Below are 57,671 nucleotides of genomic sequence, written 5' to 3'. Positions count from 1 at the left end.
CTCAAATTGTCGAAACTGAACGCGGCGTTTCTAGCACATACTTGGGTAACTATTCTGCTTACCTGCAACAAAAAGCCGAAAATCAAGTAGCACAACTAAATGCTTACGAACGCCAACAAAAGGAAATTGAGAAACAACAAGCTTTTGTTGACAGATTCCGCGCTAGTGCTACCCGCAGTACCCAAGCAAAAAGCCGGGAAAAGCAACTGGACAAAATTGAACGCATTGAAGCACCCACATCTGGAGTCAGAACCTTACATTTTCGCTTTCCCCCTGCACCCCGCAGTGGTCGGGAAGTTGTGAAGATTAAGGATTTAACTCATATTTATGATGATAAAATCTTATTTCTGGGTGCAAATTTGCTGATTGAAAGGGGCGATCGCATCGCTTTTCTAGGCCCCAATGGTGCAGGGAAATCCACCTTATTGCGAATAATTATGGGTACGGAAACACCCAGCGAAGGCATCGTGAACTTAGGCGATCATAACGTTATTCCGGGTTACTTTGAGCAAAATCAAGCCGAAGCTTTGGACTTGAAAAAGACTGTGATGGAAACAATTCACGATGAAGTTCCTGACTGGAAAAACGAAGAAGTTCGCACGCTGCTCGGCAAGTTTTTATTCACAGGTGACACTGTATTTAAATCAGTTGAAGCCTTAAGTGGGGGAGAAAAAGCACGTTTAGCATTGGCAAAAATGCTATTACGTCCAGCTAATTTACTGATTTTAGATGAGCCTACCAACCATCTTGATATTCCAGCTAAAGAGATGTTGGAAGAAGCACTGCAAAACTATGATGGGACAGCGATTGTAGTTTCCCACGACCGTTATTTTATTTCTCAGGTGGCTAACAAAATTGTCGAAATTCGGGACGGGGAATTCCGCGTTTATTTAGGAGATTACCACTACTACCTAGGAAAAATCGCCGAAGAAAAAGAACAAGCCAAATTAGAAGCGATCGCTGCGGAAAAAGCAGCAAAAAAAGCAGCCAAAGCCGCCAAAACTTCTGGCAAGAAAAAGTAAAATATCAAGTTAGTAGTAGTACCTTTACTTAACTACTAACTCATTCATTCATTGGCGATATCACAAAATATATGCAACAGTTGCGAAAAGTAAAAAAAGTCTAAAAAATCTCTCAATAAGTCATAAATTAAGTTAATAAGCAGAAATTCACTTGCACCTGTGGTTAGCAGTGGTATCATTCGGGTATTACAAAAAGTAAAGGGCAGTTTTACTATGACCAAAGCACCTGTTGCTCCTGTGGTGCTAGTCATTTTAGACGGATGGGGCTACTGCGAGGAGACACGAGGAAACGCTATCGTTGCTGCTAAAACGCCAATTATGGACAGCTTGTGGGCGGCGTACCCGCATACCCTCATCCGCACATCCGGAAAAGCCGTAGGCTTGCCAGAGGGTCAAATGGGTAACTCAGAAGTTGGTCATTTGAATATTGGCGCTGGGAGAGTTGTACCACAAGAACTTGTACGCATCTCGGATGCAGTGGAAGACGGTTCAATCCTTAGTAACCCTGCACTGGTTAAAATTTGCCAGGAAGTTCGTTCTCAAAATGGCAAGCTGCATTTAGTGGGTCTTTGCTCTGATGGCGGGGTACACTCACATATTACCCACCTATTCGGACTACTTGACTTAGCAAAAGATCAGCGAATTTCAGAAGTTTGTATCCACGCGATTACTGATGGTCGTGATACCTCCCCCAGTGAAGGTATAAAAGCGATTCAGGCAATTCAAGATTACACCGATCGCGTAGGCATTGGGCGCATTGCTACCCTTAGCGGTCGTTATTATGCGATGGATCGCGATCGCCGTTGGGATCGTGTTCAACGGGCGTATGATGTCATTACCAAAGATGGTGCAGGCGATGGACGAACAGCTGCACAAGTCTTGGAAGCATCTTACGCCGAAGGGGTGACAGATGAATTTATTAACCCAGTCCGTATTGCTCCCGGTGCAATTGCGCCCGGAGATGGGGTAATATTTTTCAACTTCCGCCCTGACCGTGCTAGACAGTTGACTCAAGCCTTTGTTAGTCCTGAATTTACAGGCTTTGAGCGACAGAGAATCCAGCCATTATCTTTTGTGACATTTACCCAGTACGATCCAGAGTTACCCGTGACAGTGGCTTTTGAACCGCAGAATTTAACGAATATCCTCGGTGAAGTCATTGCAAATCATGGTCTAAAACAGTTTCGGACAGCGGAAACCGAAAAATACGCCCACGTTACTTACTTCTTTAACGGTGGTTTAGAAGAACCTTTTGCGGGCGAAGACCGAGAACTTGTCAGCAGTCCGATGGTAGCGACTTATGACAAAGCGCCAGTCATGTCAGCCGCCGCCGTTACCGATGTAGCGATCGCTGCCCTTCAAAAAGGCATATACTCGCTAGTGGTGATTAACTATGCTAACCCAGATATGGTAGGGCATACTGGTCAAATGCCAGCCACAATCACAGCGATTGAAGAAGTTGACCGTTGTGTAGGTCGCCTTCTGGAAAGCATTATCAAAGCAGGTGGGACAACAATTATTACCGCCGACCACGGTAACGCTGAGTATATGCTAGATGAAGAGGGTAACTCTTGGACGGCTCATACTACCAACCCAGTACCCTTGATTTTGGTAGAAGGCGAAAAAGCTAAAATTCCAGGACACGGTACGAATGTCGAACTACGTAACGATGGCAAGTTAGCGGACATTGCGCCTACGATTCTGGATATTTTACAGCTGCCACAGCCACCAGAAATGACCGGGCGATCGCTAGTCAAACCAATAGAGTTTGAATTAAAACGCGATCGTACTCCTATGCCAATTGGTCTGTAAAATAGTGCTGAGTTGAAAGTGCTGAGTGCTGAGTAAAGTCAAAATTACTCAACACTCAGACCTCAAAACTAATTATGCTAAGAATCTTAGGAGTTAAGATTTAAAAGTAATAAAATACAGTTTTTAACGCCTTAACTTCCGACATCTGTTTTCAAACCGCTATAAATGAGATTGCGAACATGACAGTTACAAATATCGTACAAATTGTTTGGGCATTATCCGCCCTGGGAATGATTGTTTTAGTATTGCTGCATAGTCCCAAAGGTGATGGGATTGGTGCTATTGGTGGACAAGCCCAATTATTTAGCAGTACCAAAAGCGCAGAAAACACCCTAAACCGAATTACTTGGGCTTTAACAGTGATTTTTCTCGGCTTAACAGTCGTTTTAAGTGCAGGTTGGCTACCCAAATAAGGACAGGGAAATGGGGAAAATGACCCTAAACCCAACACCGAATATTAGAAAATTTCTAACAGCCTTTGTCTTAACTATAAGTACAGGGCTGTTAATTATTTTGGCTCACTTCCCATCTAGCGCCACTTCTTTACCTCCGCCAAAACCCCATCCCCTACCATCTACGCTAGTTCAGTGGAATGATCAGACAAACAGTGGCGATTACTTTTCTCAAGTTGCAAAAACAGAAATAGGTTATTTAGTTTGGTCACAATTTCCAGTTCAAGTTTATATAGAACGACCAATAACTGTTAGCAATCAACAGGCGGAAGACTGGGTGAAAAGTGTTTTGCAGTCTGTACAGGAATGGAGTGTTTACTTACCCTTAACAGTAGTAGAAAAGCCAGAAATTGCTGATATTAAAATTGAGCGAAAAGCCCCACCATTACAACTTTCACCAGATAAAAAAATTCTGCGGGCGCGTTCTGCTTTAACTACATACCAGTTTTATACCAAAAACAACGTTTTATTACACCGTTTTACTATTCTCTTGAGTCCTAGTCAGACTGGTAATTATGTCGTTGCAGCCGCACGCCATGAACTTGGTCACGCCTTGGGAATTTGGGGTCATAGTCCATCACAAACTGATGCTTTATATTTTTCCCAAGTCCGTAACCCACCAACTATTTCAGATAGAGATGTGAATACTTTGAAGCGAGTTTATCAACAGCCTACGAGTTTGGGATGGAATTTATAAAATCTTGAATAGAAATATTTAATATCAATATAAACCCAAGTCACGTATATTCCTGATTGCAGAATGGTATTTACAGAAAAACAACTCGCCCACGCAGTAGCCCTATTGTAATAAAACGCTGCTCTCCATGAGCATAACGCTCATCTTCAAAAGTAAAGGTTGCACCTTCAAAAACTATATAAGCATCTACAAAACCAAATCCTTGATTGCTGATATTTGATTGCCGCTTATTTTCATCCCAAATGAACCGCATCTGTTAATTACAAGCCACACAAAGCCTATTGGCAACAAATTTGAGTAAATGTCATCATTGAAAATCACTATCTTAGGTGTGAAGTCCGAACTTCCTGTGAAAATCATACTCAGTCAAATAATCTATAGATGCTTTTACGCGCCCCAACTCAGACGTACAGGGCGCTCGACTAAAACTTCTTTATACAATTCTTCTAGCTGGGTAATGTTTTTATCTAATGTATATCGCTCTAAAACGCGATTTCTGGCTTTTTGTCCTAGCAGAGTTGTTAATTCTGGATGGTCTTGGCAAAGTGGTAAAAGGGTTTTTAATTGCGATCGCACGGTTTTAGTACTTAAAACTATACCAGCCCCTTTCTCTAAAACTTCTCCATCCGCGCCGACATCTGTAGCTATACAAGCCCGTCCGCAGGCCATTGCTTCTAATAAAGACAAAGATAATCCTTCTACTAAAGATGGCAAAATAAACACATCTGCACCCCGTAAGATTTCGATGCGTCTTTCTTCTTCCGCCACAAAACCTAACCAAATAACGCCGTATTCTGCGCCATAAAATTGCTCTAAAGAAGCTCTTAAAGGGCCATCTCCTACAATTAATAACTTACTTCCATCACCCATCCCCGATTGTTTCCAAGCACGAAGAAGAGCTTCAACGTTTTTTTTTTTCTGGGGCTATTCTACCTTGGTAAACAAATAAGCGTTCTGCTTGAAATTTTGCTTTAACTGTCGAATATCCAGGAGAATATTTAACTGTATCTACACCATTGGGAATCACCGCAATATTTTTTTTCTCGCACACCCATACGTGCCAATAATTCTCGCTGAATTTGGGAAAATACAATCACGCGATCATAGTTATCTAAAAAAGGTGCGTACAACTGATAGGCTATGAGTTGCGTTCCCGATATCAGTTTTGCTCCTTTACCCGCAAACGGTGTATGAAAAGTAGCAACTAAAGGTAAATTCAGTTGTTCACAAATTTCTGGTAAAACAAAGTCTAGCGGGGACAAAGTTAAAGAAGCATGAACAATATCCGGCTTGATTTCTCTTAATGATTCTGTTAAAACTTTTGTCGCTTTCAGTGCCGGAATTGTATAAACTTGAGATTTATAAATAAAGGGTAACGATACTTCTTGGAATTTCGGCCAGTTATCCGGTTCAGGTTCTTCTTGGGCAAAGTGCAGAAAACTAACTTCATGTCCCCTATCTAGTAAGGCATTGGTTATTTCTCGGCTATAGGTGACATTGCCACAAAACGGCGATTTTTTTCCAATCCAGGCTATACGCATTCTTTAAAATTAGTTATAAGAAAGCTGGTTTTATTTATGATTTTTGCGCCTTAGCTGTATTTGACTAGAACCTGATTTTACTAAACAATTGGTGTTGAAAAAGCACCGATATCAACTATTGCTCAATTTGCTGATTAGCTGATGAAAACAATCGATGTTCGGATTGATTGATTTAATGAATAAGCTGTTAATTTTACACTTGGAATACAACTTTATTCTGCGTAATCTCAGGTTTATTCCCAGCAAAAAGGCACGAAATTATTGATGAGTTCAGTTTACCATGAAATCAAAGTCAATAATAAATTATTGCTTTTGTCAAGCAGACTGACGGGAGTTATACCAAGTTAAAATTCCACCAAAAAATACGATCGCAGCTAGTCCCAAAAAGACAGCTTTCAATCCGACGAAGGTTTCAGCGACACCGGCTAGTGCTAAAGGTAAAGTCAAGGCAATATTAATCACATTATTTTGCAAACCAAATACTTTACCCCGCATTTCTGGGGGAGTTTCTGTTTGAATCGCAGTTTGCATTGGAATACCAACTAAAGCGCCAAAAATCCCCAATATAGCTACAAACAATAACACCAACCACAATTGTGTTGTAAATAAAGCCAAACCAATTAAAGATACTGCCATTCCTAAACAACCATACAGGCCGAGTTGAGAATAGGAGAAGCGTTGCCCAAACTGTCCTAAAATTGTTGCGCCAACTGCAATACCTACACCACCTGCTGCTAGTAAAAAACCAAATTGCGAAGCTTTTAAATTCGGAATAACTTCTGCCATCCGTACTGCCAACACTGTTAAAGCGGCAAAGACAGAAAACAAAATAATCAGTCTGACTAAAGCATTCCGCACTTGATGATTAGCTTTGAGGTAAGCAAAACCATCACGTAAGTCTGAGAAAACATGAGGAAATTCCGTATCGGGAGCGTGGGGTTTTTCTTTGGTGGTTAATAACATTAAAATTACACCAGCGATCGCATAACTGCCACCCACTAAAATTTCTTTACCCAAACCATTGCTACCACCAAACTGCGCCCATATACTATCTGCGATCGCTAAAATCGGTTCACCGATGGCAAAGCCAATAATAACTGAAGCCATCATGGTTGTTGTATATAGAGAGTTTGCCGAAAGTAAGTGTTGTTCTTCGACTACCAACGGAATTGCTGCTTGTTCGGCTGGCGCAAAAAACTGCGTCAGTGTGGACACCAAAAAAGTCACACCCAAAATTATGGCAAAACCTACTGGTAAAACTCCGATTGGTTGCCAATCATGAGTTAACCACAACAACACAGGAATCACCAACACCAAAATACCCCGCCAGATATTTGTTGCTACCAAAACTGCTTTTTTTGACCAACGATCTACAAATACTCCTGCCACTGAACCAAATAATACGGCTGGAATCGTAAATGCCATCATCAATGCTGATACCCAACCACTAATGCTTTGACTACTGGCTTGAAAGTGAGTATTGATTAAAGCAATCATCAATACTAAGTACACTTTATCAGCCAGTTGACAAAACACTTGTCCACCCCAAAGTGCTAAGAAATTAGGATTTTTTAAGACAGGTAAGAATCCTTGCTGTTGTACTGTATCTGAGTTCGCTTCACCACCAGAACCATTCCCAGCAGCTTTTTCGGTTGCAGTTGCGGCTGGTAAACTTTGTTCTTTGTGGCTGGGGGCAGCAATATTGACGACTGTATCCGATGTCCATTCTTTACCATTGGTTGAAACATCGGGTTGAGAAATTTCTTGGTTGTAAATTTGACTATTTTTAGAGATGGGAACAGGCTTCAAATGATTAGTCACATTAGAAGTATTTGTTCGACTCGGTTTTTTGGTGTGGCTTGGTGATAAAGGAAGGATTTTTCGATCCAAATCAGATGGTTGCATCATGGTTGGTTGGCAGCAAAATAAGAATCTATCAGGGTAGCGGAGCGAATAGAATGGCCTAAATGATACTGAGCATACTGACGTAAAATCTGCTCAATCGATAACCAGCCATTATCTCTAATTCCATCAATTTGCATTATCTCTGGTTGTGACAGTTGTTGGAGCAGAGCTAATTCTCTAGCACTCAAACGACAGGAAATAACTGGAATTTCTTGTCGATGAACAACAGTCTCGTAACTAGGGATAGGAGAATTTGCTGATGGGGAAAATTCGGAATGATTTCTATTTTCCCATTTTTCTTTCTCGCGTTTTCTGCGTAAACTTTCCCATACCTCTAAACAAATTACCCCACCAGTCGGAACACTAAATCCAACTTGCCAGTTGGGGTTGGTAAAGTCTGGCGTGAGAGGCTTTTGAGTTAAACAACAGGCTTGGATTTGCGGTGTCAGTCCTGCTAAAACTAAAAGTTGAAACACTCCCAAAGCGAGATATGCGTACACAGATGATATTTCAGCTTTTGGGAGGATTTCTAATTGATGAAGATGTGCATTCAGTAACTCATAAAGTTCTTCTTGGGGTTGTTCGCTCAAAGCCTGAGATAAGGCTATTTCTGCTAAATACTGACCTGCGGCTAATTTTCCTAAATCTTGAGCTAAACCGGGATAGGTTTTTAAGGTTTGTGCTTGAGTAATTTTATCGAGCGATCGCCCTTTCGCAATCAGTAGTTCATTCACAACAAACATCCCACTCCGACCACCCAGGCTAGAGTTATGCTTACGCGCCCCTGGTGCAACTGCGCGAATCAGACCAAATTCTCGTGTCAAGATTGTCACTATTCTGTCTGACTCGCCCAGCACCTGAGTTTTAAGATTAATACCAGTTGCTTTATAAGTTTTACTCATGAATCATTAGTCATCAGTCACTAGTCATTAACAGCCAGTGCATGGGGTGGTTTCGCCGGCTTTCTCACTGGCGTTCATTAGCTGAGGAGGAAAGACAAAGGACAAATGACTATTCCCCTTTCTCCAGATTATCGCGCTGGTGAAGCAAATCTATACCGCGAGATGTCCCCAATCTTGTAGCACCCGCTAGGATTAAGTCTAAGGCTTGTTCGTGAGTCCGAATACCCCCAGAAGCTTTAATTCCTATCCTGTCTCGGACTATTTCTTTCAAAAGACGCACATCCGCTACTGTCGCACTGCCATTCCAACCTGTACTAGTTTTCAGGAATGCTGCACCCGCATCCATACATATTTCTGCTGCTAGTCTTTTTTCGGCATCTGTCAGCAGACCAGTTTCTAAAATTACCTTGACTGTTTGCCCTGTTTCTTCACAAATCTCAGCAATTTCTCGGTGAACTTCTTCGGTTTTTCCGATCTTCAACCAGCTTAAATTAAGTACTAAATCTAACTCAGTAGCGCCATTTTCTACCGCTTCTTGCGCTTCATACAGCTTAACGGCTGAAGTTGTGGCTCCCGACGGAAAACCAATCACAGTACAAACTTTTGGCTTTTTGTTTTGTAGGAGTTCTGCTGCTTGCTTAACGTGGGTAGGGTAAATGCAAACCGCCGCAAAGTTAAATCTATATGCTTGTTCACACCATTGCTCAACCTGCTCTGGAGTAGCCGTTGGCGTTAACAGGGCGTGATCGATAAATGGCGCAATATCAATATCTGGATAGTCTGCTGCCATTGAACTTTTGCCTATGAATGATTATTAAGCTTTATAAAAAATTAAGACATTTATTATATATTAAACCACATTAACTAGGAATTTAACTCCAAAACCAGCTAATTATTTCAGTTATAGTTGGAGACATCTTAAGTTGATTTAGTAATTGTAACTAAAATTATGTATATTTTAGACAATTTGTGCTTACAGCAATACCATAGTTTTGTCTTAATTAATTCCTAAAAAATCAAGAATAGTTCTCGCCAACCCCTGAGACAGCAAGTAAGGTACACCATTACCAATGGATTTAAACATATTAGTCAAAGACATCAGTTCAGGAAGTACAAAATTTCCTGGTAAAGATTGTATGGCTAAAGCTTCGGCTACAGAAATTCGCCGCATTTTATAAGGATGTAAATGTACTTCATTATTGCCATAGCAAGCTGTGGGAGAATAACGCCAACGGTGCAGACGTTTAAAAGATTTTTTAGAATCATCTCCTTCACCGACAGTCGCAAACTTACTCATCCCGGCTCTGGGTTGAAAATAATGCTGAGTATTAGGATGCGCCTGAATGTTATTTTTTCTAAACCAAAATTCAATAGTTAATTCTGGAATAATATTATCCGGACAAGGTAATAAAGAATCTGCTTGAAATGATTGGCATTGCGGCCAAGGACAAGCAAAAATTTTAGCTTGAGAATGTGTTATGTATTTTTGCCAAAAGTCTAGATTTAATTGTTTTTTTATTTCATTTTGATTGATAAAATGCTGATGAAAACCTATCAAAATAATTCTTTCCCTATTTTGAGGTACACCATATTCAAGAGCATTAATTAAGCGTTCGTTAAAAATATAGCCTACTTGCTGTAAGCGGATTTTTAAAGATTCAAAAAATAATCGATGTTTTTTTGTTCGCCATAATCCCTTAACATTTTCAAATAAAAAGAAATCAGGGAGATTCTGGCAAATTAATTCAATGTAGGCGGACGAAAGTTTACCGTTATCTCCTAAGTAGCCTTGATTTTTCCCAGCAATCGAAAAATCAGGACAAGGCGGGCCACCAATAAAACCAATAATATTCTTAGACTTGCGGCAATCTTTGACTAGTTCTAATAAACCTTGTGCTTGTATTCCTTCAACCAGCTTACTGACATCACCTGCTTCTCCATGATGATATCCGTATTCAGGTAGTGGTGATTTGAGTAATTCTCTGGAATAACGGTATGCTGTCATGAAAGGTGAGAAAATTTCATTCACATACACAACATTAAACCCGCTATGTTCAAAGCCTAAATCGAGAAAACCAGCACCAGCAAAGAATGAGAAAATTGCAGGACGATCGCTATTCATTAGCAATTTGAATCAGGACATATTTAATTTACCATTTATCGCATTGGTATCTCAATCACAAACTCAGTACCCTGATTTAGTTCAGAATGATAAAATAAATTTCCCTGATGTTTGTCAACTACAATTTGATAACTAATTGACAACCCTAAACCAGTACCACCACCTACATCTTTAGTGGTGAAAAATGGATCAAATATTTTTTGACTAATATCTTCTGGGATACCACCACCATTATCTGCGATCGTAATTCTGATCATCCGAGATGCTGTTAACTCTGTACAAATTTTAATTTGAGGCTGTTGATGATTTTGCAGACATTGAGTATTTAAAAAACTGCCTCTTAACACATCAATTGCATTACTCAAAACATTCATAAAAACTTGATTTAGTTGACCTGCATAACAAGTTACTTCTGGTAAAATAGCATATTCTTTAATAACTAAAATTTCTGGTAAATTATTCTTTTCTTTTAATTGATTTTGCAAAATCATTAAAGTATTATCGATACCCTGATGAATATCAACAGGTTTCATATCCGATTCATCTAAGCGAGAAAAATTGCGTAAACCTAAAACAATATCACGAATACGTGAACTACCCATTTTCATCGAATCTATCGTTTTTGGTAAATCCTCAACCAAAAATTGTAAATCTATTTCCTCAGTTTTTTCAGCAATTATCGGTGTTGGATCGGGATATTCTTGTTGATATAAATCCATTAATTCCAGTAAATCACTTACATAATCATTAGTATGTACAATATTGCCATGAATAAAATTGATGGGATTGTTAATTTCATGGGCAATACCCGCTACCATTTGACCCAAAGAAGACATTTTTTCACTTTGAATTAATTGGGCTTGAGTTCTTTTTAACTCCTGGAGTGCTTGTTGCAATCTATCATTTTTATCTTTCAGTTCGTTGGTTCTTTCTGTAACTTTTGCTTCTAAATTATGATTATATTCTTCTAATTGTTGCTTAGTTTTATTTAAATTCTCATAGAGTATTGCATTCTCTAAAGAGATTGTAGCTTGACTAGTTAAAAGTTTGAGAACTTCTAGGCGATCGTTTGTAAATGCACCTGTAGCTAAATTATTTTCTAGATATAATATCCCCAGCAGTTGGTTTTGATTAATCATCGGCATACACAACAGACTTTTTGGCTGTTCCTGCATAACATAGATATCTGTTGCCAGAAACGCCTGATTTATCGCATCATCAACCACTAAGATTTCTCGACTACGTTTAACATAGTTAATTACTGCCTGCGGTACATCAGTGGAAGACTCTAAATCAATGGCAGTAAATTCTGTATAAACACATGCTAAATTAACAATTGAACTAATAGCTCTGACCGTAAAATTTGAATGATCAGCTTCATTCAAAACTAAAACACATTTAGATGCACCTACATTCTCCATAACAACTGTCATCATCGTTGACAGCAAATCTGGCAGATTAATTTCTCCTGATAGCGCCTGGGAAGCTTTAATCACAGATGCCAAATCTAACATATCTGAAATACTAGTATTAGAACTCATAACAGTGTCATGGCTGCTGATAGAAGTCTCCATATTATGAGTTAAAGATGTACTGAATTCTGCTTCCTGATTTTGCTGAAAATCTTGGCTGAGTTGTTCTTCCTGAATAATGGCCGCCAGTAAATAAGGATGGCGTTTTTGCAAATCTTGAGCTTTAGTTAATGCTCCCCAACGTACATAACCGTAGTAAGCATCAATTAAGTAAGCTTTAGCAATCTTTTCTTTATCCCAAGTTAAATAAAAATTAGCAGCCAATTCATTAGCTAAGGCTTCTTCATGGATAAATTCATTTTCCTTGGCTGAAGAAATAGCACGTTCATAAAACTCTATTGCTTCTAGATGTTGGTTTAAAATTCTATATCTTTCAGCTTCTACTAAATAAAATTTATTTAAATAATTGCTGGATGAACTTATTGACCATTTTTGCATTTTTTCTTGATTTATTCCAACTTTAGCCAATATTTCTGCTTGTTGAGAGGGATCAACTTCATGACATATAGCTAACCGAGCGAGAGAATCATAAAAGAAAAAATTGCGGAAATGTAAATTGACCAATTCCCCCAGACAAATACTTTTCGGCATTCACAGCATAATTAATAGCTTCAGTATATTCTCTGAGTAAATAACATAGATGTAGCTTACAGAGATAGAAATATAATAGAGCATTGATATCATTAGCTTCTTTGTGAATAGAAATTAATTTTTCTTCATTGTAAGCTTCACCCATTAAACAACAAGGGTTTTGAACATTATCTTTTAAATTTAAAACTGTCTGTCGGTAAATTTCAATCCAGTAAAAAACCCTATCTTGTTTGATATGCTTAACCGCATAACTGTAGGTTGCCATCTCTCTTTCTAGAGAGTTTAGTACTTTCCCACTAAAATATGAAATATAGCAGTATGCTTTTAGGGAATAGGCAGCAAATTCCAAATCCCCAGCTTCTAAACCTACCGAATAAGCTTCTAAAAGATACTTTAAAGATTCACTAACAGGATCTTGCCAATGTTTGACATGGGCATTAAATGTCTGAATAACTTTAGCTTTGATTTCTTTATTACTGAATTTAGCCAATAATCTTGTAGCTAATTTGCCAAATTTATAGCCGGATGCAATATCTTCTACCGCACCACAAAGCATAAATCCATAACAAACATACACATACGAGGAGAAATCACAATTACCATATTTCAGAGATAAGTTGATCTGTTTCAGCACCATCAAAGGAAATAGTTCTGGAATTACGGTATAGGCTAAAGCAAGAATACTAGATAAAACACGCATGATTGCTAATGCTGTTTTATCTTGCATAATTGGCAAATCTATTAAACTATCAATACTCCTATGAATAAAGTAGTTATTTGTTGCATCCATTGCTTGTTGAATGTCTAATTGGCTGGGATGTTCGGGAAATTCAATGCCAAATAATTTCAAAAAATCTAGTCCAGCCTGGACACCTGCTTGTGCTTTGTTTTGTGCTCCGTATGATTGAATAGTAATTTCAATTACTTTGACTTTATCTAAATTCATCTTTACATTAACTAAAACTATTTGAACAAGTTGCTCTGCTTGTGTAAAATCTCCATTTAAATACGCTGCTTCCGCTGCTGTTTCCCAGAGAGATAAAGTTAGTGTATATTCAGTATTCCAACTATATTCGGTAAGTAGTTTAATTCCTGTATTTAAATATTTCAAGGCTGCTGAGTAAGCTGTTGAAGCTAAAGCTTTACGTCCAGCAGTTAAATTCATTTCCGCAAGTTCATAACGCTGATGTGGATTGGTAATCAAATCTACAGCTATATTAAATTGATTGACTAGCTCAAAAATTTTTTCCTCTCTTTCTGTTACGTGAATATTTTTTAATAACAGTAAGCCAATTTTTAAATGAGTTAATTTTTTTTTGTTCATTAGCAATTAAAGAATAAGCTGCTTGCTGTACACGATCATGTACAAATTTATATTTAGGAAGTTGATAGTTATCAATAATTGATTTATTAACAGTATGATGATTAATAACGTCTAATTTTGCGTAATCATCTTCTGATAAAAAAAATATACCCATCATTTTGCGGGATGATCAGTCCTTCGATTAAGGCTGGCCATAAATCTGATACAGTATCAATAACAGATTTTTCACAGATAATAGCTAAAGTTTTTAAGTCAAATTCGTTGCCAATACAAGCTGCTAGTTGTAATATATTTTGTGTATGTTGTGGCAATTTTTCTATTTGAATCGCCATAAACTCTACAACATCATCTGTAAAAGCAAGAGTTTTAATTTTTGCTAAATCATATTGCCAATATCCCGCTTCAAAATTTAATGTTATTAGCCCTTCATCATATAATCCTTTCAAGAATTGTGTAGCGAAAAAGGGATTTCCGTGAGTTTTAGCAAATACCATTTGGGTTAAAGGTATAGTTAATACTTCCGAACAATGAAGGGTATCGGCGATTAAATAGTTTAAACTAGACTGAGTTAAGGGCAGAAGTTGAATTTGACTTATTTGAGTGCCAGATTTTCTAATTTCATTTAATGTTAAAACTAGAGGATGGATATGAGAGACTTCATTATCTCTATATGCACCAATTAGTAATATATTACCTTGGATTCCTTCTGTCTCGTTTGTTTCACTGACAAGAGTAGAAGAAATATTTTCACTCATTAATAATTGAATAAATTTTAAGGAAGCATGATCCGCCCATTGCAAATCATCTAAAAATATAACTAGTGGTTGGTCTTTTGTAGTGAATACTTGAATAAATCTTTGAAACAATAAATTAAATCGATTTTGGGCTGCGCTCCCAGATAAGTCTACAATTTCTGGTTGTTGACCAATAATTTTGGCTAATTCAGGAATAACATCAATGATGACTTGTGCTTGTGTGCCTAATACTGATAATATTCTGGCTTTCCATTGTTGAAGATGAATATCATTCTCTGCTAATAATTGTCCAATTAAGTTACGTAATGCTTGGATTAAAGCTGACAATGGTATGTCACGTTGAAATTGCTCAAATTTACCTTTAATACAATAACTACGTTGTCTAACAATGGGTTTATGAATTTCATTAATGATAGCGGTTTTACCAATACCAGAGGAACCTGTGACTAATATCATTTCTGTTTGAGTATTAGCCACACGCTCAAAAGTATTCAGTAAAGTTTCGACTTCACGCTGTCGGCCATAGAGTTTTTCTGGAATTGTAAATTGATTGGATATATCCTTCTGTGCTAATTCAAAAGGTAATATACTTCCAGTTTCTTGCCATTGTTTTTGACATATATCTAAGTCATATTTGAGTCCATAACCGCTTTGATAACGGTCTTCAGCATTTTTAGCGATTAATTTGTTAACAATCTCGGATAGAATTGACGGAATATTAGGATTAAAAGAGTTAACTTTTGGTGGCTGTTTAGCAATATGAGAATAAACTAGTTCCATTGGATCGGAACTAATGAATGGTAGATTTCCCGTTAGGAGTTCAAAAAAAAGTTATACCCAAAGAATAAAAGTCACTACGGTAGTCAATAACTCGATTCATCCGTCCTGTTTGTTCAGGGGAAATATAAGCTAAAGTGCCTTCTAAAATATTGGGATTAGTAAATGATTGAATTTCCTTCGGTAAAAGTGTGGAGATACTAAAGTCAATAAGCTTGATTTCTCCGGTAGTTGGATGAATTAGAATATTAGCTGGTTTGATATCTTTATGAATAATCCGATGACGATGTAGGAGTTCTAAGGTTGTGGTAATTTTAATAGCAATATTAAAAAAAATCGTTGAAAGAAATGTCACTTTCGCCAATTTTATATTTTTCTAAGCGCCATTCTTTGATAGATATACCCCCAAAATCTTCCATAATTAAAACATAGCCATTACGATAGTTTTCTAGGCTATATGGTTTGACAATACCGGGAATTTCCAGATTTTGAGTAATAGTGTATTGATTACGAAATTGGGCAATTTCTATAAAAGTAGGATACTCATTCCGCATCAGTTTGAGAATGACAGGTTTTTGGTCTGTTTCTCTCAAGCCACGATATACTAAGGTTTTACTACCAGAGTATATTTGCTCAGTGATTTGATAACCAAATATAGGATATATCGTGTCTGATACTGGTAACATTTCAGCCTTTGCATTGCTCTAAGGACTATGATTCCAGTATTCCCAAAAATAAATTACTAATATCATTAGAATAACGAAAATTTTGTTTCAATTATTTATAATCAACATAGGCGATTCAATAAAAATTCAAAAATAACAAATAATTATTAATGTTTTAGCAAACTTATTTATAGTATCTAAAGCAATATATACGTATAATTATGATATTAAGAGAATTTTTGCATTTCAGAAAAACAATCGAGTAGAGATTTTTCTTTTAACATCTCTACTCGATTAATTTTGGGAATTATTGACTACTAGTAATGTTATTGCTTTCTAGAAAATTTACAATTGGTAGTATTTTTTCTAGTAAAAAACTAGAAAATTATACTATATTTAATCCGCATTGAATGAGAATTTGGAGAAGAAACTTTTAAAGGCAACAGAAATCAAAGCAAGTTGGAACTTTACTTAATTTTCTGTTTAATAAAGGTGACTACCTGAGCTAACTGTTTTTTCAAGCCATCTATTTCAGTTTGCATTTGAACTATTTTCTCATTCAGTGCTTTAATTTCTGCTAAAGAAGCTGTTTCAATAGGAGATGTTGGGGGTAGTGGCAAGTGGTCAACACTGGCTGTAGCTACTGTTTCTTGTTCTGCGATCGCACTGGCACTAGTTGTACCTGTACTAGCGCCATTTTTAGCTGCAACGACTCCCACCAAAGCTGGTTCAGAACGTGGCAACTTGGCCTTAGCCATTGCTGATTTAATCGCATCAATCAGTTGCTTTTTATCAAATGGTTTACCCAGAAAATCAAAGTATTCAAATGGTTCTGGAATTTTTTCGGTTACTTCTTCCTTGCGACCAGACATGATCACTAAAGGAATTTTCCTTAACTCAGGCTGGGCTTGAATTTGTTGAAAAACTTCCCAGCCACTCATTTTTGGTAGTAGGAAATCTAACATAATCAAGCTGAGTTTTTCTTGACGGATAAAATTAAGTCCTTCCACCCCGTCTTTTGCTTCTAATACCTCGAAGTTACCTGGAGGTAACATTTCTCGGACTTTTACCCTGACAACGGTAGTGTCATCGATAACTAAAATTTTGTTACTGGCCACGACTGATTTCTCTAACAGAAAATTTAAGTTGCATTACGGCTATGCCGCTTGACCTTGAGAGTCATCCCACTATATCTAAATTTGTTATGGATTGGGGGATAGTATATTTCGGTATAAATAGCTGGAGATTTATCTAGGATTTATGACTTCGTTACAACCAGGGGAATTTAAGTCCGAAATTATGGCTATGCCTAGCTGGTTACGTCGCCCTATTGGCAAAGCCAGCGAAATTTCCACCGTACAAAGCATTATCAAACAGCGTCAAATTCACACAATTTGCGAAGAAGGACGTTGCCCTAACCGGGGAGAGTGCTATGCCCAAAAAACGGCTACTTTTTTGCTGATGGGGCCTACCTGCACCCGTGCTTGTGCTTTTTGTCAAGTTGATAAAGGCCATGCACCAATGCCGCTTGATTTAGAAGAACCCCTGAAGGTAGCAGAGGCGGTACAACTTCTAGGATTAAATTATGTGGTGTTGACTTCTGTGGCACGGGATGATTTGCCAGACCAAGGCGCGGGACATTTTGTCAAAACAATGGACGCGGTGAGAAAGTTAAACCCTGGAACTCAAATTGAAGTACTCACACCAGATTTTTGGGGTGGTGCAGGTGTGGGTGAGGCAGGACAGCGCCAACGGATTGAATTGATTGTGAATGCCAAACCTGCTTGTTTTAATCACAATATTGAGACGGTACAACGATTAACTGGCCGAGTGCGTCGGGGGGCAAAATATGATCGCTCCCTGCGAGTCTTGGCTATAGTGAAAGAAATTGACCCAACTATTCCCACCAAATCGGGTTTAATGCTGGGACATGGAGAAACTGTAGCAGAAGTTCTCGAAACAATGGCAGATTTAAGAGCTATAGGCTGCGATCGCTTAACTATTGGCCAGTATATGCGTCCTTCCTTAGATCATCTGCCAGTACAAAAATACTGGACTCCAGAGGAATTTGATGAGCTTGGTAGTCTAGCATGGAAAATGGGATTTACTCATGTCCGCTCTGGGCCTCTGGTTCGCAGTTCCTACCACGCAGGAGAAGATACAACTATGAAGTCTGAAGTTTAAATCATAACTCAGCACTCAACCCTCAGCACTCAGCACTCACTACTCAGCACTTCTCCCTCGCTAGACAAATATTTTTAACGAATCTGGGTAATTGGTGCAGCTATTTGGTATTTCTGAAAAAGTCATGACATTAAGGAGAACCTCTTATGGCTACTCAAAACAAAAGTTCCGCAGTGGCAGACAGTGGCGCAAAGCCTCCCTATCCATTTCGTACAGGTTGGGCTTTGTTTCTGTTAGCTGTTAACCTTTTGGTAGCGGCTTACTATTTCCACATCATTGAATAGTTAGAAGTGGGCTGGTGCTGCTCAAATCGTGCCTTTGAATAAACCTTTGGGACGAATGAGCAGCACCAAAATCATAATTAGTAGAGCAATACCTTGTTTGTATTGTGACCCTAACCAAATAGTGCTAACTTCCTGAGCAATCCCAATGATAAAAGCTGCGGCGATCGCTCCGTAGGGATTTCCAATTCCGCCTAAAATTACGGAAGCAAACAAAGGCAAAATTAAAAACCATCCCATATTGGGGCGCACAGCTGTAATTAAACCGTACATGCTGCCACCCAAGGAAGTGAGTGTGCCAGCAATCAGCCAAGTCCACAAGATAACTTGCTCAACATTGATACCGGAAACTCTCGCTAAATCTAGGTCATCTGCTACAGCTCGCATCGCTTTACCTATTTTGGTGTTTTGCAGGAGGTAATGCAGCCCGACAATTGCTAACACAGCTAGACCTAAAACCAAAAGTTGATTTTGGGGGATTTTGACACCAAAAAAGTCCCAAGCAGAAGTGACAGGAACATTGTAGTTTTGGTTTTTGCCACCCCAAACTAAGATAATGCCATTACGCAAAAATAAAGCTAAACCAATAGAAATAATAATCAGCGTTGTGGAAGTGGCACGAATTAAGCGCATCTTTGACCACAATAACTTCTCTGATAACAGCATCGCGGCGACGGTTCCTACGGCTGCCAAAATCATTGATAGCCAGATATTTACCCCAGCCGCATTTACCAACAGAGTCAAATAAGCTCCTAAAGTCAGAAAATCACCATGAGCAAAATTCGATAACCGTAAAATCCCGTAGGTGAGAGTTAGACCAACCGCAGCTAGAGCAATAATGCTCCCCAAAGCAATGCCATTGACAATTAGTTGTATAACTTGTGTATCCATGATTTTTAAGCAAATTAGTTACTTTAAAGAAATTAGACGTGAGTGATTTATTCAAAAACTATTGTTAAGTCTGTTACCATAAACAGTAAAAGTTAGAGTTTGTGAACAATCAAGATTTGTGAGCTAATATACATAGAATCTTGTTCGCAATTTTGCGCCAGGCTAAACTTGTTCAACGGTCTAGTTGACCATGCAGCAGTATTCAAGCTTACCAGAACAAAACTCACAGGTAGATGCAACGCCAAGTCTTTTGGCAACAATTCAACAACTCCGTGCCGAATTGTGGTTAGAGTGCAGCTTGAACAAGTTGCAAAGTCGCCTAAATGATTACCTAGTTTCTGTTTCTGCGTCTACTGTACAGGTAGACGCAACAGCCGCAGAAATTTTTTCAAGCAGTGGTCGATGAACTTGATGTTGCTTTGAATAATAGTAGAGTAGCGATCGCTCTGCCTCAACCAAAAACAAAATTGGCTCAAGTTTGCTATATTTCTACTTCTGCATCAGCCTTAGAAGTAACATCCCAAAAAGGCAAAAAAACTGCGGTTGCAATTAACGCAAATGGTGGAAGTAGCAGATTTGCAGCGCCTCGCCAGTCAGCAACCGCCAAGTGCTTGGCCTTTAACCAATAATTCTGAGATGATTGGCTGGCTAATTATTTCTCAAACACCACAAGAAGTCCTGACAGCATCACAAATACAACTGAAACCAGAATTATTCACCAGAGTCACCCAACAGCTTACCAATGCTCTGACACAGTTTAAACAAATACAATCTTGGCAGCAAATCTCGCAAAATATTGGTAGTTATCATCAAGAACTCGAAAGAACAAATCAACTCAAAAATCAGTTTCTCGCCAATACCAGCCACGAAATTCGCACACCCTTGAGTTCTATTATCGGATTTACCCATTTACTGTTAGCTCAAGGTTACGAACCCAGCCGAGAACGCCATCAAGAATATTTAAATATTATTCAGTCGAGTGGCAAACACTTGTTAGCACTTATTAATGATATTTTAGACCTCTCCAAAATTGAAGCCAATCAGTTAGAAGTACAACCAGAAGAAGTAAATGTACCAGAACTATGTCGCAATGTTTTGGCATTAGTTAAAGAGAAAGCGGCTAACAAAGGTTTAAAACTACACCTTGAACTCGACCCTAACATCACAACTCTAGTTGCAGATCCCTTACGCCTCAAGCAAATGCTGTTAAATTTGCTCTTCAATGCTGTGAAGTTTACTTGTACTGGTGAAGTGGGTTTAAAAGTTATTCCACAAGCTGAATTTGTTAATTTTACAATTTGGGATACAGGAATTGGAATTTCTCAATTAGACCAAGAGCAACTTTTTCAACCTTATTTTCAAATTGCAAACGTGGTAACTAGCCGTGATGAAGGTACAGGCTTGGGTTTGGTTGTCACGAAGAAACTGGCGGAAATTCACGGGGGTTCTGTAGAAGTGGAATCGGAACTGAATCAGGGTTCACGTTTTAAGATTATCCTACCTGTGAAACCAGTCAAGGAAGTTCTGGAGCATCAGAAAGCTCAAATAGATGCAGCAGATATTACACCTTCATCTGCGTCAAATATCGTCCCTAGTTCTAACTTCCGAATTTTATTGGTAGAAGATGATTTACCCAATGGCCAGTTGATGCAAACTTATCTTGAGAGATTGGGTTATCAGGTGACTTGGATTAAAAATGCTACAGCAATGTGGTCAACTCTGGCACAGCAAACACCAGGGTTAATTTTAATTGATATTCAGTTACCCGATGAAAACGGGCTACAGGTGGTAAAGCAACTACGTCATCACTCAGAGTATCAAACAATTCCGGTAATTGCTCAAACTGCAATGGCGATGAAAGGCGATCGCGACATCTGTATCGCATCAGGAGTCAATGAATATATTTCTAAACCTTTGGACTTACCACTCTTAGAAGCTTTGGTAGCTAAGTATATTCAATTACCACCACCAGCATCGGAAGCGTCGCCCAGCTAAAACACAGATTTTCTTGACACCTCTACAATGGAATTTGTGGGGAAATGTCAGGAATTCAAAATGAAATTGTCGGAAAAACTACAGCAACTCAAAGCCTTATTTGGCGAAATGGAACGCGCCTTAATTGCCTATTCTGGTGGTGTAGATAGTACTTTAGTGGCGAAGATTGCTTATGATATTTTAGGCGATCGCGCTTTGGCTGTCACAGCAGTTTCGCCTTCGCTGTTACCAGAAGAATTAGAAGACGCAAAAATTCAAGCCGCAACTATTGGGATTTCGCATCAAATTGTTCCAACAAATGAGATGGAAAATCCCAACTACACATCAAATCCTGTGAATCGCTGCTATTTTTGCAAAAGCGAACTACACGATACTCTCAAACCATTAGCTGTGGAGTTAGGCTACCCTTATGTTGTGGATGGGGTGAACGCCGACGATTTACACGATTATCGTCCAGGAATTCAAGCCGCCAAAGAACGAGGGGCGCGATCGCCTTTAGCTGAAATTGGTGTATCTAAATTAGAAGTTCGCCAACTTTCTCAACAACTTGGTTTACCTTGGTGGGATAAACCTGCTCAACCTTGCTTAAGTTCCCGTTTTCCTTACGGTGAAGAAATTACCGTAGCTAAACTACAACGTGTCGGTAGAGCCGAAATTTATCTGCGAAAACTCGGATGGGATAATTTGCGTGTACGCTCTGAAGGTGATACTGCTCGGATTGAGTTAGCCCCAGAAAAAATTAAAGATTTTGTTTTAGCTGTTGATTTACCTGCTGTAGTTGGTGCATTTCAAGAATTTGGCTTTATCTACGTCACTTTAGATTTAGAAGGTTATCGTAGCGGCAAATTAAATCAAATCTTAAGGGTGAATTCAGAAGTCAGAAGTCAGAAGGCAGGAGGTAGGAGTTAAAAAATTACTGTGCCAGATATCCACGCCCTCAAAGCCTCTTAATCTATATAAATAAAATATGTAGATATAAAGAGAAGATATCCAGCAATAATTTAGGCACAGATTTCAAAAGAATAGTATAACTAGCCAGTCATTAACTAATAATATTGAGTTTTTCCTTCTGCCTTCTCAGGTAATTTCCGCCTCTACTGATACTAAAATGCAACCGTTGATTTTCCAAGTATCATCGCGTTGCTGTTCCATAAAATATAATGCCCTCAAAGGCATACCATGAGGACTCAACAATAATACAGGTTGAGTTATATTGTCTTGAATAATAGTAATTTTTTCAAACATCACAGAACGAGGACGATACACCGCTGGGTAATTGAGCATTACCATCCGCATAAAGTTTTCTGGGCTTTGAAATTGCTCTTGAATTCCCGGACTTGCGAAACTAAAAGCAGTTTGAGCATCATCTTGCTGAAAGGCTGCTAATTGACTTTCAATTACAGAACGGATGGTAATAGCATCAGTATCATGAATTTCCATAAATTTTAAAACTGCGATCGCAATTTTCCATGTTCACGCTGAGTCAACTTATACTCGACTTGTTCTAATGCGGAACGCCAAACATCATACCCCTCTTGGGATAGATGTAATCCATCGGTGGTTAACTCTACACGCAAATTACCTTCAAAATCAGTAAACCAATCATGAATATTTAAATAATTCGCTCCCTCTTGTTGAGCAATTAGGGACAATTGAAAATTAATCCGCCGAATTTGGCTATTAGAAATTGTTGGTAAGCTTGCTGGTAGAATTGATTGCACAATTATCTCAGTTTTTGGGTGAGCCTGTCGCAACCGACGGATAATTTGGCGGTAATTTTGCAAAATCACTTCATCCTTTAGCCCTCTGCGTAAATCATTAATTCCCGCCATGATGTAAATGACTTCTGGCCTTGTAGATGAAAATGCGCCTAATCTTTTTAAAATTCCACCAGAAGTATCACCAGATATACCTTGATTCAGCCAAAGTTTGCCACTTGGTAGTTTTTCTGGGGGAAACCACAAACTTAAAGAATCCCCAACCATAATGCTTAAATGATTATTACCTTGACCTTTTGTCACAGCTTTAGCTTCTAAAGCTAATAAACTTTTCCAATCTTCGTAAGTTAATTGGCGCTGTTTATTAGACTCGGAAAAAGATGGCGATTCATCAGATATACGTGTATAAATTTGACCAGTCTTTAAAGCCGCTAGTCTTTGGTAATAAAGTTGATATCCAGATGTTAGTGGTACATTTGATGATGGTGAACTGCGATGAAATAGTGACTCAATTGGCGCTAACAATCCTTGTTCACTAATTTCTGGTGAAGATTCATCAAGATTTGAAATTTTTTTTTATGATCAACTATTGACTGGGAATACTCTAAAGATTGTGAGGAAATATCAACACTAGGAATAGTTTTTTCACTAACTGTTGAGTGCGAGGTTTTAATATGTTGTAAAGCTTGATATCTAAATTCCGGTAAGGAGGTGTCAAAACTAGGAAGATTTTTTTCACCTATCATTAACAGCGAATTATGTTTTGCTGTCCCCAGGTAACTAAAATTTGCTGGCAATCTGTTTGACAGAGGCGAAAGCGTCGATACTGGTATTGCCAATCCTGTTAACAAGCCTATTGCTAACAGATAATTGTGCTTCATCGCTTTGTATTTCCTCATACTTAGTACTTTCCCTTATGACAGCATTTGTTACCTGTGTTCAGGATGATTTTTTCTTGGTTAAGTTATTATTTTTATTTACACTCAGTAGTACTGTAAAGTAGTTTAACAAGATTACATTTGGAATTTATCATCTCTTTAACGCAACTTTTTCTAAAACTAGAAGTTCCTACGTATTGAACATGGCTTTGCCTGAGCGTTTCAGTGAATCTGCAAATTAGTAAATTGTAGAGATTCGTTCTTTGCAGAACCTTTATACTGTGAGTTAATCACTCAATATATTTACTATAGACAGCAGTAATCTTGCTTAGTATAGCAATAACTAAGCGTAAATAAATATACGTAAGTTAATATTAATGCTTGATGGCAAACTCATGCGCCTACTCGGATGTGGAGAGATGTAATCAATGAGGCTGTGATTGGTTTTAAGATGCGATCGCCAGCTATTTACTGAGTTAAAAAATTTAGCTTGAAGGCTGCGAGATTCACGCCCGTAAGCAAGATACAGCAAAGAAAAGCTAAAAATCAAATGTAAAACTTACTTTATAAATCAGCAGATTATGATTTAAATCAGTAATTATTCTTTTGGACTAAGTTAAATCGAATAACAGATATATAGAACAACTTTAAGGGAAATGCTAAGATTTAGGCGGTGTCTATAATGTTATACATTTTGTTCTGTGGCTAGAGCTAGTACAGCAATCGGTGTTAGTCCGATTATCAAGGAGATTGTGCAGAAACAGGCACATTCAACTCGTTTAACTCTCAAAGAAGTCATCCTCATGGGGATGTTAGCGATCGATAAGCTTGATGATCAAAATCGTCAAGAATTAGCAGATCAGGTTCATAAAATGCAAGTAGATGGAGAGATTTAAGTAAAATTATTAAGTTTTACTTTGAACTCTCAATAGATTTGGCTACTCAACAAATCGAAAACGACTCCCCGTCACATAATCTTGATTAATTTCAAAAGAAATCCATTGGCGTTTAAAAGTCTCAGCTACAAAACCCGTTGTGTTGGAACCAGCAAATGGATCTAAAACCAGATCACCCTCATCTGTTAGAAACTTGATAAAAAATTCAGCAAACCCCTGCGGAAACCTAGCCGGATGGGGCTGAATTCCCTTAGCTTTACAGCGACGTAAATAAAGACTATTAGATTCTGTGTTGGGAATTTCTAATAAATTTGGTGGAATTGCACCTTGATTGTCTTTTTGAAACTTACCCGAAATTTCGTGGCCACTGGGGCGCATTTTTGCTTCATAACCATTTTTGAGTAATCGCTGCATACTTTGGCTATAAGGCTTTAAAACTTTCCGATTATCTGCTTTGGGGTTTGCCGTTTTTGATAACCACCAAACAACATTAACCGCATCTTTTACCCGGATTCTTCTAATTGTTACCCACTCAGCCGGGGTGGGTAGTCGTGCTGGGTTGTAATGGTAAAATTCTTGCGCCAAAAAAAAGCCCACTTCCTTACACAACCTCAATAACAATTCGTATTGATAAAGACTCCGTACAGGATGACCAGGAAGATATGCACCGCCTAAATCTAAAATAAATGAGCCGTTATCTGCCAGCACTCTTTTAAATTCCGACGCAAAGGGTAGAAACCACTCAATATAATTTTCTGCACTCTCATTGCCATACTCTTTTTTGCGAGTCAATGCAAACGGCGGCGATGTCAAAATCAGGTTAACGCTGCTTTCTTTTAAGAATTTGGTGAGTTGCAGACTATCGCCTAAATAAATTGAGCCGTAACTTTGAGTGTAGTAAGGTGTGAAATTAATAGATTTTGGTGTATTCTCTGGTTCAGTTGCCAAGATTGATAAATATTAAAAACAAAATTACCCATCTTTAGATCCCCGACTTCTTAAAGAAGTCGGGGATCTGCATATTCACGAATAAAATAACTGCTTTCAAGTTTCTATTATAAAATCATCTGGCTCCAGCCCCCAATTAACCCAGCGAATTGCTTCACGGGCTGACAGCATATTTGGGGGAACACGTAAGACATGAATAAAACCTGTACTGGGACAAGTCATTTTTAATAACAAAATCGGTTCAATATCAATAAAATCATTATCAATTCTTAACAGGGTATATCCAGCCCAATTATCTAATTCAATAGCTTGTAAATCTTGGCAAATGCGACTGTAACCTATACCTTCAATCAACACACGCCGCAGTTCAGCATTAGTTTCTGTTAATAACCATTGGGCTTGCCATTGCTGTGGATGAAGTTTACCATATTTTTCAGGTAAGGTGACACCGTGATAAGAGTAAAGGCTATAGCCATCAGCAAATTCAATTGCTGGTTCACCTTCAGCGTGGAGGCGGTTTTGATTATCGAAGCGGATATGAAGCGGGCGATCGCATACAATTACTATATGCTCATCAGGAAAAATCCAGCCACAATTTTTAATTAGATTCTGTATAACTAACCAATCTTGCTGAGATAAATCCCAATTCAACTCAGATATACAAAAATCAATATAACTAGCTTTGAAGACCCATGATTCTGATGATATGTAATTTAAATCAAAAACACTAAACTCTGTATTATAAATACCATAAATGTCTTGATTGAGCTTTATTGTTAGAATTCCACTAAAAAATATTTGACCTATATTACTTCTTAAATATTTAATTTCTTCTTGATTCAGTAAAATATTTAGTTTTTTAACTTTTATTTGAACATGTATCTGATTTTTTATTCAATCAGTTATTTTTTCTTCAATTTTGTAAGAGCTTTGGTGAAATAAAGAATTATCTAATTGCGTTGCAAATTCTTTTAAAGCTGCATAAGGGCTATCGAAAAATACTATTTCCGGCTCATCGAAACCCAGAATTTTATAAACAGCTTTCACAGCATCAGCCGCTATCCCCTTATCAATCCGTTCAGTAGAAAGCGCAATTTGTCGCCACTTCTCTCGATAAACTGGAATCAAAGCTTCTTGCTCAGGTATGAGTTTTTTAATCTGCGACATATCGCCAACCTTCCGGCTCATACTCACGCTGAATTTTGACTATCCAGTTACCTTGAGGGATAGGAATTGCCTGATGTTCTTCGTGAGTTAGCAAGGCTATATCTGATAAAAAAACGCGCAGATAGAGCGTACCATTCTTTTCATATAACTCTGCTTCTCCCTCGCTAATTTTATGCTTGTGTCCTGTAACCTCACCTTCTGCCAAAATTAAATCAAGTTTCTTTTGTCCATCAACCTGCTCCACAGGTAGTAAAATAACATCACCTTGGCGAATCGCTTTCATAGTCTTAACCTTGAGCTATACAGTAATGAACCCTACTTCGCTTTTAATCGCAATTTTGATTTAATTTTGGCACAACCTAAAAAATTTCAGAGGTCGCAGCACACCAGCCAAAACAAATAAGTAGGTCATCGTAAATATTTATCGTTAGGGTAAGGCAGAAGGCAGGAGGCAGGAGTAAAGAGGCTTTTAGCTTAGTTAATCTTTCGTAACATAGTTAGGTTTTTTCTCACCAACTTACTTAAGCAGCAAAAAAATGTCAGGGGTTTCGCTATCACTCCACCCAATCTACTGACTTCAGTCGCTTAGTGCAAGATGTGAACATACACCCCCACACCCTGATAAAAAAGTATGCTCCTACTACACTTGAACAGTATTTTGCCAACGGTAGTCGCCAATTATGCCTGAGATAAGTTAAAGATTGAAATAGTTGGAAATTCATCGCCAACGTTTCTTTGTCTTATGCTCTAAGAAAGACTGCTTTTGAAAGTTTTGCGAATTTTCGCAATTCTAGGCAGTTTGTGTGAGGATGAATTCACAGCCCCCAAGCTTGAATTTTCTCTTGACATTTCACAGAACTTGCTTCAATTTGACTGTTTAGCTTGACAGCTATTCTTTTTTTTGAAATTTCCATGTCAACTCTCGTCATCGTCGAATCTCCCACCAAAGCTCGTACCATTCGCAACTACCTACCAAAAGACTATCGGGTAGAAGCGTCTATGGGTCATGTCCGTGACCTCCCCCAGTCAGCAAGTGAAATCCCCACGACCATCAAAGGGGAAAAATGGGCGCAGCTAGGGGTAAATGTGGACGCAGACTTTGAACCGGTGTATGTTGTCCCCAAAGACAAAAAGAAAGTTGTTACTCAGCTCAAAGATGCCTTAAAAGAGGCAACTGAACTCATCCTGGCAACTGACGAAGACCGGGAAGGAGAAAGCATCAGTTGGCATTTATACCAATTGCTCAAGCCCAAAGTTCCGACTAAGCGGATGGTGTTTCACGAAATCACCCAAGAGGCGATAAAAAAAGCTTTGAAAAACTGCCGCACTATTGATGAACAGTTAGTCCGCGCCCAAGAAACACGCCGAATTTTAGACCGTTTGGTAGGATATACACTTTCGCCCCTGCTGTGGGAAAAAATCGCCTGGGGATTATCTGCTGGGCGAGTCCAGTCTGTAGCTGTGCGATTATTGGTGAAAAAAGAACGCCAACGCCGCGCTTTCCGTGAAGGGACATATTGGGATTTAAAAGCCTATTTAGAACAAGCAAAAGCTCCATTTACCTCCCAGTTAGTGACCTTGGGTGGCACAAAAGTAGCGAGTGGCAGTGATTTTGACCCCAACACAGGACAAATCGCGGCTGGGCGCAATGTGGTGTTACTCACAGAAGCCGATGCTGTGGCGTTGAAAGAACGGTTAACAGGTAAAACCTGGGATGTTACCGAGATGGAGGAACGGCCAGTTACGCGTAAACCTGCACCACCGTTCACTACCTCCACCTTGCAACAAGAAGCCAACCGGAAACTGAGGCTGTCGGCACGGGATACGATGCGGATTGCTCAAAACTTGTACGAGCAAGGGTATATTACCTATATGCGTACAGACTCGGTGCATTTGTCAGATCAGGCGATCGCAGCTGCCCGTGATTGTGTAGAAAAGCTGTACGGTAAGCAATATCTCAGCCCCCAACCCCGGCAATACACCACCAAATCTAAAGGCGCACAAGAAGCCCACGAAGCCATCCGCCCCGCCGGTAACACCTTCCGCACACCCCAAGAAACAGGTTTAAGCGGTCGGGAACTGGCTGTCTACGACTTAATTTGGAAGCGTACCGTCGCCTGTCAAATGGCTGACTCCCGCCAAACTCAAATTACTGTGCAGTTACAAGTGGAGGATGCAGGCTTCCGCTCGTCTGGAAAACGCATCGACTTTCCTGGTTACTTACGCGCTTACGTTGAAGGTTCCGATGACCCCGAAGCCGCGCTAGAAGATCAAGAAATTATCTTACCTAACCTGAAAGTTGGGGATCATCCAAATTGTAAAGAACTAGAAGCAATTGGTCACGAAACCCAACCCCCAGCCCGATACACCGAAGCCTCTTTGGTGAAAACCTTAGAAAGTGAAGGTATTGGTCGCCCCAGTACCTACGCCAGCATTATCGGCACAATCATTGATAAAGGTTATGCCCAATTGGTGAATAATGCTTTAATTCCCACCTTCACCGCCTTTGCCGTCACCAGCTTATTAGAAAAACACTTCCCCGATATTGTTGACCCTGGCTTTACCTCCAAAATGGAGCAAACTTTAGATGACATTGCCGAAGGTGAAGTTAACTGGCTTCCTTACCTGCGGGAATTTTATCTGGGAGACAAAGGTTTAGAAACCTTAGTTAAAGAACAAAAAAGTCAAATTGATGCCAATAAAGCCAGAACTGTAGAACTAGAAAATTTAGAGGCAAAAGTCCGCATTGGCAAATACGGGCCTTACATCGAAGTGGAAAACGGTGATGCTGTAGTGACAGCCTCCATTCCCAAAGATTTAACCCCGGCTGACCTCGACCCTAAACAAGTAGAAGTTTTACTGAAGCAAAAAACTACTGGCCCCGACGAACTCGGTCGCCATCCCGAAACAGGTGAACCAATTTATATCAAAATTGGAACTTACGGCCCTTATGTCCAATTAGGTGACAAAACCGAAGAAAATCCTAAACCAAAACAAGCTTCCATTCCCAAAAACGTGCCGCAAGAAAACGTCACTCTCGAAATGGCTGTTGGTCTTTTAGCACTTCCCCGCACTTTGGGAACCCACCCAGCGACAGGAGGCAGAATTCAAGCTAGTATCGGCCCCTATGGCCCTTACGTAGTTCATGACCAAGGCAAAGAAGGCAAAGATTACCGTTCGTTAAAAGCGGCAGATAATGTTTTAACAGTTTCTTTAGAAAGAGCGTTGGAAATATTATCAGAACCGAAAAAGGGACGGAGTTCTGTTAACAACAAATCTAAAGCCGCCTTACGGGAATTGGGTAACCATCCTGAAGATGATTCACCCATTAATATCTATGATGGCCCTTATGGCCCTTATATCAAGCATGGCAAAACTAATGTCAGCATTCCTGAAGGACAGTCGGTGGAGGAGATGACCTTATCTCAAGCCCTGGAATTGTTAGCTAGTAAAGCTTCGTCTGGAAAAAAATCTACCCGCAAAACCACCAGCAAAACAACTAGTACCCGCGCTAAATCAACTACTAAGTCATCCAAGACCACTGCTAAAAAGAGTGAGGGATGAAGTTGAGTTTAGGGACTTCCAAGTAATAAAATCTCTCTTTATTTGGGGACAAGGGAGACAAGGAGATAGAACAATTAAAATCACGGCTACAGGAACAAAGCCTGCCTTTGCAGGCTGAAATTTCTTATTAGTTGGTACTCAGCACTCAGCAGTCTATTAAGTCCAGAAATCATAACTAATTTCCCATGACAAATGACTCTTGACCAATGAGAAATGAATCTTGACTATTTTGACAACATACCCATCTTGTGACAGATACAGTTTATTGGGCTGTGGATGTGATACTCTAAAAAGTAAGGGAAATCACAACTTGCAACTTTTAAAATGGCTAACCCAGAATCAAAAATTCGGGAATCAGCCAAGTTAGCAGCAAAACGTGTAATAATAAGCCAATTTCCGCGTAGCTGTTAATTAAAGTAGGTAGTAATTCAGGAGCGGTCAGTTCATGGACTATATAGAAAAGGTACTGGAAAGGCTGAAGGAAATGGCACGCAAGCTAATTGAAGCCCTGCTGGGGCCAGAAGCTGAACCGGAACCGGAACTGATTCCGATTCCAGTCAATGAACGTTCCCGTCGTCGTTAAACCTGAAGGAACGAACAATTGCAGGTGCAACCTTTAAGCATTTTGGTACTGCATGGGCCAAACCTAAATTTGCTGGGACAGCGAGAGCCGGGAATTTATGGTGCTGTAACTTTGGCTGAAATTAACCGTTTATTGCAAGAACAAGCGGCAAAGATGCAAGCAAGTGTGTTTGCCATGCAGTCTAATCATGAAGGAGCTTTGGTAGATGCGATTCATGAAGCTTTAGGTCAACACCAGGGAATTTTGATTAATGCTGGGGCGTATACACATACTAGTGTGGCACTACGGGATGCGATCGCAGCAGTCAATTTACCAGCAATTGAAGTACACCTCAGTAATATTTACCGTCGAGAAGATTTTCGCCATCATTCTTACATCGCGCCTGTAGTGATTGGTCAAATTAGCGGTTTTGGCGCACAAAGTTATTTTCTAGGCTTACAAGCTTTAGTGCATCATTTACGAAAGGATGAAGGATAAATAAAGATATGGGGAACTGATGTTTTAGCTACATAGACAAAACTAGCCGACGCGAGTTGAAAGAAATTTAATGTTTTGTTAGTTCGCGTAGCAGAACCCAGCTTATGTAGTAGCAAAATATATTAGCCCCTTACTTTTCAGACTGCCCTATCCTTCAGGAATGGGAAGCCGCGCACAGCGTGTCTACACACTTCATACTTCATCCTTCAAAATATGCGCTATTCACTATTCAGCCGCTTTCGAGGTACTTTACTTGGAGCATTATTAGGTGCAAATTTAGCTAAGTCGGGAGACAAATCACCTCAAGTTGTCTCAGATATTGGCAAATTAATGCTGCTTGGTACCGAAAGTCTGGTGAAGCTAGGCAAACTAGATTTAGATGACTGGAAACAGCGTCAGCAACAAGAATTGCCTAACTTTCATCTCAGTCAGAATGCCACTTCGGAAATTATTTTAGCCACTTTACCAGTGGCACTTTTTTTTTCATGACAATTTGCTGAAGTTAAGAAATAATTTACTACACACGTACCAACTGTGGGGGGAAGATGCAGTGGTACGAGATGGAATATTGGCAGTAGGCTATGCGATCGCTTTATCTTTAACCGAAAAATTAGATCCGCAAACTCTCATAGCCCAAATTATTAGTTTTATTGGTGAAACACCAACATCATTACCAAAAAAATTATTACAAGTTAATGATTTGTTATCTAAACACGCTGGGTTAGAAACAGCTAAAGCAGAGTTAAATACTAAAGATAAAACTAGCAGTGCGATCGCATTGGCATTTTACTGCTTTCTCAGTACACTAGAAGACTTTCGTTTGACGGTTTTACGCGTAAATCAGCTGTTACCTTCCCCGATTATAGGTGCGATCGCAGGTGCTTTATCGGGAACTTACAATAGTACAGCCGGAATTCCTACACAGTGGCGAGTGCTGCATTTATCCACTGATAGTTCTACTGGGATAATGGTCAATTATCCACAAATGTTAGAATTAACCGATGCACTTTTAGTTGTTTGGTCAGGAGTATATAACCTGTCCCTACATCCCAAACCATTGACTTTAGAAGGATGTGTGATGTTGGAAAAACACAAGTTTGTTTCTGTCTTTGCAGCACCGCGCGTCATTCGCTCACGTTAATTAAGCTTTAATAAATCTAAGTAGTTACATAAAATTAAATTTATTTGTGGAGGTAGGGAACACTTCTCCTGCCTGAGACGCTACGCGAACGACAAGTTCAGAGCATCGCAGTGCATTACAGGGAACAAGGAACAGGAAAAAAATCTGTGTAATTAACTATGTGTGAGTACTTCAACGAAAGTAAAACTTCTAATTTTTTATAACCTATCGCCTGTAAAATGTAACCTTTTTTTAAGAAAATTTTGTTCTGATACCAATGGGAAAAATGATGGCAATCAATGAATTTATGAAAAGCTAATCATACTAAGTTGCTTTCAGAAATAGTATTCCGACTCCATACTCCCACCCCAAATTACTATCTTTAACTGCAACTCGGTATCAATAAAATCATTCCACCATCGAAAATGGAATCAGCTATGAAAGTCAGCGGCCAGAGGTAATGAAAAAGCAACAATTTTTTCACTCCTTAACCCAGCAATTAAATTCTTGGCGGCGTTATACAGTTATGTGTCGTCCAGTGCGCTGGCTGGTTAAGCAATGTCCAAATAGCCAAAGTTGCCATGATCAACCTCAAAAGAATTTTCTCAGGAATTTTCATCACAGCAAACTTCATAAACACCCAACGGTATCCAGATCAATGACAAAATCGTTCAAAACTCTGACTGGAATTACAGCAGTCGGTTTAGGCTGGGTACACGAAAAACGTTCTTCTGTGGTGTTTGCGATCGCAGTTGTTTCTTTAACAGGGGTACTAGGTCATAAGCTATACAACCAACCCCAGCTGCAAGTAGGAACCTACGCACCACAAACTTTTAAGGCTCCTTACTCTACCAGCATTGAAGATAAAAAACAAACTGAAGCTCGACGTAAAGATGTGAGTAGAAGTTCTATACCAGTCTTAATGGTTGACGAAAAGATCACCAACAAGATCAACCAAGAACTACAACAAATTCTCGACCAAGGTAATGAAATTCGTTCTGTTGCTGGGCCTTTTCCTTTTTTTGACACCGCAGTTTTATCTTTACCTACCCAGCAATATCTACGTGCTTGTTCTGACTCAGAATGGAAAGCACTATTAGCCACTATCGAAAACAAGAGTAAACAGAAATTAGAACTTTCACTAGGATTTCCCCAAAAACCTCACTCTCCTAAATATCCTCCCTTATTTCCATCTGCCACAGGTTCATCTACTGAGCCGAACCAGCCTATAACTATCATCCCGACCATACCATCTAAGTCGCCTCAACCCAGCAAAATTACCCAAAACAAAGACTTTCAAATAGCTGTAGGAGAATTAGAAGCTTACCGAATCACCACCTCAGCACAAAATTTATCTTCTTTGGTACAGCAAATATCTCAAATCCGCCAAGCTTATATCCAAGCCAAGTCGCAATTTTTACAACTAGATACAAATAACCCAGGGACAGTTTATCAAGAAACAGTCATCTTAGATTTATCAGATGATGATTGGTCAAATACCTATACCCAAGTCAGGCAAATTGCTGACCGCATTCTGACTCAGGGTATTCCCGAAGGACTTCCAGATAAAATTTTACAGAATGCAGTCAGTACCCATGTGCAGTATGTTGTGCCGAAAGATGCGGAAGCTTTAGCCTCTAAGCTGTTGTTGGCAGTTTTACAACCCAACTTAAAAAAAAGATGAAGAAAAAACTAGAATACAAGCTAAACAAGCAGCAGAAGGAGTTTCACCCGTCATAGTTCCGGTGCATCAAGGTCAGATAATTGTCCGCCAAGGTAAAAAAATTACTGAGTGGCAATTTGATGTTTTGGAAAAGTATAAATTAATTCGTCGGGAAAATAACTGGCTAGGTCTGGCGAAGTTAGCAGTAATTGTTACAGGGGCAATTGGGATTTTTGTTTGGGTAGAAAAGCGCAATAAGTACCGATTACGCCAACGCGATCGCCTATTAATATTACTACTAACTTTGAGTACTCCTGGTGTGATCGCAATGGGAATATTTCATACTAGCTGGAGTGCAGTTGGTTTACTACTAGGCAGCTTTTATGGACAGACTTTGGGTGCAACAGTCATAGGGTTATTGTTGCTAGTGATATCCTCAAGTTTGGAAGTCAGTAAAATCGCCTTGGTGGCTGGCGCAATTGGAGGAATATTAGGTAGTTACATCGCCCAAAAACTGCGATCACGGGAAGAATTAGCATTATTAGGTGTAGCTATTGCTGCTACGCAAGGTAGTGTTTACTTAATTGTGAGTTTATTGATGGGTGCAGCATTTAGTACAGGCTGGTACATAGTCTTTCAAACAGCCGGACTGTTTGCTTTATCAGGTTTAGCTTGGAGTATCATCGCCTTGGGTGTGAGTCCTTATTTAGAAAAATTATTTGATTTAGTCACTCCAATTCGGTTAGCAGAACTAGCAAATCCTAACCGTCCCTTATTAAAAAAAACTGGCCACAGAAACACCTGGAACTTTTCAACACACCCTATTTGTCGCCACCTTAGCAGAAGCGGCGGCGAAAAAATTAGGTTGTAATGTTGAATTAGTCAGGGCTGGAACTTTATACCACGACATTGGTAAAATGCACGATCCTTTGGGTTTTATTGAAAACCAAATGGGGGGGCCAAATAAACACGAAACAGAAATTCAAGACCCTTGGAAAAGTGCCGAAATTATTAAAAAGCACGTTAGTGAAGGGTTAGTAATGGCGCGTAAACATTCTTTGCCTACAGCAATTCAAGCATTTATTCCCGAACACCAAGGTACAATGCTGATTGCTTATTTTTATCATCAAGCACAGCAGCAAGCCCAAGCAGACCCCAGCATCAAATTAGACGAAGCTGATTTCCGCTACGATGGCCCAATTCCCCAATCACGGGAAACGGGAATTGTGATGTTAGCAGATGCTTGTGAAGCCGCCTTGCGATCGCTCAAAGAAGTCACATCTGAACAAGCTTTAACAACCCTCAATAATATTTTGCGTGCCAGATGGCAAGACAATCAACTGCAAGAATCTGGACTAACGCGGGATGAAATGAAGCAAATTGCTGAAATTTTTGTTGAGGTTTGGCAGCAATTTCACCACAAGCGTATTGCTTATCCTAAATTAAAGGTTAGTAATAAGTAGTCTAATTCGTAATTTAAATTGCACTTAACTGATGGTGGTTCTAAGAAAAAAACACTACAAATCCAATGTAAAAATCGTCAAGTATGGATAGTCACTCAAATCCAAAGTAGAGAGTTATATGACGTTGATAGAATTTGTGTTAAAGAAGTTTCAATCAAAGACGTTCTGAAAATTTTTACTAAAAAACTATATTCAGATACATTTGCGGAAGAAGATTTATCTTCTTATCTTGCCGTAATCGATAAATCTTAATTTAACTAATAATATCAGTTTAATATGAAGCTGTACCCTATAAATTTTGTAGAGACGTTGTATACAACGTCTCTACGTTGAATGTGAAGCTCTAGATCCTTGGCGTTCTTGGCGGTTCGCCTCTTAAGATTCTGTGCATCTTCATATAGAATTAGTATGATTTACTGCTGACTCAAGATTAAAAATGCTGTTTGGCATAACCCAACAATAAAACCTAAAACACCACCTAAAGTTACGATCGCCTGTAATTCATTTTTGACAATTCCTTCGATTGCTGCTTCTAAATCAGCCGGAGAAGTTGACTTTACACGGTCAATAATTACTTGGTCGATGGACAAAATTGGAATGACTTGCGCCACAATAGCCTCTAAATCTTTTTCTAAATAACGTTCTAAAATCAAGGCTAATTCTAAGCTGACCACTTCTAAAGAAGAATTGACCACAGGTGAAGCACTCAAGCGATTCAGCAATAATGTAGCGATATTTTCCCAATTTACAGAATCGGTGAATCCTTGTAGTAAGTCACCACCAGTACTTTGAATATATTGGCGGACTGTTTCGCGGGTGGTTTTGCGTAACTGTCTGACTGTCCCAATGGGTAAGTTTTGTAATGATAAATTTTGCAGGATTTTTTTCAAGCGATCGCGCACTTGCAAATCTTGAGTTAATTCTTGCAAACGCGCATTTGTGGCTTCTTTTTCATCCAAACAAAAAGTTCTCAGTCTGGTAAGGGTGTTGCGTAAGCCAAACAAATTGGCTACTACCCAATAAGTACCGCTTGTTTTTTCCCGAAAGCTTTCATCGATAATTTGAATTGTGCGATCGGTTAAAAAATCAACTATTGCCTGACGCAACACATCAGGAGGTAAAACTGTCTGCAATAACCAATCAGCTAGGCGTGTAGCCTGTTCATCAGTCAGTTGTAAATCTAGCAGGACTTGATCAAAAATTTGATTGATTTGCGCCTCTAAAAAGTCTTCTCTTCTTGCTAAAACTTTTAACAAGCGTGGTAAAGATTCGCCTAACAAATCACGCAAAATTCCGGCTACTATTTTAGCACTTTTCTGGTTTTTATCCGCCTTAATTTGTTCAATTGCTAACTTTAGCAACCACAGAATTGCCCCTTGGACTCGTTCTGTTTGCAACAAGCGCCGTGCCAGATTTTGTAATTCTTCTGGCGTGAGCAGCGAACCCATGATTGTATTAGAAATATTTTTCGCCAAACGCTCCTGGTTGCGAGGAATCAAACCGGGAGTAAAAGGCACTCGTCGTCCACCAATATAAATTGCGCGATAGGGACGAAATAACATTTTGATGGCTATATCGTTTGTGAAATAGCCAATTACCCCACCTAATATTGGGGGAGATACATAAAGCCAAAGATGAGACCAATCCACAGGATTTTGGACTTGCCAATTTTGAATTTGGAAATTTAGACTCAGAAATTGATTTCTCAAAGACTTCTGCTTCTTTGCCAGCAGAGTCAATCAAAAACCTCAAATCTCAAGTCTCAGATTTACCAACTACCAACACTCCCATCATACCGTTCACAATGGGGTAATGTGTAACAGATGCAAAACCAGCTTGCCGCGCTAATTCCATTTGCACGTCTCCTGTGGGAAAACGATCTAAGCTGGGACTGATGTAGGCATACTGTTCTTTTAAGCCCAAACTTTCAGCCATTGGTACAACTATAGAATTTAAGTACCATTGTTGAAACGCTCTTAATTGCGGGTTGTTTGGGCGATGAAAATCTAAAATTGCCGCTTTTGCACCGGGCTTAAGAACGCGGTGAATTTCTCTCAGGCTTTGGGGAATATCTGTAACATTTCTTAACCCATAACCCATTGTTGCCGCATCAAATTGGTTATTCTCAAAAGGCAAATTGAGAACATCTGCTTCTACCCAAGTGATGGCGGGTTGGGGGTATTGTTGTTGAGAGCGTTCTTGAGCAGTGGCGAGTAGGTTAGGGGAAAAATCCACACCATAGACATGTCCTGTGTTGCCTACACGTCGTGCTAAACACAACGCTAAATCACCACTCCCACAACACAAATCAATACAAGTGTCTCCGGGTTTAGCACCACTCCATTTAATCGCCATTTCTTTCCATATCCGGTGTTGTCCCAAACTCAACCAATTATTTAGCTGGTCATATACGGGAGCAATACTGTCAAAAATGGCGCGAATTTCTTGATTCATTGGTCATTAGTCATTGGTCATTAGTCATTAGTCATTAGCCAATGACCAAAGACAAAGGACAAATGACTAATAACTACAAAGTTCCTTGATAGCAGCGACTACTAGTGAGAGCGATCGCTACTAATTGAGCTGATAAATTAATCAGGTTCAGTTCATCTTCTCGCAAAGAGCAAGGTTGTTGCCATTGGAGTGACAACACACCTAACATATCATTCCGGTAGGTAATTGGGATAACTAAATGTGCTTGCACACCAGTTTCTTGATAGTGGGATACACCAGCCAGTTTAGGTTCCTTAGCGACATTTAAGGCGACTTGGACTTTGCTAGTGGCGATCGCTTCGTTTACCAAGGGGTCTTTATTTAGCCAGTTGAGAGTAGTACCAACACGGCTATGAGAGCCAGAAACGCCAGCTAATTGATTTTCTTGTACTAACTGCAAAATACAGCCATCAGTGGCAAAACTATCACTAAAGGCTGTAGCAATGGGTTTGAGCATGGATTCTAAAGTATCTGCGGCTTGGGTAACTTGCACTAACACAGACAATAACGCCATTTGAGCATTGGCGCGGCGTAATTCTTCTGTGCGTTGCTTCAACAAATCATAGGTTTCTGCGGCTCTTTGGACGACCGCCTTCAGTTCGCCAGGGTCCCAAGGCTTGGTGATATATTTATAGACTTGTCCAGCGTTGATGGCTTCTACCAAGTCTTCAATATCAGTAAAGCCCGTCAGAATAATCCTGACTGTATCGGGAAACTGCGGCACAGTTTTACTCAGAAACTCTGTCCCCTTCATTTCCGGCATTCTTTGGTCGGAGATAATGACTGCCACTTCGCCTTCTGCTGCCAAAACTTCTAGGGCGTTGATACCGCTATCAGCTTTTAAAACATGAAAGTCGCGCCGAAAAGTCCGATACAGTAAATCGAGATTATCTGGCTCATCATCCACTACTAATATTTTGAGTTTTTTTGCTCTTTCTAAAGTAGCTGTTTGCCGACGACTTGTATTTAATTCCTGCGTGGGATTATCCATGAGATAATTCCTGTAAATAATTCACTATAGTGTTATATTCCACACCAAGCTTAGTTGATAGATGGTGCGTCAGCCTTGCGTGAAGGTACTGATCAGTTCTAATCCATAACTTGCGTGTACTATTGATAACCTATAATTTTGTTTGGTGCTAGAGTGAGAGATAGTCCGCTATTAAAGATTAGAATAAGACTTGCCGATCAGGTATCGGTAGTTTTATTTAGCTCAAGTTTCTCCTCTCAGTTATGACTGACTTACCACTCAATGCCCCAAACCCTGACACCTCTGGAAATGACAACGCCCAGGAGTTACTGCGTAAGCTCAGGCAAAAGCAAGGTAATTGGGTGGAATGGGGAATTGCGATCGCCACTCTGCAAAAGTCTGGCTATAATCCGCAAGAAATTTTTGAAGCCACCGGATTTGAGCCAATTCAACAAAATCAGGTAGTAGTTGGCGCTCAAGTTTACAATTCTATAGAAAAAGCCAGGGCATCAGAAGCCGCGAGATCGCACTACAGTACAAGAGGTAGTGATGTTTTATACGAATTACGCTTGCTCTCCCAAGAAGAACGAGCGGCGGCAGCGGAATTAACCTTTATACATAAACTTGATGTTGATGGGGCGAGAGAAGTAGCCAAGGCCATTAAAGATTATTCTTGGTTACGTACTTTACCCGAAGGATTTTCAGCTGATGCGGGAGATGCGGTGGCTTACCAAGCCTGGAAATTAGCCCGGCAAAATTCTGATTTGGCAGAGCGATCGCGTTTAATAGCTAAAGGCTTGCGTTTTGCTCAAACAGATTCTGCGAGGAAGCAACTAGAGCAACTGTTAGTGGATTTTACCGTTGTTCCCAAGCGTCCGGCTCCGTTGCTGCCATTTTACCGCTTTGACTCTGAAGATGAACTACCACGGATTTTAGCGGTGGTGGGGAAATTGCCCTTAACACCCCAAGATTTGCAAGCCGTACCTTTAATTACAGCTAGTGAACCATTCCAAATAGTCAAGTTTGCTGGCGAACAAGCATGGGTTCCTCTACCGGGTTGGCAAGCCTTGTTAAATGCTGAAGATCCAGTAGTGATATTAGCAGATAGCGATCGCCTGCCCAATCAGGCACAGGCACAAAACAGGCGAGAAGAAGTACTAGTAGTTATTGATCGCGCTCAAAGACAATGGGACAATTCCAGCTATTTTGTCATTGATAATAACGGTAATTTAGATATTCAATGGTTAGAAACTGAACCAGATATTTCCATTTTGGGCAAAGTAATTGTCATTGTGCGTCCAAAGAAAATTTTGGACGAAGAAGTGACTAAAGAGCCTTGGTTAATTGATGAATAATAAACCCTTCTGACTGGAAGTCTGGGGATATACAAACAAAGCCCATCGGCAACTGCAAAGCTTAAAGCAGGCTAATTATATGCTTCTACGTATTGATTTGGTATTAGTAAACATTCAACTGTAGGCTACGTTATAGCAACGCTTAACGCACGGATAAAGACGGTACGTTACGGCTAATTATCACTCCCTGAAGTTCCGAAATCATTGTATAGCCGTAACACACCCTACTTAATATTTACTTACTTAATTCTTGATACATAGTAAGACTTTTACCTTCTGCCTCCTGCCTTCCGCCTCCTGCTATACAACGATAAAGTTGATAGGGAATACCTATCCGATAATGTTGTGTCGGATCGATATTACAAATTATTTGCTCATTAGATAACTTCACTTGTGGTTGATAATCCCTTTTTCGCAAACCAGGGGCGACTATCCATAAGTTTAGTGGAGATGAATCGGGAATAGGTAATTGTGCAAGCTTTTGCCAAAAAGGAATTACAGGCGAGTTTTGATTAACGAAAGCAAAATTATCCGATTTATTTGCATTTCTTAACGGTTCTAAAGCTAAAGCAAAACTTAACCCCAATGCGACATTTTGATAACTACTATATCCAGTAACTAGCATTATTGGAATAGTTGGATCTAAATTCATATTTTGAGCCACTTTTTCTGGTAGAAAAGGCTTTTGAAAAGCAAGGTTAAAAATTACAAAAATACAGCTGAGAATACTAATAGTTAAGAAAACCGAAATTGATGTTCGACTTTTTCTGGCGTAATTAATCCCGGCTGCTAATAAAGCACAAAAGCTGGGATAATAAATAAAGTGATATCGGGGAACTACAGAAATATCTTTATTGGAAACGTAAATAATAATTAAAAATTCTAAAACTACGCCAATAGTAAAAGCTAACAGAGTAATAGTTGAGATATTATTATTATCAAATAATAAAAAAACGTAATCCTTGAAAAACTTTACGTCCTGTCCAAATAGAAAAAGACACCATGATTAAAACATTAATAATTGCCACGGGCAGAGATTGATTTTCTACCGGTAAATTAATTAGCATCAATATCCAGTTAATTAAAGTTTGATATAAGGGGGAAATGTAGTTAGGATTTGGCAACCAATTTGTTTCTGTACGCTGGGCATGATTGAAGATAACCAATAACAAAGGAAGAAAGCTAATGCCAATAGTAGTCAGAGAAATCAATAAAAATAGCCGGATTTTTTTGATAGTTGTAATATGAAGTTGATATCGATAACTTATAAATATTAAAGTAGCAATTTCTGCAATCAAGGCGAAAGCAAAAAAATAGTGGACATAAAAACCAAGAATATTCACAATTGTCCAAGATAACCAAACCCAAAACCTGAAACGTGATCGCTCAAAGATATCTCGCTGAATTTGCATCAAGCCGAGTAACGATAAAGTAATAAAAAACATCGGCGCAGTATAGTGTCTCGCTTCTTGGGAAAGGTAGACAGCAAAGGGGGAAGTCGCCATCACCAAAGCAGCGATAATTCCCGATGACTTGGAAAAAGCAATGCGATTGAGGCAATATATCGCTGGGATTGTAGCGACACCGAATAAAGCAGGAAGCGATCGCAATTTAGTCACCCACTCTGTTCCTAAAGGAGTCATCCAACTTAACCACCGATACATCGCACAGAAAAATAAAGGCGGGTGGGTAGACTGTGTGTCAACATTAGTGGCGATTTGTGAACAACTGACACCAGGATGAAAAGTAAAAATTTCCTGGACAAGTTGTAAAGGAAATAAAACATCTAAAGGTAAATCATGATAATTTTTACCTAAACTAAAGATGGCAGTAATCACTTCATCCATCCACAAAGGTTTTAAATCTAAATGCCAAAAGCGCAAAATAGCACCCAGGGCGATCGCCCCAATTAAACCGAGATAATGTCTACTATTAGTCATTTGTAATTTGTCATTGGTCATTGGTTAAAAGTAGGAAACAGCAGACCAAATAATTAAATTTCAGACTTTATTCTCTCAGCCTCAGATTGTGATATGTCAGATACCAACTTTACTGCTACTGTGCCTTTAGAATCTGCTCCATCGGAATTATCTCAGTCATCGCAGCAGGTTTTGTCTTTGCGCGAAAAAATATTGGCGATTCGCAACGCTTACGCCAAGGACAACAGCAGATGGCTGATTGGGAATCGGGGCCATTAGCGGTTTCTGCGGTTCCGGGTGCGGGGAAATCGACGGGAATGGCGGCGGCGGCGGCGATCGCGATCGCGCGTCAGTATGAACGTTTAGCGCAATCACGTTCCTCGGTTCACCGTCAGTTGGTAGTTGTGACCTTTACTCGTTCTGCGGCTGCCAATATTAAAGCGAAAATTCGGAAATATTTACGTGACGATTTATCTTTACCGCAAACAGGTTTTGCTGTTTACACATTACATGGTTTGGCGCTGAATATAGCCAGTCGTTATCCTGATTTATCCGGTTTAGAGTTAGAAAATCTGACATTAATTACCCCTAGTCAAAGCCATCGCTTAATTCGCACAGCCGTCGAACAATGGATTAACAATAATGCTGAAATATACTTCCGTTTACTGGAAGGGCAGCAATTTGACGGCGAAGAAACAGAAAGATTGCGTCGTCAATCTGTGCTGCGAACTGAAGTTTTACCAGACTTAGCAACTACGGTGATTCACGAAGCCAAAAGTTCAGGAATATCGCCAGAACAACTACAAAATTGGAGTCAACAAACTTCCGATAATTATGCCATTTTAAGCATAGCGGCGGGATTGTACGAACAATACCAAAATTTAATGCGATCACGCGACTTCATCGACTACGACGATATGATTCTCGCCGCCCTGCGCGTATTAGAAAATGACAGCGCCCGTCGCATCGAACAAAACCAAGTTTTTGCCGTTTTTGAAGACGAAGCCCAAGATTCTAGCCCTTTGCAAACTCGGTTGTTAGAGATTTTGGCGAGAGATGATCAGGGGGGGTGAGGGGATAGTAAATTAGGGCGAGTGTGGAGAGATAAGTAATGAATTGTCTCTTGCCAAAGAGGCAAAAGTTCAGCATATGGCATTTGTGACAGACTAGACGCTAAGGAACTCAGGGCAGAGGCGCGATAACTCTCAGACTGAATCGACCGAGCGGCGGACAGGGCTTCTGGTAATAACTCAGGTGGCAGTTTGTCGGCTAAGGCTTTCAGAGCAGAGGCACGAGAACTCTCAGACTGAATCGACCGAGCGGCGGACAGGGCTTCTGGTAACACCTCTGGTAGTTTGTCGGCTATGGCTCTCAGAGCAGAGACGCGATAGCTTTCATCCTGAATCGACCGAGCAGTGGACAAAGCTTCTGGGAACAACTCAGGTGGCAGTTTGTTGACAATGGCTCTTAGGGCACAGGCGCGATAGCTTTCATCCTGAAGCGACCGAGCGGTGGACAGGGCTTCTGGTAACAACTCAGGTGGCAGTTTGTCGGCTATGGCTCTCAAGGCATCGGCACAATACTTCTCAGACCGAATCGACCGAGCGGCGGACAGGGCTTCTGGTAACAACTCAGGTGGCAGTTTGTCAGCTATGGCTCTCAGGGCAAAGGTGCGATAACTCTCAGACTGAATCGACCGAGCGGTGGACAAGGCTTCTGGTAACAACTCTGGCAGTTTGCCGGCTAAGGCTCTCAGGGCATCGGCGCGATACCTCTCATCCTGAATTGACCGAGCGGCGGACAGGGCTTCTGATAGTGCTAGTTTTTCTAAATTAGGCGGTAGATAGTTGACTAACTTTGCTATGGCTTTAACTTTTTCTTCTGGTTCTGGTTTTTGTAGTGCATAAGCTAGTCCTTGTTCAGCAGTCCAGAAGTTGTTTTTGACTAACGCCACCAGCAACTCTACTGGTAAATTAGCAGCCAAGCTATTCAAAGAAGCCGTAATCAAACCATAACGACACTGCAAACCTACAATTTGAGGCAAAGTTGCTTCAGTCCAATTCGCTTCAGCTAATTCCCAAGCACGAGAAATATCTGTGATGTAACCGCCCGTTTGCCCTAATTTCTCACGCACTTCATACCAGCCATTATTGCCAGTCGCCGACTCTTCTCGCAATAACTGGTGAATTTGTTCTATTTGTGCTGCTTTTTCTAAATGCCAAACTAAATGCTGATGAATGTAACCATCATTGGGTAAGGTATGCCATAAATTATTGTGGGTTTTTTGCCGATATTTCTCTAAGAAAACAGCGTGAGCATCAGCAAGCTTTAAACCTAACCCCCCTAGCCCCCCTTGAAAATGGTGGAAATTTTCTTTAAGTCCCCCTTTTGAAGGGGGATTTAGGGGGATCTGATGATTTGTGTGTACAGAGTTTGGAGAGGGGTTTTCTAATAACGGTGCAGTTAACAAATTACAGGCTAAATCATGGAATAAGTCATGCAACCGATAGGTAGGCGTACCATCAGCAAGCGGTACTCCTGTTAACAACAATGCTTTATTGCGGAAATATTGCAATGTCTTGGCAGCTTCACGCTCATTTATTCCCCACAGCGTCGCCGCCATCATCTTATTAATATTGACATCTTCGGGTAACACCCCCAACCAAGCAAAATGCTGCTGTTTGATTGGTGGCATTCGCTTAATACTCAAGTTTAATGATGCCGTTAAACTCAGGCGTTTTAAACTCGCCTCATCGGTGATTTCTTCTGCTTCTGGTCGGTCAAAACTTCTTAATCTGGCTACCTCTAGCTGAATATCCGCCAATAGTTCATCCCAAGTTATACCATCTGCAACTTGGGCGGCTGCAAGTTCCAATGCTAAGGGGAGATAACCAACGCCTTTGGCTAAATTTGCGGCAGATAAACGCTCTTTACCTGTAATTTCCCGCCCTAATTTCTTTCTTAACAGTTCCATCGCCTGAGTATCTGTCATGATATCCAGGTTGTAGATGCTGGCGGCTAAAGCATCAGCAATTGCTCCTTCACGGGTGGTTACTAAAACTTGACAACGCGCCCCACCAACCTTAAACGCTTGGGCATCTTGCGTATTCCAAGCATCATCTACCACCAGCAACACGGCTTTGTCATACAGCAAAGTCCGCAATTGCGAGACAGTTGCTTCTACACTGGTAGGTTTAAAACTATAGTCTCCTAATGCTTGCACCCAACCACTCAGCAAAGATAAGACATCTGGTTGTTGACCTAGTGTTGCCCATAATATGCCATCACAAAACTGCGTTTGAATTTCTGCATCATAAGCTAAAGCTGCGGCTAAGGTAGATTTACCTACAGAACCCAAACCGTGAATAGCGGTAATGACTAAAGTTTGATTACCTCTGAGGAGGCGAGTTTTTAAATCATCGCTGTATTCTGGGCGTTCTACAAAGTGTGTGGGTAAAGGTGGAGCTTGAAATATCTGTATTTGACCTAACCCCCTAGCCCCCTTCCCTACGAGGGAAGGGGGAACATCTAAGGGGGAGAGGTTTGGAGAAGAGTTTGCTAATTTCGATTTATTTGGTCTGTTCTTTTCCCATACCTCATCAAACTGTTTAAGATTCTTTTCTCTATCCCTCGACCATAGCTTTAAAGTAAAGTGCCAATCATCGGAACCCTTGGTTTGAATACGGTTATCTTCCAGAATTTTGACAAAATCTTTGAGTAAGTTCAGTGCTTCTCGAATTTGGGTTTTAGTTAACTTACCGGGATGTTCGTCTTTTTGCGTCAGCAACTCCAACGTTACGAGGGTTGTTTTTATCGTCAGCTTGGGGTTAACACTGTCTTCTTCTTTCCAGTCGTACTCAATCTTCAAGTTATCTTCTTCAATTTCCCCAGCAACGAAACAAAGCAACGCCTCTAATAGACGCTTGACTCGCTTTTGAATTTCCGGGCCTTTACTAGGTGGTCGCGCCATTGCATCCCAAAAGTTAAGCAGAAAGTTTGGGGCTACCTTAATTTAAAACGACTACCCCAAGCTAATTAAGTCCTGATTTTATAGCATTTTCGGCGAGTTTGGGGTGTTTGCTTCAGGACACGACCCCAAAGCGAACCTGTATCTATCAAATCTTTGGGGTACAAACTCATGCAACGTAAGGGTCAAGATATTATCGGTAAAACTATTGCTTTATTGTTGGCAATGCAACTATTCTTAATTGGCTTGCAAGCTAAAGTCCGCATTGACCAAGGCAACTCATCTCTTGAGGCGTTAATGTGGATGATTCAACAGTATATCCCGGTGTTGGTTAAATTTCGCAGTTTGCAAGAGAAGAAATCAACCAGAGAGGACACGGAAGAATAAGAAAGTGAGCAATATGGTTAGGTTAACTTTTTAAGATTTTGAAGATCCCCCCAACCCCCCTAAAAAAGAGGGGCTAATGAACAATTCTCTTTTACCCCCTTAAAAAGGGGGTCGCCCTAGGCGGGGGGATCTAAATCGAGGGAAATGCAACTTTAATCGGAAAAGTATTGAGATGAAATTGAACTTTCCTAATTACAAATTAGCCTTACTCTGCACCTTCGAGTGGGTGCAAAACCTTGGCGTTGGATGTTTTCTGTAATTGTGCGCGGTTCGAGGAACTGTAGCAAGTAGTCAGGGCCGCCTGCTTTGGAACCTACGCCCGAAAGTTTGAAGCCGCCGAAGGGTTGCCGAGCTACGATCGCTCCCGTAATATTCCTATTAATGTACAAGTTGCCGACTTCAAATTCTTCCTGCGCTTGCTGAATGTGGGAAGGTGTACGGGAATACAAACCGCCAGTTAAGGCGTAATTTGTCCCGTTAGCAACTTGCAATGCTTCGGCAAAATCTCTCACTTTAATTACAGCCAACACAGGGCCAAATATTTCTTGTTGGGCAATAATCCCATCGGGTGGGACTTCGCTGAAAATCACCGGGCCGATAAAATAACCTTGGGCTGGCGATGGTAACTCTAGGGCTAACTTTGCTTCTGCCTTACCCTTTTCAATATACTCGCGGATGCGATCGCGGGCGTTAGCATCAATCACAGGCCCTACCTGCGTACTGGGTAACTCAGCCTCGCCAATATTCAAGGATTTTGTCGCCTCAACCAACCTCGCCACAAAAGTATCGTAGATTGATTCCACAACCACCACCCGCGAACAAGCCGAGCATTTCTGCCCACTGTAACCAAAAGCTGACTGCACAACGCCGACAACCGCCTGATCTAAATCAGCACTTTCATCTACAATGATGGCATTCTTACCACCCATCTCTGCAATAACTCGCTTCATGTGTCTTTGCATAGGCTTAAGGGTAGCCGCCTCTGCGTAAATGCGACAGCCCACTTCTTGAGAACCCGTAAAAGCAATCACATGAGTATCAGGGTGACTCACCAAATACGCCCCAACTTGCGAACCCTTACCAGGCACGTATTGAAAAACACCCTTGGGAATCCCCGCCTCAACTAAAATTTCTGTGAGTTTGGCAGTAATAATTGAAGATGTTTCCGCAGGTTTGAGCAGCGTACAATTACCCGTAACCAAAGCAGCTACAGTCATTCCACAGGCGATCGCTAACGGGAAATTCCACGGCGAAATCACTACCGCAATTCCTCGTGGCTGGTAGATATAACGATTAGTTTCTCCAGGTACGTCATAATTAATACCTTGATATAACCGCTCCATCTCATCAGCATAGTAGCGACAAAAATCTATCGCCTCCGAAACCTCTGCATCAGCTTCCTTAACAGGCTTACCCACCTCTAAAACTATCCAAGCCGACATCTCTGCGCGGCGTTGTTCCAGCAAATCCCCCGCCTTGCGTAAAATATCAGCGCGTTGCTTGACAGGCGTTTTCCTCCACCCAGGAAACGCCGCCTTCGCCGCGTCCATCGCCTGTTGCGCCTGTTCCACACTAATCAAGCCAACCTTACCAATCACCTGACTGTAATTAGAAGGATTAACAGAATCAATCACATCAAGAGTATTCACATACTCCCCATTAATTAACGGTAAATAACTCTTGCCAAACTCCCGACGCACACCCGCAAAAGCCTGCGCTGCCTTTTTCCTTCTCTCCTCCTCCGCATAATCAGTATCCGCCGCCCCAACAAAACCCTTATCTTCCTCTCCGCGCCTCCGCGCCTCTGCGTGAGATATCTCTGGAGGTGCTAGTAACTCCTCCACAGGCCGATTCTCTAAATTCTGCCGCAAAAACGAACTATTCGCCGTATTCTCCAACAACCGCCGAATCAGATACGCCATCCCCGGCAATAATTCCCCGTAAGGACAATAAACCCTCACCCGATATCCCTTATCCACCAAAGCCTTAGCTAACTTATCCCCCATTCCATACAAAACTTGCATTTCAAAACAACGGCGGGGAACCTGCAAACTTTCCGCTATAGCAATTGCCCGTGCTTGCGATCGCACGTTATGACTACCAATAGCAGCATATACATATTGATGATTTTCTAGCAACAACTGGGTGATCGCTTCAAAATTCGCATCTGTCGCTACCTTGTCATTGTAAACAGGCTGCGGCCAATGCTTCTGGGCTGCTTTGATAGTTTCCTGATCCCAATAAGCACCCTTTACCAAGCGAATTGTCAAAGGATAACCGCGCTGCTTCAACCATGCAATCACATTTCTGGCATCTTGCTCACTGTCACGCAAGTATGCTTGGATTGTCACACCGATATCTGTGCGTTGGCGAAACTCATCTTCTAACAATAACTTTTGCAAAATATTCAGAGTTAAGTCTTTATAGGCATACTGTTCCATATCAAAATGAATAGCTGCGCCTAACTCTTTGGCATAACGTAATAAATTACGAATGCGATCGCTAACTCTTTCTTCACTACCTTTAGCATCTAAAGGGTCAAATTGCGAATAAAACGCCGTTAATTTCACAGAAACTTGGACTTTTGGTAGCCTTTCGCCATCCGCTTCATCAATTGCCGGAATATGCGTCCAATTTTTTGATGCTTCTACCAACTGTGCAATTAATTCTTGATAGCGTTCTAAATAAGACTGCGCCTCTACTTCTGTAATGACAGCTTCACCAAGTAAATCAATCGTGAACGCCATTTTTTCTTTCCGCAGACGTTCAACTGTTTTGATGACTTGTTTAATATTTTCACCAGAAATATATTTATGTGCTAAAGTCTCAACCGCCGTCGAGACAGTTGTAGCCGCCACTTGTCCCGGCATGGAATCAGGGTTAGCAAAATTTAACATCCCCTTGAGGGCGGCTGGTAATTCGACAGTTTCATCGCCTAAATATTCTTGTAAATGTGCGGCAATTTCTGGCTTACTGCGTAACGCTGGCAGAGTATCAATAAAGCGAAAAAGCTGCACCCGTAAACCAGGATTACTCATCGCCCAAGCGAGTAATTTATCATCCCAGCGCATTTGGTCACGCAAGGAAGCTAAAAACGAGCGATTTTCTTGAGTAGCACTTAACAGTTGTTTAGCAATTTCCTGGGTTTTAGGTTCGTAGATGCTGGTTTGTACTTGTAATACCACAGATAATAATCTCCTTAATTTAGTGCATAACTGTTTGTAGACAGTCCGCGTCTTCTATTGTGACTCTTGAATTTTGGTTGTAGCAAAGTGCTGAGTCTTGAGTCTGGCTACAGCTATAGAAACTTAGGATAGTTAAATTTTTCTGAGACATTTTGACACACAGTGTAAAACAGTATTACCCCATTTATATTTTTCACATGGGCGACTGGAAGTCGCGGCTACACAAACTAAGTCCGCCTGCGCGGACTAATAAAAAATCAAGGTTTTAACCCGCGCAGGCGGGTTTTGCCTGTATAGCCGCGATTTCTAATCGCTGGGGGTAATTCTCAGCACTCAGCACTTAAATAATGTGGAAAAACTTAGCCTTAACACCTTTAACCATCGCAGTTATCTGTCAAGGAGGTTGTACCAACCAGCCAACAGATAAACAACTGGAAGTATGGCGCAACGAAGCAATCGCACGCAATGCGGAAATTGTTGCAAATAACACTAAAAAAGCACAGCAACGTCAGTGGGATTTGGTTATTCAAGGTGAAACGACTACTGGCAAATCTTTAAAGTTCAATTGGCAGCAGTTACAAACTTTAGCAACCAATCATGTCAAAACAACTGATCCTCTAGACATCCTGCATTCTAACGAGATTTTTGATTTTCGGGGTGTGCCTGTAGCGGTACTTTTACAACAGTTTGCTGTCGCCAGTCATGTCACAGATGTAACTTTTGTTTCCTTTGATTCTTACTACACTACCCTCAGCCTCAAAGATTTATGGCAATATCCAATTACACTAGCGATCGCTAAAAATAACAAACCAATCGCCCGCGCTCAAGGCGGGCCATTTTATTTGGTCTTTCCCTATACTCAGTATCCCCAGCTAAAACAAAAGTACGATGCCACCAATTGGGCGTTTTATGTCAGTCATATCATAGTCGGGACTGAACCAGGTTTATTGCATGTGGGCAAACATCAAGTTAACTTAGCTACCTTAGATCAATTACCGCAAGTTACTTTAGAGCAAACAGTTGGTTATCGCATTTCTTGGCCTAGTGGCAAAGTCAAACTTTATGGAGTTAGACTGCGTGATGTTTTTACTAGTCTCAAAGAACCATTACCCGCCCAGGGAGGAGTAATCATTCGGGGTAAAGCACCGTTTTATGAAGATGCTCCCGTGCGGTTGGCGACTCAAGACTTAAGCAAGTGTGATATTTTACTCGTTACCCGTTGGGGAGAAAACCGCGAATTGATTCCCGCCAAGATGGGAGGCCCCCTAACTTTAGCTTTTAGTTCTCAATGTCCGGAGAGAATCAGCCAGTCGCGCTGGGTAACATTTGTAGAAGAATTAACTACTACACCATGAAATTATTTAGTTTCCGCTCGATTCGGACTCGAATCATCACTGCAACGACATTATTAAATGTGGCGTTAGTAGGTGCAATTGTTTTGGTATGGGCGAAAACTGAAAATACCCTTTACCGAGAGCAGAAATTAAATGAAGCTAGATTTGTATCTAGGGTGTTAGGAACATCTACCTTTGCGAATCACTTAGAAGAGCGCAACTGGAGTCAAATGCGCCTCAACTTAAATGTGATGCTGCGAGAAAACGCAGATTTTGTGTATATTTTAGTGTCGGATGCGCGGCTAGAAAATCAAATTATTGCTGCCTACCCAGAATATTTACAAGGACAATACATCCCCGATATTGTGCCATTAAAAGTAAGTGATGCCGCCCAGAAAGCATCTCCAAAGTCTAACTTAATTGAAACATTTGCATTAACAGATATCAACTTTGGCAATCATATCAGGGCTAAACGTGGCGATCGCATTATTGAAGTTGCTTCGACAATTTACAAATTATCAGGGGACAAAATCGGCACGTTACGCATCGGTGTTTCTCTACGTCAGGTTAACTTGGCTGTCGCTAATGCAGTGAATAAAGCCTTAATAGTCGGTTTTATTAGCCTTGTGGTGAGTTTGGTTTGTGCATATATTCTGGCGCGACGCTTGAGTAACCCTATCCGGCGCTTGCAAACCAGTGCGGCTCAAATTGCATCCGGGGATTTGCAACACCGCGCCGAAATTACCAACGCCGATGAAATTGGTGCATTAGCAAATTCCTTTAATGAGATGTCTGCTGCATTGCAAAGTTCATTTCATAAATTGCAGAAGACTCTAGCATCATTTGAATTATTTGTGCCGAATAAATTTATTTTAGCGATCGCACCCCAAGGCATCGAAAATATTGAGGTAGGTATCGCAGTCATACGCCACATCACAATTTTATTCTGTGACATTCGCGGTTACACTTCCATCTCAGAAATGATGACACCAATAGAGATATTTACATTTTTGAATGACTACCTAGCTTGTATTGGGCAAGTAATTGATCGTTCAGGTGGATTTATTGATAAATATATTGGCGATGCTGTCATGGCATTATTTGATGATGACAACACTGATGGCGCACTCAAAGCAGCAATTTTAATGCACCAAGCTCTAGATCAGTTTAATCAAGAACGTATGCAAAAAAAACTCCCCAAAATTAACATTGGCATTGGCTTGCATCGCGGCGAAGTAGTCATGGGAACAGTCGGATTTACTGGCCGCATTGATTCTACAGTCATCGGTGATGCTGTGAACATTGCCTCACGCATTGAAGGCTTAACTAAACAATATGGCTGCAAAATTTTGGTAACAGAAGCAGTGATTGAGAGTTTATCTCAACCAGATTTATTCTCATTCAAATTGGTGGATCAAGCAGTAAAGTTAAAAGGTAAAGATGAAGCGATCGCTGTTTACGAACTTCTTTTGGTTACACCAACTGTTCTGATCTGATATTCTCTTTGAATTCAGCACCAGCGGCTTCATTCAATTCGTTGCACCGCAATTGTTATGCAGACTCCAAGAGTGCGATCATTTTCTCTGCAACACCTTTGGCAGAAGCAGGATTCTGTCCGGTGACAAGATTTCCATCGACGATGCTGAATGCCTGCCAGGGTGCCGTCTTGTGGAAGAGTGCGCCTTGTTGGGTAAGCGCCGTTTCCAACTCGAAAGGCACATCAGCTTTTGCGTAGTTTTCTTCCTCGTCGTTTGTAAATGAACTGATATTCTTCCCAGCGAGCAGATAGGTGCCATCACTCAACTTGACGTTCAGCAACGAGACTGGGCCGTGACAAACAGCCCCAACAACAGCACCCCGCTCGTACGTCTCTTTCACAACCTTTTTGAGGAGTGGATGCTCAGGCATATCGACCATCGGTGCTAAACCGCCAGGCATAAAAATGGCATCGTACTGGCTAACGTCTACATCTGAGAGCTTTTTCGCTTTCTGCATTGAGTCCCACCCTTTTCCTACCAAGAAGGCTAAGTTATCAGGGTCGTCAGCAAGATTGAGCGCATCCAGAAACGGTGTATCTCCGGTGAGACTTGCAAAATCAATTTGGTATTTTGCTCTGTCGAATTCAGCATAAGGATGTGCGACCTCCGGCAGGAAATTTCCTGTCCTGCGGTTGTTCGGGCCAATAACGCACGCGTTCGACACGATAATAAGAATCTTCTTTGACATAGTTTCTCCTGAATGTGGTTGTTTGGTTCGGTTCGGGACAAAGCTTTAAACAAGCTTCTTCACCGATATCACCTCGCGGCTTTCAAGATAGGGGATGATCTCTTCTGCAACGATTCTTTTATAGTGTTCTGATTGCCTGTGAGATTCTGCGGCAGCGGTGTCGGTGTAGTGTTCGCAAAGAATGAGTTCGCAAGGATCGTTTTCCGACTGATAAATCATGTAGGAAATATTGCCTTCCTCCAATCTGGTCTTCTCAGCAAGCTCCGGTAGCAATTTCAAGATCCGCGAGCTTTCCGACTCCTTAATTCTCCATTTCACGATCATGATTTTTTCCATGTGCCTATACCGTTTCACAAAAAAAAATGATACAAATTTATGGGTTTTTCATTCTTTCCCCCTGCCCCCCTGCGGCCTATTTGTATCAAACTTAAAGTGAAACGGTATTACTGCTCTCTTGCCAGACAAGCATACTAACACCCTAGCAGCTTGCGAAACAGTTATCGTTTTCCGTATAAAATCCTTATTTAGAGTATTGAACGGAATAAACTTTAAGGAACACTGTAACTGTTAGTTTTTTACTCAGCTTCAGGTAAAGTCAGAATTTCTACACCATCTTCTGTGACTGCAATTGTATGCTCAAATTGAGCCGACAATTTGCGATCGCGCGTTACAGCCGTCCACCCATCACTCAACATTTCTACTTCCCAAGCGCCTTCGTTAATCATCGGCTCAATCGTAAATACCATTCCAGGTCTCAGACGCTTCCCTTTACCACGAGTCCCATAATGGGGTATATCAGGCGCTGTATGGAAAATATTACTAATGCCATGTCCGACAAAATCCCGCACCACAGAAAAACCCTCAGACTCTGCATATTCTTGAATTGCTGCGCCAATATCCCCAACCTTTGCGCCTGGTTTGACTTCTGCAATCCCACGATATAGGCACTCTTGAGTTACTTCTACCAACTTTTGCGTTTTAGCAGCAGCATTACCAACAATAAATGTTTTTGATGTATCACCGTGATACCCATCTACAATCGGCGTAACATCAATATTAATAATGTCACCGTCTTTGAGGATTTGTTTAGCATTGGGAATGCCGTGACAGATGACCTCATTCACACTCGTGCAGATTGATTTGGGAAAACCTTTATAACCAAGGGGTGCGCTTTTAGCACCGTGAGCTTGTGTCCAACGTTCAGCTTCATCGTTGAGTTCCAGTGTACTTACCCCAGGTTTCACTAGTGGTTCCAGATGCTCTAGAAGTTTAGCCGCCAAGCGTCCTGCCCGACGCATTTTTTCTATTTCTCTTGAGGATAAAATGACGATTGTTTCAGTTTTCATGGGCATTAATCTAAAGCATCATTCAAAAATATAGTTAACCCTGAGTTTGCGGCTCTTTGGACAGCATCTGCCACCTTGAGCGTGTATAAACTTGCTTCAGGAGTGACATACAAGGGAGTACCTGCAAACAAATGGTCTAAGACCATAGTCGTATCTTTGGCAAACAAACCCCGGCGTGTTCCCACATCTATGGCTGTGGTTTCTCCCGATTTAATTAAGTAGCCAGTATTACCATCAAAAATTAAACCGCCTTTTTCGCCGTGAACCTCAAATTTGCGCTCTGGCTGCCAAATTGTTTCACCTTTGCCGTAAATTACTTGTGCTAACAGTCCACTATGAAAGCACAGTTGACTCACACACATACAAGTTTGGTAGTACTCTGATTCTACTGCCCAATATCGCTGATGACAGTTAACTGTAAAGACTTCGCCAAACAAATCAATCAGGCGATGCAACCGAGAAATTGCCCCAATCAACGGAAATCCAAATAATTCATGATTATAAGTCCACTTGCGCGGTGCTGGATTTTGAGGATTGATAGTGCTGTAGCGCACATAAAACACATCCCCTACTTGTTCTAAGTTTTGTTTTAAAGCTTGGTGTAAGCCACCCAAAAGTTCTATATGTTCCACATGCAGCAATTTCTTTTGGGCTTTGGCCAAGGCGATGATTTCCTTAGCTTCTGTGAAATCAACCGCTAGAGGATATTCTACAACTACATGCTTACCGTGGGTCAGGGCAGCACGGGCGATCGCTCCATGATCTCGATTCACTGTGGATATCACTACCATATCCACATCTTCCCGCGCTACTAACTCTTGCCAAGAATTTAAAGCTAAGGTTTGATATTCTTTTGCGAAAATTTCTGTTGTTTCTGGGGTATGACCAACCACTGCGACGAGATGCGATCGCTCATCTTGCAGCAGTGCTTCTGCCCTGAGTTTTGCTGCATACCCAGTACCTACCAAGCCGACGCGCACTTATGCTTGTCCCAAAACTGCCTCTGAATTATACATGATTTTCCAGCCCTTGCATCTTGAATATCCGTACTCTCCACGCCCCTATTCTTGTTGCCAAGTATAAATGAAACTTATTATTTTGATGTAACTAAATTTCATTACTAATCGCGTTGGATTTCCAGTTACAAGGTTTAGTTTTTCCCGTAGTATCAGAATTGAAGTAAATTTTCACGACCGGCTAATCCTATAAGTTAAGCCGTAAGTACTGCTTTAGCATAACTTATCCTGCCGTTTACAAAAGAGAGGAATACTGAAATGGCAACCATTTATAAAGTTACACTGGTAGATCAAGAAGGTAACAAAACCGAAATTGAAGTTCCTGATGATGAATATATTCTAGATATTGCTGAAGACAAAGGTTTAGATTTACCTTACTCTTGCCGTGCTGGTGCTTGCTCCACCTGTGCAGGTAAACTTGTTTCTGGTACTGTTGACCAGTCTGATCAGTCTTTCTTGGATGATGATCAAATCGAAAAGGGCTATGTCCTGACTTGTGTAGCTTATCCCACCTCTGACTGTACAATCGAAACTCACAAAGAAGAAGACCTTTACTAAGGTTAGGTTCTAACAATCTTTACAGGTTATTTATTTAAGTGAGATGTGTAACTGCAACGTCAAGACTTGAGTATCAGAGCAAGTAAAAATTAGCAGGAATGTACCCAAATCAAAAAGTGCGTTCCTGTTTTTTCATTAGCTATTGTTGCCATTCGCCATACAGCAAAGTCATGAGTTCTAGTTTTGACCTATGGGTTGATAGTCATAAATGAAACTTATAATTTTGATCTAACTAAATTTCATTACTAATCGCGTTAGATTTCCTGTTACATAGTTTAATTTTTCCCGTAGTATCAGAATTGAAGTAAATTTTCATGCGCGGCTAATCTTATAAGTTAAGCCGTAAGTCTCGCTTTAGCATAACTTATACTGCCGTTTATAAAAGAGAGGAATACTGAAATGGCAACTTACAAAGTTACCCTGATCAATGAAGCTGAAGGTACAAGCAACGTAATTGATGTTCCTGATGATGAATATATTTTAGACGCTGCTGAAGAAGCTGGTCTGGATTTACCTTACTCTTGCCGTGCTGGTGCTTGCTCCACCTGTGCAGGTAAGTTGGTCAGTGGTACTGTTGACCAGGGAGACCAATCCTTTTTAGATGACGATCAAATCGAAGCTGGATATGTACTAACTTGTGTAGCTTATCCTACCTCTGACGTTACAATCCAAACTCACAAAGAAGAAGACCTCTACTAAATAGCGGATTTACGCACAAAGTTTCTATGTGGAGATTGGGTGTAGAGGTATAAGGGTATGGGGTGTAAGGGCTTTAGATACATACACCCCATACCCCCTACACTCTTACACCCTTCTACCAAACCTTCATTTTTCGTTTTCTGGCTTCAGTCATTAGAGTGTGAGCTGATCTGACTCAGCACTGTTTACAACTTAATGTTGTCGTTGAAGATTTGAATTTTTGTCCCTGGATAGTAAAACTGGAGAATTTTGGATGTTTCCCAACCCAGTTTGGCTAAGTTTTGTGCGCCA

General features: G+C 40.5%; 41 protein-coding genes and 8 pseudogenes (2 of these 49 cut by a window edge). 23 read left to right on the top strand and 26 right to left on the bottom strand.

What is annotated here, in order from left to right; translation table 11 throughout:
* From ACX27_RS10240 to ACX27_RS10225, 4 genes are all read left to right on the top strand, one after another.
* Window positions 1-1,022, top strand: partial view of an ABC-F family ATP-binding cassette domain-containing protein gene (locus tag ACX27_RS10240; protein ID WP_062291672.1) — the 3' portion only. Its footprint begins 673 nt before the window's first position; only the last 1,022 of its 1,695 coding nucleotides appear in the window; its start codon lies off the left edge, out of view; its stop codon occupies window positions 1,020-1,022.
* A gap of 213 nt (window positions 1,023-1,235) precedes the next feature.
* Window positions 1,236-2,834, top strand: a complete 1,599-nt coding sequence (gene gpmI, locus ACX27_RS10235; RefSeq protein WP_062298267.1) for a 2,3-bisphosphoglycerate-independent phosphoglycerate mutase — start codon at window positions 1,236-1,238, stop codon at window positions 2,832-2,834.
* A gap of 179 nt (window positions 2,835-3,013) precedes the next feature.
* Complete coding sequence (gene secG / locus ACX27_RS10230) at window positions 3,014-3,247, top strand: preprotein translocase subunit SecG (RefSeq protein WP_062291669.1); 234 nt, start codon at window positions 3,014-3,016, stop codon at window positions 3,245-3,247.
* A gap of 10 nt (window positions 3,248-3,257) precedes the next feature.
* Complete coding sequence (locus ACX27_RS10225; protein ID WP_062291667.1) at window positions 3,258-3,983, top strand: peptidase; 726 nt, start codon at window positions 3,258-3,260, stop codon at window positions 3,981-3,983.
* A 70-nt stretch (window positions 3,984-4,053) separates the two neighbouring features.
* Here the strand turns inward: ACX27_RS10225 and ACX27_RS10220 are convergent, their stop codons facing one another.
* The 8 genes and pseudogenes from ACX27_RS10220 to ACX27_RS10185 all read right to left on the bottom strand — a co-directional run bounded on the left by ACX27_RS10220 (window position 4,054) and on the right by ACX27_RS10185 (window position 17,215).
* The gene (locus ACX27_RS10220) at window positions 4,054-4,236 is read right to left on the bottom strand and encodes a BrnT family toxin (RefSeq protein WP_083468714.1); all 183 of its coding nucleotides are present in this window, start codon (window positions 4,234-4,236) and stop codon (window positions 4,054-4,056) included.
* A gap of 134 nt (window positions 4,237-4,370) precedes the next feature.
* Window positions 4,371-5,524: pseudogene (locus ACX27_RS10215) on the bottom strand (glycosyltransferase family 4 protein).
* Window positions 5,525-5,839: 315 nt separating this feature from the next.
* Complete coding sequence (locus ACX27_RS10210) at window positions 5,840-7,429, bottom strand: MFS transporter (protein ID WP_062298265.1); 1,590 nt, start codon at window positions 7,427-7,429, stop codon at window positions 5,840-5,842.
* On the bottom strand, window positions 7,429-8,331 hold the full coding sequence (gene recO, locus ACX27_RS10205; protein WP_144427436.1) for a DNA repair protein RecO: 903 nt from the start codon (window positions 8,329-8,331) through the stop codon (window positions 7,429-7,431). The genes ACX27_RS10210 and recO overlap by 1 nt, the downstream gene beginning before the upstream one ends.
* Window positions 8,332-8,440: 109 nt before the next feature.
* The gene (deoC, locus tag ACX27_RS10200) at window positions 8,441-9,121 is read right to left on the bottom strand and encodes a deoxyribose-phosphate aldolase (RefSeq protein ID WP_062291662.1); all 681 of its coding nucleotides are present in this window, start codon (window positions 9,119-9,121) and stop codon (window positions 8,441-8,443) included.
* Between the two features lie 207 nt (window positions 9,122-9,328).
* Window positions 9,329-10,453, bottom strand: coding sequence for a DNA cytosine methyltransferase (locus ACX27_RS10195; RefSeq protein WP_062291659.1), 1,125 nt, complete (start codon window positions 10,451-10,453; stop codon window positions 9,329-9,331).
* Window positions 10,454-10,488: 35 nt separating this feature from the next.
* Window positions 10,489-16,118, bottom strand: a pseudogene (locus tag ACX27_RS10190) (trifunctional serine/threonine-protein kinase/ATP-binding protein/sensor histidine kinase).
* A 446-nt stretch (window positions 16,119-16,564) separates the two neighbouring features.
* Window positions 16,565-17,215, bottom strand: coding sequence for a response regulator (locus ACX27_RS10185; protein ID WP_062291656.1), 651 nt, complete (start codon window positions 17,213-17,215; stop codon window positions 16,565-16,567).
* A gap of 142 nt (window positions 17,216-17,357) precedes the next feature.
* Here ACX27_RS10185 and lipA point away from each other — a divergent pair, with 142 nt between their 5' ends.
* Together lipA and psaX are read left to right on the top strand one after the other, a co-directional pair.
* Entirely contained in the window at window positions 17,358-18,281 is a 924-nt protein-coding gene (gene lipA / locus ACX27_RS10180) for a lipoyl synthase (protein WP_062291652.1), read from the top strand.
* Between the two features lie 146 nt (window positions 18,282-18,427).
* The gene (psaX, locus tag ACX27_RS10175) at window positions 18,428-18,565 is read left to right on the top strand and encodes a photosystem I protein PsaX (protein ID WP_062291650.1); all 138 of its coding nucleotides are present in this window, start codon (window positions 18,428-18,430) and stop codon (window positions 18,563-18,565) included.
* 21 nt (window positions 18,566-18,586) lie between these two features.
* Here the strand turns inward: psaX and ACX27_RS10170 are convergent, their stop codons facing one another.
* A complete protein-coding gene (locus tag ACX27_RS10170) occupies window positions 18,587-19,453 on the bottom strand; it encodes a branched-chain amino acid ABC transporter permease (RefSeq protein WP_062291647.1) in 867 nt (288 codons plus the stop codon).
* Between the two features lie 190 nt (window positions 19,454-19,643).
* Between ACX27_RS10170 and hrmK the strand changes: the two are divergent.
* Both hrmK and larE read left to right on the top strand, forming a co-directional pair.
* Window positions 19,644-21,448: pseudogene (gene hrmK, locus ACX27_RS31645) on the top strand (hybrid histidine kinase/response regulator HrmK).
* A 60-nt stretch (window positions 21,449-21,508) separates the two neighbouring features.
* The gene (gene larE, locus ACX27_RS10160) at window positions 21,509-22,357 is read left to right on the top strand and encodes an ATP-dependent sacrificial sulfur transferase LarE (RefSeq protein ID WP_062291644.1); all 849 of its coding nucleotides are present in this window, start codon (window positions 21,509-21,511) and stop codon (window positions 22,355-22,357) included.
* Window positions 22,358-22,525: 168 nt separating this feature from the next.
* Here the strand turns inward: larE and ACX27_RS10155 are convergent, their stop codons facing one another.
* Window positions 22,526-22,888, bottom strand: coding sequence for a DUF4864 domain-containing protein (locus tag ACX27_RS10155; protein ID WP_062291641.1), 363 nt, complete (start codon window positions 22,886-22,888; stop codon window positions 22,526-22,528).
* A gap of 5 nt (window positions 22,889-22,893) precedes the next feature.
* Window positions 22,894-24,047, bottom strand: a pseudogene (locus ACX27_RS10150) (SGNH/GDSL hydrolase family protein).
* A gap of 698 nt (window positions 24,048-24,745) precedes the next feature.
* On the opposite strand from ACX27_RS10150, the gene ACX27_RS10145 reads away from it, so the two are divergent.
* Window positions 24,746-24,940, top strand: coding sequence for a hypothetical protein (locus ACX27_RS10145; protein WP_062291637.1), 195 nt, complete (start codon window positions 24,746-24,748; stop codon window positions 24,938-24,940).
* A gap of 42 nt (window positions 24,941-24,982) precedes the next feature.
* Here ACX27_RS10145 and ACX27_RS10140 read toward each other — a convergent pair whose 3' ends face one another.
* From ACX27_RS10140 to ACX27_RS10130, 3 genes and pseudogenes are all read right to left on the bottom strand, one after another.
* Window positions 24,983-25,888 carry a DNA-methyltransferase gene (locus ACX27_RS10140; protein ID WP_062291634.1) on the bottom strand — a complete coding sequence of 302 codons (906 nt, stop codon included), beginning with the start codon at window positions 25,886-25,888 and terminating at the stop codon, window positions 24,983-24,985.
* Between the two features lie 96 nt (window positions 25,889-25,984).
* A pseudogene (locus ACX27_RS35670) lies at window positions 25,985-27,055 on the bottom strand (DUF6745 domain-containing protein).
* Window positions 27,042-27,338, bottom strand: coding sequence for a hypothetical protein (locus ACX27_RS10130; RefSeq protein ID WP_062291630.1), 297 nt, complete (start codon window positions 27,336-27,338; stop codon window positions 27,042-27,044). The pseudogene ACX27_RS35670 and the gene ACX27_RS10130 overlap by 14 nt, the downstream one beginning before the upstream one ends.
* A gap of 629 nt (window positions 27,339-27,967) precedes the next feature.
* On the opposite strand from ACX27_RS10130, the gene topA reads away from it, so the two are divergent.
* The 7 genes and pseudogenes from topA (at window position 27,968) to ACX27_RS10100 (ending at window position 36,177) form a co-directional block, all read left to right on the top strand.
* Window positions 27,968-30,619, top strand: a complete 2,652-nt coding sequence (topA, locus tag ACX27_RS10125; RefSeq protein ID WP_062291628.1) for a type I DNA topoisomerase — start codon at window positions 27,968-27,970, stop codon at window positions 30,617-30,619.
* 484 nt (window positions 30,620-31,103) lie between these two features.
* Entirely contained in the window at window positions 31,104-31,202 is a 99-nt protein-coding gene (locus ACX27_RS32695; protein WP_162491113.1) for a DNA topoisomerase I, read from the top strand.
* Between the two features lie 24 nt (window positions 31,203-31,226).
* Entirely contained in the window at window positions 31,227-31,679 is a 453-nt protein-coding gene (gene aroQ, locus ACX27_RS10115; protein WP_062298263.1) for a type II 3-dehydroquinate dehydratase, read from the top strand.
* A 213-nt stretch (window positions 31,680-31,892) separates the two neighbouring features.
* Window positions 31,893-32,168: a hypothetical protein gene (locus tag ACX27_RS35270; protein ID WP_335337787.1), complete on the top strand. Its 276-nt coding sequence runs from the start codon at window positions 31,893-31,895 to the stop codon at window positions 32,166-32,168.
* Between the two features lie 61 nt (window positions 32,169-32,229).
* Window positions 32,230-32,820: an ADP-ribosylglycohydrolase family protein gene (locus ACX27_RS35265; RefSeq protein ID WP_335337786.1), complete on the top strand. Its 591-nt coding sequence runs from the start codon at window positions 32,230-32,232 to the stop codon at window positions 32,818-32,820.
* 439 nt (window positions 32,821-33,259) lie between these two features.
* A pseudogene (locus tag ACX27_RS10105) lies at window positions 33,260-35,925 on the top strand (HD family phosphohydrolase).
* An 18-nt stretch (window positions 35,926-35,943) separates the two neighbouring features.
* Entirely contained in the window at window positions 35,944-36,177 is a 234-nt protein-coding gene (locus ACX27_RS10100; protein ID WP_062291622.1) for a hypothetical protein, read from the top strand.
* A gap of 161 nt (window positions 36,178-36,338) precedes the next feature.
* Here the strand turns inward: ACX27_RS10100 and ACX27_RS10095 are convergent, their stop codons facing one another.
* The 3 genes from ACX27_RS10095 to ACX27_RS10085 form a co-directional block, all read right to left on the bottom strand.
* Window positions 36,339-37,574 carry a DUF445 domain-containing protein gene (locus ACX27_RS10095; protein ID WP_062298261.1) on the bottom strand — a complete coding sequence of 412 codons (1,236 nt, stop codon included), beginning with the start codon at window positions 37,572-37,574 and terminating at the stop codon, window positions 36,339-36,341.
* Between the two features lie 106 nt (window positions 37,575-37,680).
* Window positions 37,681-38,379: a bifunctional demethylmenaquinone methyltransferase/2-methoxy-6-polyprenyl-1,4-benzoquinol methylase UbiE gene (ubiE, locus tag ACX27_RS10090; protein WP_062291619.1), complete on the bottom strand. Its 699-nt coding sequence runs from the start codon at window positions 38,377-38,379 to the stop codon at window positions 37,681-37,683.
* A 73-nt stretch (window positions 38,380-38,452) separates the two neighbouring features.
* On the bottom strand, window positions 38,453-39,409 hold the full coding sequence (locus tag ACX27_RS10085; protein WP_062291617.1) for a response regulator: 957 nt from the start codon (window positions 39,407-39,409) through the stop codon (window positions 38,453-38,455).
* Window positions 39,410-39,651: 242 nt separating this feature from the next.
* Here ACX27_RS10085 and ACX27_RS10080 point away from each other — a divergent pair, with 242 nt between their 5' ends.
* Window positions 39,652-40,743 carry a RuBisCO accumulation factor 1 gene (locus ACX27_RS10080; protein WP_062291614.1) on the top strand — a complete coding sequence of 364 codons (1,092 nt, stop codon included), beginning with the start codon at window positions 39,652-39,654 and terminating at the stop codon, window positions 40,741-40,743.
* 235 nt (window positions 40,744-40,978) lie between these two features.
* On the opposite strand, the gene ACX27_RS35260 is transcribed toward ACX27_RS10080, so the two are convergent.
* Together ACX27_RS35260 and ACX27_RS35255 are read right to left on the bottom strand one after the other, a co-directional pair.
* A complete protein-coding gene (locus tag ACX27_RS35260) occupies window positions 40,979-41,395 on the bottom strand; it encodes a hypothetical protein (RefSeq protein WP_335337785.1) in 417 nt (138 codons plus the stop codon).
* A 286-nt stretch (window positions 41,396-41,681) separates the two neighbouring features.
* Entirely contained in the window at window positions 41,682-42,683 is a 1,002-nt protein-coding gene (locus tag ACX27_RS35255) for a glycosyltransferase family 39 protein (protein ID WP_335337784.1), read from the bottom strand.
* Window positions 42,684-42,776: 93 nt separating this feature from the next.
* On the opposite strand from ACX27_RS35255, the pseudogene ACX27_RS10070 reads away from it, so the two are divergent.
* A pseudogene (locus tag ACX27_RS10070) lies at window positions 42,777-43,732 on the top strand (UvrD-helicase domain-containing protein); the annotation flags it as partial.
* Here the strand turns inward: ACX27_RS10070 and ACX27_RS10065 are convergent.
* Window positions 43,723-46,632 (bottom strand): NB-ARC domain-containing protein, encoded by a 2,910-nt coding sequence (locus tag ACX27_RS10065; protein ID WP_062291611.1) that lies wholly within the window; start codon window positions 46,630-46,632, stop codon window positions 43,723-43,725. The pseudogene ACX27_RS10070 and the gene ACX27_RS10065 overlap by 10 nt on opposite strands.
* 168 nt (window positions 46,633-46,800) lie before the next feature.
* Between ACX27_RS10065 and ACX27_RS10060 the strand changes: the two genes are divergently transcribed.
* Window positions 46,801-47,016, top strand: a complete 216-nt coding sequence (locus tag ACX27_RS10060) for a hypothetical protein (RefSeq protein ID WP_062291607.1) — start codon at window positions 46,801-46,803, stop codon at window positions 47,014-47,016.
* A gap of 205 nt (window positions 47,017-47,221) precedes the next feature.
* Here ACX27_RS10060 and pruA read toward each other — a convergent pair.
* Window positions 47,222-50,201 (bottom strand): annotated as a pseudogene (pruA, locus tag ACX27_RS10055) (L-glutamate gamma-semialdehyde dehydrogenase).
* A 347-nt stretch (window positions 50,202-50,548) separates the two neighbouring features.
* On the opposite strand from pruA, the gene ACX27_RS10050 reads away from it, so the two are divergent.
* Both ACX27_RS10050 and ACX27_RS10045 read left to right on the top strand, forming a co-directional pair.
* Window positions 50,549-51,556 carry a putative pterin-binding protein gene (locus ACX27_RS10050; RefSeq protein ID WP_062291602.1) on the top strand — a complete coding sequence of 336 codons (1,008 nt, stop codon included), beginning with the start codon at window positions 50,549-50,551 and terminating at the stop codon, window positions 51,554-51,556.
* Window positions 51,553-53,031, top strand: coding sequence for an adenylate/guanylate cyclase domain-containing protein (locus tag ACX27_RS10045; RefSeq protein WP_062291599.1), 1,479 nt, complete (start codon window positions 51,553-51,555; stop codon window positions 53,029-53,031). Before ACX27_RS10050 ends, ACX27_RS10045 begins: the two co-directional genes overlap by 4 nt.
* Before the next feature lie 55 nt (window positions 53,032-53,086).
* Here ACX27_RS10045 and ACX27_RS10040 read toward each other — a convergent pair whose 3' ends face one another.
* The 4 genes from ACX27_RS10040 to ACX27_RS10025 form a co-directional block, all read right to left on the bottom strand.
* Window positions 53,087-53,761 (bottom strand): type 1 glutamine amidotransferase domain-containing protein, encoded by a 675-nt coding sequence (locus ACX27_RS10040; RefSeq protein WP_062291597.1) that lies wholly within the window; start codon window positions 53,759-53,761, stop codon window positions 53,087-53,089.
* 45 nt (window positions 53,762-53,806) lie between these two features.
* The gene (locus ACX27_RS10035) at window positions 53,807-54,097 is read right to left on the bottom strand and encodes a putative quinol monooxygenase (protein ID WP_062291594.1); all 291 of its coding nucleotides are present in this window, start codon (window positions 54,095-54,097) and stop codon (window positions 53,807-53,809) included.
* 239 nt (window positions 54,098-54,336) lie between these two features.
* Window positions 54,337-55,107 carry a type I methionyl aminopeptidase gene (gene map, locus ACX27_RS10030; protein ID WP_062298259.1) on the bottom strand — a complete coding sequence of 257 codons (771 nt, stop codon included), beginning with the start codon at window positions 55,105-55,107 and terminating at the stop codon, window positions 54,337-54,339.
* A gap of 5 nt (window positions 55,108-55,112) precedes the next feature.
* Window positions 55,113-56,087: a Gfo/Idh/MocA family protein gene (locus tag ACX27_RS10025; protein ID WP_062291591.1), complete on the bottom strand. Its 975-nt coding sequence runs from the start codon at window positions 56,085-56,087 to the stop codon at window positions 55,113-55,115.
* Between the two features lie 294 nt (window positions 56,088-56,381).
* Here ACX27_RS10025 and ACX27_RS10020 point away from each other — a divergent pair, with 294 nt between their 5' ends.
* Both ACX27_RS10020 and ACX27_RS10015 read left to right on the top strand, forming a co-directional pair.
* A complete protein-coding gene (locus ACX27_RS10020) occupies window positions 56,382-56,681 on the top strand; it encodes a ferredoxin (RefSeq protein WP_062291588.1) in 300 nt (99 codons plus the stop codon).
* A 399-nt stretch (window positions 56,682-57,080) separates the two neighbouring features.
* Complete coding sequence (locus ACX27_RS10015) at window positions 57,081-57,380, top strand: ferredoxin (RefSeq protein WP_062291585.1); 300 nt, start codon at window positions 57,081-57,083, stop codon at window positions 57,378-57,380.
* A gap of 185 nt (window positions 57,381-57,565) precedes the next feature.
* Here ACX27_RS10015 and ACX27_RS10010 read toward each other — a convergent pair whose 3' ends face one another.
* On the bottom strand, window positions 57,566-57,671 hold the end of the coding sequence (locus ACX27_RS10010) for a SpoIID/LytB domain-containing protein (protein WP_062291582.1). Its footprint extends 1,562 nt past the window's final position; 106 of the gene's 1,668 nt are visible here — the last part of the coding sequence; the start codon falls outside the window, past its right edge — the gene reads right to left on this strand; the stop codon is at window positions 57,566-57,568.

This window comes from Nostoc piscinale CENA21, assembly GCF_001298445.1.
Lineage (GTDB): Bacteria > Cyanobacteriota > Cyanobacteriia > Cyanobacteriales > Nostocaceae > Nostoc_B > Nostoc_B piscinale_A.
Note: the sequence above shows the minus strand (reverse complement) of the source record. Positions and strands in the feature narration are given on the sequence as shown.

Excerpts from the sequence above, each read along its gene's own strand:
- secG (WP_062291669.1), top strand. The coding sequence starts at position 3,014 with ATGACAGTTACAAATATCGTACAAATTGTTTGGGCATTATCCGCCCTG.
- ACX27_RS35260 (WP_335337785.1), bottom strand. The coding sequence starts at position 41,395 with ATGAATTTAGATCCAACTATTCCAATAATGCTAGTTACTGGATATAGT.
- ACX27_RS10085 (WP_062291617.1), bottom strand. The coding sequence starts at position 39,409 with ATGGATAATCCCACGCAGGAATTAAATACAAGTCGTCGGCAAACAGCT.
- deoC (WP_062291662.1), bottom strand. The coding sequence starts at position 9,121 with ATGGCAGCAGACTATCCAGATATTGATATTGCGCCATTTATCGATCAC.
- gpmI (WP_062298267.1), top strand. The coding sequence starts at position 1,236 with ATGACCAAAGCACCTGTTGCTCCTGTGGTGCTAGTCATTTTAGACGGA.
- ACX27_RS10060 (WP_062291607.1), top strand. The coding sequence starts at position 46,801 with ATGCAACGTAAGGGTCAAGATATTATCGGTAAAACTATTGCTTTATTG.
- ACX27_RS35255 (WP_335337784.1), bottom strand. The coding sequence starts at position 42,683 with ATGACTAATAGTAGACATTATCTCGGTTTAATTGGGGCGATCGCCCTG.
- ubiE (WP_062291619.1), bottom strand. The coding sequence starts at position 38,379 with ATGAATCAAGAAATTCGCGCCATTTTTGACAGTATTGCTCCCGTATAT.
- ACX27_RS10195 (WP_062291659.1), bottom strand. The coding sequence starts at position 10,453 with ATGAATAGCGATCGTCCTGCAATTTTCTCATTCTTTGCTGGTGCTGGT.
- lipA (WP_062291652.1), top strand. The coding sequence starts at position 17,358 with ATGACTTCGTTACAACCAGGGGAATTTAAGTCCGAAATTATGGCTATG.
- ACX27_RS10015 (WP_062291585.1), top strand. The coding sequence starts at position 57,081 with ATGGCAACTTACAAAGTTACCCTGATCAATGAAGCTGAAGGTACAAGC.
- ACX27_RS32695 (WP_162491113.1), top strand. The coding sequence starts at position 31,104 with ATGGCACGCAAGCTAATTGAAGCCCTGCTGGGGCCAGAAGCTGAACCG.
- ACX27_RS35270 (WP_335337787.1), top strand. The coding sequence starts at position 31,893 with ATGCGCTATTCACTATTCAGCCGCTTTCGAGGTACTTTACTTGGAGCA.
- recO (WP_144427436.1), bottom strand. The coding sequence starts at position 8,331 with ATGAGTAAAACTTATAAAGCAACTGGTATTAATCTTAAAACTCAGGTG.
- ACX27_RS10065 (WP_062291611.1), bottom strand. The coding sequence starts at position 46,632 with ATGGCGCGACCACCTAGTAAAGGCCCGGAAATTCAAAAGCGAGTCAAG.
- ACX27_RS10225 (WP_062291667.1), top strand. The coding sequence starts at position 3,258 with ATGGGGAAAATGACCCTAAACCCAACACCGAATATTAGAAAATTTCTA.
- ACX27_RS10170 (WP_062291647.1), bottom strand. The coding sequence starts at position 19,453 with ATGGATACACAAGTTATACAACTAATTGTCAATGGCATTGCTTTGGGG.
- ACX27_RS10020 (WP_062291588.1), top strand. The coding sequence starts at position 56,382 with ATGGCAACCATTTATAAAGTTACACTGGTAGATCAAGAAGGTAACAAA.
- ACX27_RS10130 (WP_062291630.1), bottom strand. The coding sequence starts at position 27,338 with ATGAAAGCGATTCGCCAAGGTGATGTTATTTTACTACCTGTGGAGCAG.
- ACX27_RS10035 (WP_062291594.1), bottom strand. The coding sequence starts at position 54,097 with ATGGAAAAAATCATGATCGTGAAATGGAGAATTAAGGAGTCGGAAAGC.
- ACX27_RS10220 (WP_083468714.1), bottom strand. The coding sequence starts at position 4,236 with ATGCGGTTCATTTGGGATGAAAATAAGCGGCAATCAAATATCAGCAAT.
- ACX27_RS10155 (WP_062291641.1), bottom strand. The coding sequence starts at position 22,888 with ATGGAAATTCATGATACTGATGCTATTACCATCCGTTCTGTAATTGAA.
- ACX27_RS10050 (WP_062291602.1), top strand. The coding sequence starts at position 50,549 with ATGTGGAAAAACTTAGCCTTAACACCTTTAACCATCGCAGTTATCTGT.
- ACX27_RS10040 (WP_062291597.1), bottom strand. The coding sequence starts at position 53,761 with ATGTCAAAGAAGATTCTTATTATCGTGTCGAACGCGTGCGTTATTGGC.
- psaX (WP_062291650.1), top strand. The coding sequence starts at position 18,428 with ATGGCTACTCAAAACAAAAGTTCCGCAGTGGCAGACAGTGGCGCAAAG.
- ACX27_RS10045 (WP_062291599.1), top strand. The coding sequence starts at position 51,553 with ATGAAATTATTTAGTTTCCGCTCGATTCGGACTCGAATCATCACTGCA.
- ACX27_RS10210 (WP_062298265.1), bottom strand. The coding sequence starts at position 7,429 with ATGCAACCATCTGATTTGGATCGAAAAATCCTTCCTTTATCACCAAGC.
- ACX27_RS10080 (WP_062291614.1), top strand. The coding sequence starts at position 39,652 with ATGACTGACTTACCACTCAATGCCCCAAACCCTGACACCTCTGGAAAT.
- topA (WP_062291628.1), top strand. The coding sequence starts at position 27,968 with ATGTCAACTCTCGTCATCGTCGAATCTCCCACCAAAGCTCGTACCATT.
- larE (WP_062291644.1), top strand. The coding sequence starts at position 21,509 with ATGAAATTGTCGGAAAAACTACAGCAACTCAAAGCCTTATTTGGCGAA.
- map (WP_062298259.1), bottom strand. The coding sequence starts at position 55,107 with ATGAAAACTGAAACAATCGTCATTTTATCCTCAAGAGAAATAGAAAAA.